Genomic DNA, 42083 nt, shown 5'->3' with positions numbered 1-42083 from the left:
TGATCGAATTCTTAAGTTCGAAACCCGCGATGCCGTGATCGAGCGGATTGTCGCCGACTGGGGACAGGCACGCGAGGAATATCGTGCGCTGGCCGAAAGCAAAAACCGCAAACTCAGCGGCTCCGAACTGCTCGTTCTGGCACAGACCAATGACGACGTCGGGAAGCTCAACCATGCGATCCGCACCGTGATGGCGAGGCAGGGAGCACTTGTCGAGGAACAGGCATTCCAGACCGAACGTGGCGCCCGCCAGTTTGCAATCGGCGACCGCCTGATCTTCCTCGAGAACGCCCGCTTCTTCGAGAAGCGCGCAGAGCATCTCTCCGTCCAGCATGTCAAGAACGGCATGCTGGGCAGCGTCGTCTCCACCACGACCGAACGTGGCGAAACCCTGTTGACTGTCAAGCTGGACGCGGGTCGCGAGGTCACATTCGCGCAGGACACCTATCGCAACATCGACCATGGCTATGCCGCCACGGTGCACAAATCTCAAGGCGCAACGGTCGACCGCACATTCGTTCTCGCCACCGGCATGATGGATCAGCATCTGGCCTATGTGGCGATGTCGCGCCATCGCGATCGGGCCGATCTCTATATGGCGCACGAGGATTTTGCACCCCGCGATAAATGGGGCAGGGCGCTCCGTGTCGATCATGCCGCCGGCGTTACCGGCGAACTGGTCGAGACCGGCGAGGATCATTATCGCGGTAATATGGACGTTGAGAAAAGCCCCTATGCCGAGGTCCGGACAGACGACGGAGCGGTCCATCGTGTCTGGGGCGTCAGCCTGCCGAAGGCGATCGAGAAGGGCGGCGTTGAAATCGGCGATACCGTCACGCTGCGCAAGGACGGGGTGGAGAAGGTCACCGTCAACGTGCCCGTCGTTGATACCGAAACGGGGAAAAGCAATTCGAGAAACGCGAGGTCGAGCGCAATGTCTGGACCGCAGAACAGGTCGAGACCGCCGAAGCCCGCGAGGGGCGCATCGAGCAGGAAAGCCATCGGCCGGAGCTCTTCAAGCAGTTGGTCGAGCGTCTATCCCGCTCCGGCGCCAAAACCACGACGCTCGATTACGAATCCGAAGCGGGCTACCGGGCGCAGGTCATCGACTTCGCCCGCCGCCGCAACATGGATCACGCCATCGAACTTGCTGCCGGGATGGAAGCGGGGGTGGAGCGGCGTCTGTCGTGGATTGGCGCGCAACGCGATCACGTGGCGCGGCTCTGGGAGCGCTCCAGTGTTTCGCTCGGACTTGCGATCGAGAAGGAACGCAGCGTCTCGTACGGCGATCGGAACGTCCGGGTAAACGCGGTCGTTCCTGAGCTGATCCCGGCAAGAGCGACCCAGCCAACGCAGCCTACGCCGGTAGGCGCCGAGGTCCGGTATCTGCTTGCGCCGCAGGTGAGCTTTGCCCGTTCGCTGGAGGAAGATGCGCGGGCCGAGCACCTGGGGTCGGCACGATGGAAAGAGCGGGAGGCAATCCTGCTTCCCGTAATCGAGCGCATCTATCGCGATCCGGCGGTCGCGCTCGACCGGCTGAACCAGCACGCATCCGCCTTCGACATCGAGCCACGCCGGCTCGGCGAAAATCTCGCTCGTACCCCCTCGATGCTTGGCGCGATGCGCGGAAGCGCCAGCCTGATCGACGGACAGGCGGCGCGTAAGGAGCGGGCGGAGGCTATCGCTACCGTGGCAGAGCTTGAACCGCTAGTGCGCAACCATGCCGAGAATTTCACACGCGATCAGAGCCTTTTCGCGAACCGCGAGCATGCGCGCCGGGCCGCCATGTCGCATTCGGTTCCCGCACTCTCTCCGCATGCCATGGAGCGCCTCACGGAGATTGAAGCCGTGCGGGAGAAGGGTGGGGAAGGCACCTACAGGACTGCCTTCGGCCATGCTGCAGAGGAACGATCCCTGGCGAAGGAAGTGAAGGCGGTCGGCGAAGCGTTGACCGCCCGCTTTGGCTGGAGCGCCTTTACCGGCAAGGCCGACCAGTATGCCGAAAAGCAGATGGTCGATCGCATGACCGAAGGATTGTCGGAGGGTAAGCGGACGGAACTGGTAACACTGTTTGCCGCCGCGCGCCGGTTCAATGAACAGCAATATCTGGTCGAGAAGCGCGATCCGTCGCGGATCGTCGCCCCGGCGGCCTACGATCCGGCAGCGACCCCGGAAATGTCGAAGCCACCCGCATTGCCGATGCTCGCCGCCGTCACCGAGTTTAAATCCTCCGCCGAGGACGAAGCCAGAACGCGTGCGCTCGATGTCCCCCGCTACAAACAACTGCGTGCGGTGCTCGCCGAGACCATGCAGCGCGTCTGGCGCGATCCGGCAGCTTCCCTCACGATGATTGAGGAACTTGTCGTCAAGGGTGTCGATCCTGAGCGCATTGCACGCGCCATTGCCAACGAGCCAACCGCCTATGGCCCGATGCGAGGCTCTGACCGGATCGTGGATCGGCTATTGGCCACCGGAAAAGAACGCAAGGCGGCGGTTCTGGCTGTGGCGGCCGTGGCCGGAAAGGTGCTTTCAGTGGGGCAGGCTTGGCAGGGTGCGCTCGACGCCGAGAAGGCGACCGTCATCGCAGATCGGGATCGCATGAGCGTGTCAGTCCCCGGCTTGTCGCGGCGGGCGGAAGCCGAGCTTTCCCGCCTGACCGCTGCCGTCGAGAAATCGCCCAAGGACATCACGCCGCTTGTCCGCTCGCTCGATGCCACTGTCCGGGCTGAATTCGCGGCCGTCACCAAAGCGCTCGACAAGCGGTTCGGCCCGAATGTGATTGGTCGCGAACAGGGTGACGTCGTCAACCGGATTCCGGCGGCGCAGCGCAAGGTCTTCGAGGCATTGCGGCCCCGCCTCAAGGTCCTGCAGAACGCCGTTCGTGCCGATAGGGCTCAAGATATTATCACTGAGCGTCAAATACGGACGCTCAATCAGGCCAAGGGCATCACCAGGTAGCAGGAGGACATTCAAATGGCCGGACAGACAACCTCTCTCGACGCGATCGTGCGGGCCGAAATTGCCATCGAGATCATGAACCAGGCACGCGGCCTGGTGTCAGAACGTGTCGCCGCCATTGAAGCGGACGATTCGGCAGGCGCCGGGGCTCTGCGTGCGAGGCGGCGGGCGCTTCTCGCCGTTCAGAACCGTATTCGGGTCGATGATCCCGACCATGTCGAAGCGGTGATCACGGAATGGGGACCCAGGGTCAAAGACCCGCAGCAATTCTGGCGGGAGCTTTGAGCCATGGCAGACGAAGCTGCAAATGGCCGCTTATCGGAGGCCCAGAACGAACACATCTTCCGTACGGAAATTCTGCCCGACTATCTTCCAGACGATATTCGAGCGGTCGACCATCCGATGCTGATCGTACTTGGCGGCCAGCCGGGTTTCGGCAAGACGGCTCTGCTGACCGCCAGTCAGACCGAGTTGGAGAAGACCGGTAACGCCATCCGGATCGTGGGGGGCGATTTGCGATCCTATCACCCCGGCATGGTCGCCCACCAGTGTGCCGATGCGGCAACGGCGTCGCGCTTCACGCAAGGTGATACCGGCATCTGGAGCGAGAAACTGCTGGCCGCCGCCACCAAGCGCGGCGTCCATGTCGTGTTCGAGACGACGATGCGAGCGCCGGACAATGTTGAGCGGATCATGACGACCGGACGATCCGCCGGCTATCGGATCGAGGCGTGCGTGCTGGCTGTCAGTCCACGTGCCAGCTGGCAGGGCTGCCATTACCGTTTCGAGGAACTGCACCATGCCGGGGCTGCTGCGCGGATTCCGCCGCGGGCTGTGCATGACGCTGCAGTTATTGGCCTGGCCGAAAGCCTCGAACGTATCGAGCGCCGAAAGCTCGCCGATCGCGTCATCATCCAGACGGCCGATGGAGGAGCCGTCTATGACAATGCGCTTGTCCATGGCCGATGGCGGACCGCAACGGTGGCGCCCCAAGTGCTCGATGAGACGCGCAGCCGTCCGCTGTCTCGTGAGGAGATCGACCGGTTCGCGCATGTCTGGACGAGGGTGATTGAACATATGGAAAATCGCGGCGCATCAGTGAGCCTGATCGACGAGGTCAGGGCTCATTCACGCGATGACCTCGCCTGGTATATGTCGGAACGGCGACGGTCGGAAGCCGACGACGCGATGAAAAGCGCCCGCTCGGTGACACGGCGGATCAGCGTGGTGCCCTCCCTGACCATTCCGGACGAAATCGCTGGTTCTCCTGCAAACCGAGGTTTCAAGGCTGAAGCTGACGATAGTCGGCGCCGCGATGTTCGCCCCGGAGAAGTCCTCATTCCCGGGCGGGAATTGCCCGATTTGAGAGAAGCCGAGATCCGCGTGAAGCTGCAGGAATCCTCGCGGCTGGCGGAGAAGCGTGACGAAATCGACCGGCTGTCGCAACTGGTCTATGGCAACGCCGCCTCCGTGTCAGCCTCAGTTGAAGGGATTGGAGATGCAACGGCGGGGTCAGCCGCGGGGGAGGATGCCCGCAGCGGCAAACTCGGGCCGATTGCAGGCGAGGGTAGAGGGCTCCTTCGCGCCGAAAGCCCCGAACAGCAGACCGCGAGAGCGCATCTGCCGCAGCTCGCCGCCGCGCTCGAGGACTATGGCCGCACGGTCGATTTCGAGCGGCATCAGATCGAGACCAAGCATCGTGAGGAACAACATCGCCAACGTCAGGAAATCCGAGCGCCATCTGAGGGTTTGACGGAGATCCTGAAGGCTGCGGCTCACGAGCAGGCCAGCAGGCTGACAGCCGCCCCGCAGTTGCGACGGGAACTGGACGGTATCGCGTCGTCAATCAATCGGCGGTTGACGCCCGCGGATCGAAATGCGTTGAAATCAGGAGATCTCGTTCAACTGTCGCGGAACCTCGCTGTCCCCCATGACCGTGTCGCCACGCTCGCTCGCGTCCAGTCGCAGATGCAGGCGGTGCATGGCCAGACCCAGTTGCATCGACAGCAATTGGAACGCGACCGTAATGCTGCAATCTCGATCAAAAGATAGCCGCAGCTCAATGCCGTCGGCTGGATTGGTCGACTGATCTATATGTACGCAGGCAGCTAACAACGATAGCGCTTGGTTGAATTTTCCTGCTTATCCTCACGTTTCCCTAGCTTTTCTGGAGCTAAGATAGTTGCAAACGGCTCCTCTGATGCATCGATCCACAAGACATTCATAGGCATATTGATGGCATAGGAGCTAATCTGGCTTGCAATCAGCATTTTTGTGCCATGAGAAATGATAGTCTCCTCCGCCTCGACACGGATCAACAAACCTTCCTCATGCGCGCGGATTGCTGCCGTTGCTACCTCAAAGTCGAGTTCATATTGCCCATTATTTTGGGAGATGGACCGACAATGAATCTTCAGGTCTTTTATCGCATGTTCAATTGCGTAGGGGGCGTTTGCAAGCCTTAATTTTGCTTCGCATATGAGCCGCATGCGATAATTTCCTTCAGTTGGTAGCATCAGCATCTGTGTGCCGATTCCGATGCAAGGTCTTGCCCGCGCCATCAAGAAGACCAAGGAACCGGCCGAAGGTGCGGCGGTCCATGATCTGAAACTCGCCCTGCGACCGATCTGGGCGGGTCCGTGTCATGGCCAGCGGTTTGCGAAACATCTCTAACGAAACAGCCGTATTCAGCCTCTCCAGCGGTTCGCCGGCCGCGCTCAGCCGTGCATAGCGTTCACCAACATCCCACGATCCCGCTTGTCCCTTCATTCGATCCTCTCCTGTGCCGGCAAAAATCGAGTCGATACAAACATTGATTAGGAATGGTGGCACGATAGGATACGAAGGCTAGCGAAACGGAACGAAGTCATTGCCGGTAGCCAATTGATAAAGAACGGAAAATTATTCCTCTCCCCGCCGCGAGATAGGGGCGACTTTAAAGAATTATTCAGGCGATTAGCGGCGGCGGGCGCGGGACGGTCATTGGGCGAAGATGGGTTTCCTGCTGGCCCTTGGACGCCCGAGCTTCTCGCAGAGGCGATTTCACAGATTGATTCCAACCGGATTGGGGTCGATCTGCGAACGGTGCAGCTTTGGTTTCAAGAGAACGATAAGGGAATTAGCACAGCCAACATTCGTTGGCTCGCGCGGGTATTTGGGTGCGATGATCCGGTGGCAACCGGCGAATGGCAGGTGGAGCTTAGTGCGGCGCAATCGCGGTTAACGACCAAAAGACGAGAATGGAAAAGAGCGGGAAGCAGTGATGCGCTCGGGGTTTCAAATATGGCGCGGACCGCGACCTTCGATGGCGAGGCAGAGTCCCAGGCAGAACTGGCACGGAATACTGACGCCATGGCACCGAGGCGGCGTTTTAGCCTGGCGAGGAGATCGGAAGCGCTTTTTAGCCACGGGTCACCCTTGAACCTACCGGCTTCGGTGTTCGCCGGCATCTCCGCTCTTGGGTTTCTGTCGTTTATTATCGGCATTCACAATGTGAAATATGGCCGTGCGGATGGCATCATTAAGCAAGTCGGATTTCTTTGGGCCGCGAATTGGACACTCGTGTTCATGGTGTTCCTGCCAGTATTTTTGGCCTTCGTGTCTGAACTGGTAACCTCGTGGAAACATGAAGAACGATCAAAAGTGGTAAGAAGCAGCGGCCTGAATGAAAGCTACCATGCGTGGGAACGCATTATAGAAGCCTCATCCTATTCATTTTGGGCGGTTTTCCTGATCTGTTTGTTGTTCGCCGGCCTTTTCCAGTGGATCGGCGTGTGTTTGATCCCCTTAATCAAAGGCGGCGGCAACTACGCGACGGATTGGGGCTCGATTGCCATTGTGCGGCCTGAGATCGTGTCGGTGCCGGTAGCAATCGTGTTCACAGGGTTCGCTTACCTGTATATGTGCCTGTGCTTTTATCTTTTCTTCGCAGGTCTCATTTTGCTTTATGCGGTCGTCGATGACCTTTGGAAAATTGGCGAGGCATCGAAAAATCGGCCGGAGGTGGATTTCCAACGCAATCTAGACGACGCCAGTTTCATGGTGATGCGGTGGGTTTTCCGGTGTACGGTTTTGGGCGTTCTGATCGCCACGGTCATGAAGCTTCAAAGCTCTTACCTGGCATCCAATGGAACGAATATTGTGACCTGGTTGGTCAAAGATCTGTCTTCTGCCTTGTATGAGCGCGCCGATGTGAGCAACGGTGTCAGCTACAGAATGCCGACGCATTACAGCAGTCTTCTTATCGCTATTTCGACCTGCTTTGTTTTTCTGTATGGTGCCATCCGTTTAGGCATCGGAAGTCAATTCCAGGTCCCCTTGTGGAAGATGTCGGCGGTCGTTGCGCTGCTCCTTGCTAGCTACTTGCTGATCGATGCATTTTCAGGCTTTTCGATCCTCATGTTCACGGGAGTGCTTATCGCTATTTACGGACTAATTGATCCATGGTTTGGCCGAGGGCGAGCGAGTGAGCTAGGAAACAATCATCGTGTGTAGTAGTTGGCTTGATCGTTGGGATGAGCGGCGGGCACAACGCGGTGAGGAAGGGAAGAAAACAACCGATTTCATCCTCGACGCGGAACGCGCGTTTCCAGGCGCGGAGAAGATAAAAACCATCGAGGAGTTTTGTCTCCTAGCGGACCAGGCCGTGGCAAACTCAGCCTTTTTCGATGAGCCGGGCGGCAACGATCAGGGTTTTGAAAGACAAGGCGAATGGCTCAAATTTCCATCGGACATTTCCACTGATGTCGAAGAGAACAATGTTGTCTGGGCAAAAATTACAGACAGAGGGTCCTTCGATCAGGCATTGGTGATTTTTCACCATTGGAATGCAAGCTCCCGGAATCGCCAGATTGCCAGCTTTTTCTCGAAGCGCGGTATCACGGTTGTCGAGATTGCCATGCCCTATCACTTCGAGCGCAGCCGACCCGGATCCATGCACGCCGATTATATGCTTAGCGCCAACCTTGGTCGAACGATCCAATCGGTCAGGCAGGCAGTATTGGACGGTCGAAAACTCATTCGTTGGTTACAGCACGAAGGCTATCGAGACATTTCGGTTCTCGGTATGAGCTTGGGTTCCTGGGTCGCGGGATTGATCGCGGCGCATGACCCAGCGGTGTCGAAAGCCTCGTTTTTTCTGACGGCGGGGAGCCTGGCCGATATGGTTTGGACGGGTCGCGCAACACGCGCGATACGCAATAGCCTTGAACCTGAGATTGATCTGATAGATCTCAGACGGGCCTGGGGTCCGCTTAACTTGGAGAATTACGCTCATGGTCTGGCGCGGCCGGGTCTCTCTCTACACGCCGTGTTGGCTAAGAGAGACAAGGTGGTTTTGCCGGAGCTGTCAGCGAGATTCATGGAAAAGCTGAAGCGCACCGGCGCTCGGCCCAATATGCTTGAATTAAACTGTGGCCACTATTCGCTCGCCATGCCGCCTTACATTTTGTTGGCCGGTTTGAGTTTGAAGCGGTTCCTAAGACGCGGCCGTTGAGCGGTTTCTGTCGTCAGCTGAATCGGCATACTGAACCGCCCCGGCTTTGCCGGAGACCGTTTGGCTTAAGATTCGCAGCCAATGCTGCTGCGTCCAGCATGGCGTAGTATCGTTCTTCAGCCTCGGCTGGTGGAATATTTCCGATGGGTGCCAGGAGGCGGCGGTTGTTGAACCAGTTCCTGAATCTGGAGAATGGGTTTCGTCCGAAGGGAGATGCCACCTGAAAGCGCGGCCGCCCGAGTCCGAGTCAGGCAGCCTGGTTGTCCCGGGCGGATTGCATTGTTGACACGGTGGACGGCTGAAACCTGAACGGGTCAGTGCTGCTTGCCGTCAAAGTTGATCCCGTACCCAGCCTCGATAGCTGTCTCGGCAATCAAGTTCGTCAGCTCGACGTCCGACATCGTGCAGAGCGGAACCGCCTTGTGCACGGTCTTCATGGCAGAGGATATCGACACGGCTTTGGCATCCAACCGTTCGCGAAGATGGCCAAGGATCGCCTGCCGGACTTCCAGTGTAAGACGGTTTTTCGGGATCATCGCCGCTGACCTCTCTCTGGGAAATCATCTTATCGTTCCCGTGCAGAGAGTCCATGACAGCGGATCTCCTGACACCTTCCGTCAGGAGGTAGGTGTCATTGATAACATCGTGGCGATGAAATTCCGGCTTCCAACCCCTATATCAAGGTCAGCGGCATGGTTTTGCCGACGTCGGTGTTTTGTCCGGCGGCCCCATTCATTTTCGAAAGGAACTCTATGACGCCTTACCGCGAGCCCTCCCTCTATGAACTCTTGAACGACCCCGTCATCCATCTTGTAATGCGCGCCGACGGCGTGACAAAATCCGACATCCTCGAACTCTACGCGCGAGCCGACGACATCGATGCCGATACACCGCCTGCCTTCATCTGCAGCAGACTTCTCGATAAACACTCCCAAGCAAACGCATAGGGGCTACCTGACGGGTGGGCACAGCATGCGCATGATCTGCGTAGTAGATTTCCGTAACGCGGAACTGGCCGCCAACCCTTTTACACTGGACGATCACGTCGATTGAAATTTTGAGCAGGTTGCGAATATCGTCGCGGTCGAGGTCCTGTCCGCCCTCGGACTCCTTGACCAGAAGCGTCAACTGCTCGAACGCCAGGTTTGGTGAATCCGCATGCACCGTGGTGATCGAGCCGGGGTGGCCGGAATTGATGTTGCGAATGTAATAGAACGCAGTGCCGTCGCGCAGCTCCTGCAACAGCACACGGTCGGGCCGCATGCGTAGACACGCTTCGAGCAGGTCCTTCGCACCGAGCTTTGCCAGCCCCTGCCCTCCTTTGGAATAAAACAGCCGGACATGGTTCGGCTGCGGAATGGTGAGTTCCGGCGTGTCTTCGATGCTGATGAGCCGTTCGTCGTCCGGAATATGCTGGATTAGCGCCTTCGACAGGGTTGTCTTGCCGGAGCCGGTTGCCCCGGAGATGATGATGTTCTTGCGTGCCAGAACGGCCCCTTCCAGAAAGGCGCGATATTGTCCTGCGCGATAGATTTCGAGCAGAGGATCGGCGCCTGACGGTTTATCCGTGCCAGCAACGACATTGTCGAACAGGCCGCTCGCCACCATGTCGTTCAGCGACAGTGATACCGACGACGGCTTGCGGATAGTGATGGAGACGGTGTTTCGGGTCGTTGCTGGCGGGATCACGATCTGAATGCGTTCGTCATCTGGAAGCGTGGCGGAGAGAAGCGGCCGGGTCTCATCGATGCCCTGATTGGAAAAGCTGGCTACCGCTCGCGCCAGCCGCATCAGTTTGTCGAACGATAAGTCCGGTAATTCATGGTGCTGCCATCCCCCGGTTCCTTCCGTAAGCACTTCGCCGGGGCGATTGATAACGACCTCATAGAGGCTATTGTCCTTGAGGAATGGCTCCAGCGGGGTCAGCAGTTGGCGGACGACGCCGGCGTCGGAGTTTTCCGCCATCCCCTATTTCGTCACCAGGTCGGACTTCGGGTAGAAATCGCCCATCACCGCGCGATCGTAGATCGTGTTGCGCGGTTCAGTTACACGCAGGCCATAGATCGTCGAGAAATCGAGATCGCGCGCCACGAAGATCGAAACCAGCGAACCCTGGTGTTTCATCAGAGTCGGCGGAATGTTGATCGACTGCTCGACGGCGACCGCGGCGGCTTCCTTGCCGGCACTTGTGGTTCCCTGCGCCTGCACATCGCTACGCTGCAATTCCTGGCCGGCCCATGTCGCGACGTCGCCGACCACGGACAAGAGCAGCGCGCTGCCGAAGCGCTCCCACCAGTGGGTATCGACATAGCCATCGAAGCCGGCGCGGCCGATCGCGTCCGTTGCCGGCGACGCCAATGTGATGATCACGCCGGTCGGGGTCTTGGCTCTGTTCCACAAGACGAACAGGCGGTTTTGGCCTCGGCGCAGACCGCCGCGATATTCGCCGACGACCTGGGTCCCCTTTTCCATCATCACCACGCGGCCGTTGTCCGAGAGCACGTCGCGGGTAATTACGCAGCTTGTAAAGCCTGGCTGGTCGGATGACAGTGCCGTCTCGAGCGCACAAGGGATCGAGGTCCCCATAGCAACTATAAAGTTGCGATTGCCGAGATGGCCTGCCTTTGAGCCCTCCAGGACAGTGGCCCTCAGCATGCGATTGAAGTGCTGATCCTCGTTTTCGGCCTGGCCCCCTGCCCCAAGCTGACCGTCGACCGGAAGGAAATTCGGATCGAAGCTCGTTTCAGAAGTGTTCGACGGCCTGGCGTTGTTGCCGGTCTGGCCGCCACCAAACGCCATCACCGGCGCCCGTCTGGCCGCTTCCAATAGTTCATCGACCGCAGGCGCCTCAGCCGTGTCCACGGCCGGCGTAGGCAGCTTGATCTCAGTTGCGGGGAGCACGACCGGTTCCGGCTCCGCCCTCGCCGGTTCGAACTCCGTCGTTTGACGGATCACCCCTGACCCCGGCTGCTCGGCTACCTCCTTGGGGGTTTGCCGCATTGACCATATGGCAAAGCCCATGAAGGCGACGACCGCCAGAACGACCGCCCCGCGCTTGAGCAACGGGTTGTTATCGACCTTGCGGGCTGCTGAAGTCTGGCCGCGCTCTCCGGGGATATTCGTGTCTGTGGTTTCTGCCATAGCGCCCTCCCCTACTGGCCAGCGGCTGGAATCTTCACCACACGCTCGACCGATGGCGAGGTGGTGTTAGTACCTGGATCGACGCCGATCGGCGAATAGGCCTCGTTGAAAATGCACAATGTGTCAGACCCGCGGCGCAGAATGAACTTGCGGCTGATGGCGTGAACGAGAACGAGATCGCCTTGCACCGTCTTTGGTACCAGGCTTTCTGTGCCGTCCGAATTCTCGATATAGATCGCCGGCATTTCCTGATTGCCGCTGAAGGCGAAGGTGGTCACCTTGCCATTGTCGTAGACAGCCTGTGGTTCAATGGCGGCCGAGCCCTGCGCCGAATAGCGCCAGTTGCGTGGCCCGTATTGTTCATGGATATTGAGAACCTGATCGGCGTAGCCGGCCTCAGTAGCGCGTTTGCGTGCCTCCGCCTCCAGCTTCCGTCGAGCGGCCTCATCTGCCGGATAGCGGTACTTGACGTAGAAGTAGGTGTTCTGGCCGGCATCGACGGTTCCATCGCGCACCACCAGTTCCATCTGGTAACTGCGCTTGGAGCCATCCCGCCGGGTGGTCACTACGGAGATATTGGTCACGGGCTGGTCTTCTCGCGGCTTGAGGAACAGGATGTTTCCGGCCGGGGCCACTTCCCAGGCAACGGTGTTGCCGAGCGCAACATGAGCGATTTCTTCGTCGGGTGCGAACTCCACCTGCACCGACGAGCGGATCGTGCCGACAATGCGCGTGATGTTGTAGGGTTGGTAGTTGACGAAACGCACGCGATTATCCTGCTGCGCACTGGTCGGGATTTCCAGCGCGTGCACCGGGATTGGTATCAGAAGGGCGAGGAGCGTTGCTGTGATGATTGGCGGTTTCTTCAATTGAAGGCCTCCGGATCGGCCCGGTACTCGCTCACCACGAACCCAAGCGGGTTCACCAGCCGGTCGTTGGAGGAAATCGGGGCATTGGCATAGGAATAGGTGATTGTTGCCACCCAATGTGTCGTGCGGACATCTTCACCGCGCGTGATCGTCCGCGTGTAGCGAACGGAAACGACATTGCGGTTAATCAGTGAGATCGACTTGATCCCGATACGGGACGTCGCGGATCGGCTATAAATGTTTTGTGGCGATTCCGGATTGCCGCCGCGATACGCAGCAGCAAAGCGCTGCTGCTCTGCCACGTTCGACATCAGTGAGGCGGTCCGGAAATTCTCCTCTGCCTCCGACCAGACATAGCCTTCGCGCGCCCGGACGTAGCGGGCGGCAAAATATTTGGTGACTTCCTCATCATAGCTTCCCGCAGACGACGACATTGCCGACACCACGTCGACGATGCCGGTCGAATTGTCGACGCGAATGACGAAGGGCTCGACGGTCTTGAGCGGCGTCAGCGCGACCACGGCGGCAACTGAGACGCAGGCCAGCGCGCTGGCGACGATGGCGACGAACCAGGCGAGCCGCATTGAGCGCTCGGCCAAGACCATCCGGTCCTGGTCGAAGCGGCGCGCCTTGTCGAAATAATCCTTGAGACTGTCCGTCGTCACCATGTCCCCTACCCTGCCCGGCAGGCGGTATGAGACCCGGCTTCGTCGAACCCGGCGAAAGCTACGGTCTTGGCAGTCGCATCATCCGACTGCTCGGCGAACGCCAATGCGGACGCGTCGCCACCAACGAGCGAGGACTGCTGTTGATCCCCCTGTGTTTTCCCGGCATCCCAATCCCACATCGAACGATTGAGCGGCCGTTTGGCATAACCGTCGCATTTGGGCAGCGGGTAACTTAGCGTCGCGCAGCCGGAGACGGCGAACAGAAGGCCGATCAGTGTAATGGTTCGTACGTTACTCAATCTGGAATTCTCCTTGTGGCCCTGGCGTCAGGCCCCTTTGCCGGTCAACCGGCGCCAACCCCAACCGATCGACCGGGTGATTGTGCTTTGATGGGCGTCCCGACCCGCCGCAAATCCATAGGTCAGCGAAGCACCCCGGACGCCAGCGCCGACGCAATGCCCGGCAACTGATAAAAGACGTAGAGGGAAGCCAGGCCGATGGCGCCGACCGCAATCGGACGCATCAATACGTCGGTGTAAGCCTCTACGATGGTGAACATGGTGGCGAAGCTTGTCACCAGCAGGGAGCCGACGGCGACGACGAGAACCTGAAGTATGACGAAGTTTGCAAGCTGACCGATCCAGGCTTCAGTGAAACGACGTGTTGCCTGGAACATGGCAAGCGCGATGAAGATCGGACCGATCACAAGCACGATCGCCAACGCAACGCGGGCATAGAGCGACACGACATAGCCGATCGAGGCGACAATGAACGTGACGACGATCACTACCAGGCCGGCAAATCCAGTCAGCGGATCAACCGGCCAGGCGGACTGCGCCCAGATGTCGTTCGCCGATTTTTGACCCTTATCGAGCAAACTGTCAAAGGTCGTTGCGCTTGGCGCGCCGCCGGTGTTCAGCGCTGCGGAGACTTCCCTGGGCAGCGTCTCGAAGAAGACGTCAGTCACATAGGTCTGGTACTCGGCGGCATTCCTGACCAGCATCAGGATGATCGCGAGCTTTATCGCCCGGAAAGCGAACTCCATGATCGGTTCCTGGACCGATCCGCGCAGGATCAGAAATCCGTATAGCATCACGTAGAGCGTCAGCGCCGCCGTCAACGGTCCCGTCACCCAAGCGCTGATACCGCTCGTGCCGGAGCTGATGAAGTTTTGCAGCGGCGTCGTGAATTGACGATCCAGGAAGTCGAAGACGGTGTACATGGCGCTATCCCCCAGCGCCCTATTCATGCGTTCGAGCCGGGTCTTGCCTTCGGCCTCTTCAGCGTTGCGGCAATTGGGCGTCTGCCCCAGCTCGCCAGGGTTCTCGCGGCATTTTCCAATATGATCGGCGCGCAGGGAATCGTCGGCGAGAAACTCGCTGACGGTAATGACGGTGACTGGCGCCGGTTCCGAACATGCCGCCAGCAATGCCGTTATAACGAGACCCGCGATGCGTTTCATTGCGACAGCGCCGTGTTCATCGTGTCGATGCGCTTGCGCCAATCTTCGGCCTTGCGCTGATCCTCGACCTGGGCTTGCGCCTGCTGGACCATCTGCAGACCCTGCATGCGCAGGAGGTCGGTCTGGAGAAATGCGCTTTCGGCCTGAATGCGCGCTTGGAGATCGGCGATATCCTTAGCGTCACTGGCAGAGGATATCTGCTGGCGCAACTGATCGATCCCGCCGATGCGCTTGGTAGCCGCATCGTAAATCTGCTGGCCAAGACTCATCTGGCCGGCATTGCGGTTCTGGACGCGCGCCAGCTCCCGGGCGTAAAAGTCGTTCGCCGAGGTCTGATAGGTCGAATTGCCTTCGAGAAATTTCGACGCGGTTTCGCCGAACGCGCCCGAACCCTTGCCGCTGAGCAGGCTTTCTATTGCCGCAAAATCCTGCGGCAGGGCCTTGCGGATTTCCGGCTGGTTCAGGAGCGAGGCGACGTCGGCCATGTTCGTCAGCTTGTTCAGCGATCCGAACAATTGCTCGGCTTGCGTGATTTGCTGATTGAGAGCATCAAGCTGCGACTTGAGCTGGGTGATACTCTCGATCTGCTTGAGGATCGCGGTCTGGTCGATGACCGGAATACCCTGTGCGCTTGCGGCCCCGGCCGACAAGGAGAAAATGGCGACAGCCGCCACCACAGAATTGCGCATACGCATTAGCCGGCATTCCTTTGCTGTTGGAAGAGAGGAAGCCACGCTTCCGGATCGTCGCCGGCCTGGGCTCGTATCGTGTCGGCAAGCTCGACATTGCCGGTGCGGCCGGAAAGAACGGCAAGTTCATCGTCGAATCCGCCGAGATTGAGTTCAGCGACGATGCTGTTATGACCTTGCTTGACGATGAAGCGGCGGCTCTCATTGGACAGTTCGCGCGCGATCAACTCATATTCGCGCTCGGTGAGCTTGAATCCGTCAACATAGTCGGTACGGCTGCCGCGGGAGTTCGGCATGAACACTTGCGTCGGGCACTGTTCGATAATGGTGTGCGCAATCGGCGAATTGATCGCGTCGCGCGGGCTCTGCGTGGCAAACAGCATGAGCCCGTTCTGCTTTCGGATGGTTTTCAGCTTATTCTGGGCCAGATCGCGAAAACCCTCGTCGGCGAGCGCCTTCCAGAACTCGTCGATGACGATGATGATGCGACGACCGTCGATCAGCTGTTCGACCCGATGGAAGAGGTAGGCCATCAGCGGGGTGCGGATTTCCTCATTGTCGAGAAAATCCGTCATGTCGTAGCCAAGGAATTTCGCGCCGATACCGATCTCATCAGTATCGTTGTCGAACACCCAACCGAGCGGCCCTCCCTCTCCCACCGGCGCAGCCGAGCTGCGATGCCCTCGGGGTCGGTATTGTTGAGGAAGGTGCGCAGCGCACCAATCGTGCGTCGCTCCGCGGGTAAATCGGTCAGCCCGTCGATGGCGTTGGCGATGTCGCGGACTTCCGAGACTGAGAGTTCGCGCGTCTTCGAGCCAACCAGTTTGGTCACCCATTGCGCTAGGAAAACCTTGTTCTCCGGCGTCAGTTCCATGCCCTTCAAGGGTGAGCAGCCGGTTGGCCGGCCATTCTTCAGCGGCAGATAGGTTCCGCCGGCCGCGCGCACGAAGAGATCGGCGCCGCGATCCTTGTCGAAGAAGACGATATGGGCCTCGAATTTCTCGCCCTGCGACAGGAGGAAATTGAGCAATACCGTCTTGCCCGAGCCGGATGGCCCGCCGATGAAAGTGTTGCCGAGATCGCCATAGTGCAGATTGAAGTAGAATGGCGAGCCGGATGCAGTCTTCAGCATCGCGACAGCTGGACCCCATTCATTGCCGTTGCGCTGGCCGACCGGATAGGAGTGGAACGGCGAGAACGCCGCAAAATTCTTCGAGGTGATCGCGCCGGAACGCACACGATAGCGGAAATTGCCGGGCAGTTGCGCCCACCACGCAGCCTCCAGCCCGAGATCTTCGCGGGCGACAACTGCACCGCCATTGGTCAGATGCGTTCGGCTCTTCGCCAGATTGTCGGTAAGCTCCTTCACCGATCCGGCGAACACCGTTAGCGTCAGATGATGGTCACCGAGCACGAAGCGGTTCGATTCCAGCTCGTCGAGCGCATCGTCGAGTTCCTCAAGCTGCGAACCGGCCTTGTCGCCGGCGCTGACCATCTGGTTCTGCTTGCGTCCCATCACGGTCTTGGCATCGGACTTCGACAGGAAGGAGAAGCTCTGGGTCAGGATCAGTTCGTATGGGACGGTGAGCACACCATCGAACATGCCGGGCCGCGTGCGGGCCGGATATTCCTTGAAGCCGAACATGCCGGCATATCGGCTTGACCCCTCATGCCGGATTTCGACTGTCTCCCGGCCTACGATCACGCGATCGGAATAGATTGCGGATGAAACCCGTCCGTCGGTCAGCGGCACCGCCTCACGCCGGCCGCCGACCAGCTGGTGCAGGACCTCGCTCGGTTCGGAAAAGATCAGCCCATCACGTTCCTGGAGCGAAAGGACTCTCGGGCCGAAGCGCTTCAAGCCGGCGGTGACATCGATGATCGCGTCATCGAGATGTTTGAGCGCGCCCTCGTCTATCTCGAGACCATGCCGCCGCGCCTTGCGCAGCTTTGACAGGAACGCCACAACGCGCTCGGCGGCGTCTCGGCCCGGATGCCAGACGAGACTGAGATAAAGGTCGTTGCGGAACAGGTCTTCACCGGTCATACGCGCGCGGTATTTGTCGTTCAGAGTGCGCGAAAATGCATTGGCGAACACGCCATCGGGATACTCGTTGTCGCGCCGACGGATGATATGCGTCCAAAGTGCAAGCCGCTCGTCCGCCATGTTGCGGTAGAGCGTATTCAGATCACGGTGCAGTGCATTGAGATCGAGTATGTCCGCAGTCTCGAAGGATACGCCTTCGAGAGCGATCACCACCATCAGTGCACGGGAGTCGAGCGCAATCACCCGTTCATCGACGTGGCGGACATAGGGGATGAAGGTCTCTGGTTCGAGCTCACGGCTCTTGACGACTGCGGTGCTAGGCAAAGCCAAGGTCCCTTTCGTCATAGCGCCGGACAAGCTTCATCGGGGTGAGGCTCGATCCGCCCCAAAAGCCACCGTTGCGAGCTCTGCCCCGTGTTTCGATCCAGCCGAGCAGCACCCGGAACATGTTGTGGTCGTGCTTGACGATGGCCTTGAATATGACGTGAAACACCAGTCCCACGAGCGAATAGGACACTGACCCCGCCACGATGAAGAGGATCGTTGTGAAGATCATGTTGATCCCCATCGCCTCCATCGTAACGCCGCCGATCATCGCCGGCCTCGTGCAGGCGAGGAACAGGGTGTCTTCTTCGAGGGAAATCCTCTCACGCATCGTCAGCCGCCGGAGATCGTGTTGACGATTTCCGTGGCGCCAAAAATGATGCCGATGCCCAGCACGACGAACGCCGCCTTGCGCAGGTCGAGATAGCCGAACATCCATGCGATGCCGACGATGATCACGGCTATAATCGCCAGCAGCCGCGCGACATTGCCGGTCAGCATGTTGACGATGTTTTGCAGCACGCTTTCGATCCCGCCCGACTGGGCGAAACTTGGCTCGATCAGGGCCAGGGAAAACACGGCTGCCATTGTCGCGATGGCCGCTAACGGCCTGATGCGTGTAGATAGGTTCATATGTTCATCACTTCTTTTGTTCGTTGGAAAAGACGAGGACGGAGGATTGCCGCCCCGAATTGAAGACGTCCCATTGCGGCACTGATACCTGGGGCTCCTGCTGGCCCTTCTCTGTCGGGCCGCTATCGATTGTGGCGGCAGACGACTCCCCTGCCCTTTCGCGCGCCGGCAACGCCTGAGCCTGCGCTTCGACAATCTCAATGCTGTCGAGTTCGCTGGACAGTCGCTCGCGCTCGGCCAGCACTTGTCTGTCGTAGCCGACCATTTCGCCGACGGAGGCGTCACCATTGCCGAAGTAGCTCCGCAGCATCACCGTCTCGGCTTGCGCGGCCGTCGCGCCGCCTTGAAGGGCCGCCCGGTAGTAACCATCAAGCAGTGCTGCGCTCGCGTCGAGATTGAGGCAAAAGTCAAATGTGTCGCTGACGGACAAGCCCAGTCGGCCGAGATTGCCGGAATTGATCCCACCAAGTCCCAGGTCGATATCCTGGCCCGCGGAGATCAGGATCGTGGCGGTCTCGATCGCCTCGGCTCTGGTCCTTGGCTGGTCGGCGAGCGGATGATCGGAATTGATGCGGATGGCGAAGGGCTGGAATCCACTTTCGACGCTTACAACTGCGGCGATTGTCTCAATGGCGATTCGTGGCGCACATTGCTGCGCGAGATCGATAAACGCTACCGGCATGGGCTAGAACCACACGCGCTGTTGGCCTGCGCCGTCGACCATGATATCGACATATCTTGGCTGCTTACGCATGTGAGGACGCGCGGTCACAATGGCCTTGCACACCCGCTGTCCGGCTTCGAAATGCCAGCTACCGGATCGCTGCGGGCCGCCGCCGCGGAGATCGTTGCTACATACTTCGTTGCTAGCGACCTTAGGCTCCGTGGACATGCAGCCCACTTCATCTCGTCCGCGAACGCCGTTCCTGGTGACCAGCTGGAAGCCGGCATCGCAGTAGTAGGGCGCATAACGGGGTTTGGACGCAGTGAAGCCGACGCCGCTACAGATTGGAAAGGATCGCCCTTTGGCGAGATGTGACCAAAGCCGTTCTACCGGTGGACGACACTCGGCGTGTTGGGTAGGACCGCCAGGGTTCGAAAGGCACAGAAGTACCTGGCAGCCCCAGTCGTCTCCACGCGCTATGGAAGACGAAAACGTGTATATTGAAACGCACAGTAAACTTTTGGAAAGTGCCCGAGTGACCGAATTTCTCATACAGGCTCCCTTGTCAAAGCTTCTCTTGGCCGTTCGTCGTGGTGGTTTCGACATGTTGTCATACTGTACGATAACGCATAGATAGACTGATGCCAAGCCCGTTAAATCATCGATGGCACAACACAGGTTTCGTGACCCTCGCTACGCACGAAATCATGTCCAAACCCTTGCCCAACGAGACGCCTAATTCGAGGTTGCGACAGCTCGGCATGATCAATTTGCTCTACAGCCTGCAGAAAGCGGACATGGCGTTGACGATCACCAATGTTACTGAAGCGGCTGGAATGACTAGAAAAGCCGCACAAGAAGCGATTGATCCGCTGGTTGTTCGCGGGCTACTGAAGGAGTCCTGGGGGCGCACCTCGATCGGTCGGGGCAAAGCCCGACAATATGAGATCGCTTCGGAGATCTTTGAAAAGCTTCAGGGTGTCTACGGCGCCTGATCCAGCCGGTCTGGTTGGCTTCTCTCGCGATAACCTCCTATCAATACATTGCGAAAACGCATAGCAATTATTGGATTTGAACGCGCAAGCATACTTTACAGATTGGCTCGGCGACCATCACCGGCAGACTGATTCGTTTTGCATAGACAAATTGTGTGATGGGGAGCTATGCGGTAAAAACGGAGCGACCTTGGGAGTCGGCACTTCCCAAGCCAATTCAGTGGAGACTTGGGATCTGACATCGTTGAGAAGAGATCTGAGCTGGTTTAAGTCGTCCACTGCTAATGGCACGGTAAACCCGTCGGCATATCGACCGTCAAGGAAGCGTGACGGCCCGTTCTTACTATGTGGCAAATTTCAGTGCCGGGGTGGCCCACACTAAATACACCGATGCAGTTGTTCAGTTGGCGAGGGCAAGCCAAGTTGTCCTTCTCCGTCCCCGTTCGCTGAAAAACCTGGAATCCATGTTCGATTAGCTAGTCGGGCAGCCCCATGAACGGATTCTGATACCTTACTCCCAATGGCCGAAAGTCCTTTTCATTTTCAGTGAGCACGATCAAATCGTGCTGTTTCCCAGTGGCCGCAATGGCGATATCTTCAAAGCCAGGCGAGATACCAGCGGCGCGCGCGATCGTCATCAATTGTCCGGTCATCGTCGCTGTATCGAGGTCGAGTGGCAGGATCTGGCTTCCATAATAGTGACGGATTTCTCCCCACCACTCTGCGAGAGCGGCCGCCTTCTTGGTGGCCCTGATCCGCTTAGCGTTCGCAATGCCGTCCTCGATCTCGGCCGCAGTTATTACTGAAAGCCATAGATCGGAAGACCGATCGATGATCCAGGCGACCAGCTCCTCATCTGCAGGTGTCCGCTTCTTTGAAGGCGCGAGCAAACTGACGACGTTCGTATCCAGCAGGTACAATTTCAGAACGCCGGATTACGCAGGGTTCGTGCGGGCTTGCGCACGCGAACAGGTAGGTCGCCGTCTTCCAAGGGGAATTCGTCAGCAGCCAGCCGAGCGAGGGCACCCGAGATAGGCGCTCGTAGTCGGCATAGCTGAGGACGACGGCTTCCCGCTTGCCGTGACGGGTAACAACCGTCGGTGCCCCTGCAACGGCCTCATCGACAACATGGGAAAACGTGGCCTTCACGTCTTTCAATTGGGCTTCTTTCATTGTCGGAATCTCCAATGACTAAAGTGGTCATATATAGTACGGCGCCCACGCTGACAAGGATGCAGGAAAAGGAGGGGGCTGGCAGAACGAAGGTAGCAAGGGGTGGATACGAGGTGCCGTATGTTGCTGGCTGTCTGCAGCAACCGGGTAGGTGAACAAGGAAGCCACGATCCGTATCGGGCTCAGCCGACCTGCTGTTCTCTCTTGCCTGAAAGCGAACTGGGACACGTCGAATGGGCCCTCCCCGAGGGTCTTCAACCGTTGGCAGATCTCGTTGGAGTCCATGCTGCCGAAATTCTGCAGATGGTCGCCCTTTGAGAGGCTGCTCATCGATTGTCACAGGGCGAATTCGAGCATGGGTATCGAGATACTCCATGGCGCTATGCCCGGGATAGCCAATGAAATTAATGGAAACAGCGCTTGGATCGACATCATCGGATCTATGGCCGCCTTGGCCATCTAACTGTGGACGACCTGTCGAAGCATGGCGCCCTGGATGCCGTCTGGAAGCGATATCTTTTGTTGTTGAAGTCTAAGGCCGAGAAAAAGATGCGTGCCTTTGTCAAGGAAACGTTGAACCTGGTTGGCCACGAGCAGGCCGCCGTCGGGCATCCATCCGGTTCCTTGCCCAATCGTTGTGCAGGGCTCAGCAATACTGGGTTGCAAATGGGTCTGTCCCTGTGCGTAATTGAGATTGTGGCCGCTCAGAAGTCGGCGACCGAGACTGCCAAGGAGGAAATCCAACGCATCACCGAAGCCTCGTTGGCTAATTACGGCTGCCTAACTGCAGGGGAAGGATGCTCACTTTCTGTCAAATGAGGAACGCCTGTTGCTGAAGACGAGATTTCGCGATCTGAGACCAGTCTTCCAAGAAATGACGTTCGAGAAAATTGTTGTAATTCTGGGGGAGGCACCCAACGACACCAGAAAGACCTCTTCGCATGTAGCGGTCATTGATCTCTCCAGTAGCATCTCCAGGACTGGGTATCGGATGTGATGGTCGCGACCGAGTAGGATCGCGACTTCGATCCCGTATGGATAGAGTCGATACCACCGGGGCTGCCAGTCGGCTATGAATGGGTCATCCGCAGGGCTGGGGCTATCCAAGATGAGACGGCTGCGTGTTGGAAGACCAAGGTAGCGGAAGCGATGGGCGAAGGCTTGGTTCCGAATGGGTTAAGGAATCCCATCTGTCAGTGGCCATGGCCTTCATCTTGACGATCAAGTTGTACATGGGCAACTCATTGGCCCAAGCCATGGAACCGCGAAAACATCGGGCTCGTCAATGAGCGATCCCGATGTCGAGTTGTACGTGTGCAACTCGATTGACGGTTGGCACTTGGGAATGAAGAAAACATCAAGCTCGGTAGTTCGCGGTCAAGATACTCGAATTTGCGCGCAACTCCGTGAGCGGCAGATGCATCGAATTCTCGTTAACTTTCTCTTAACTTTAAAGCATTTGCCATTGCAATCCGAATCTGGCTAATTAGATCAGCGCATTTCTGCATTGTATGCGGAATTAAGCGCGGATTTCAGGAGCGTGGGTCTTGACCACTTCAAATTTGTCAGAAACGATAGACGTCGCTTCGACCCTTCGTAGCCAAATTATGTCCGACGCAAGCGAGTTATCGCGTCAGCTTCAAGCGCACCAGCTTCGCACATTTCCACCGACATCGCAAAAAAACATTCGTTTATTCACGCCCGCCGAGGCGGCGGACTTCATCGGGATCCACGAGGGCTATCTCAGGCAGATAGTAGCCGATGGCCATGGACCAAAACCTTTGCCAAACGGCCGGCGGCTGTATTCGGTAGATGATATCGAGGGACTGCGCCGGGTGCTCGATGAAGGCGGTAAGGGGGCTCCCAAATACGTCCGACATCGTCGTGCCAGCGAGAAGCTCCAGATCGTAAGCGTTATGAATTTTAAGGGCGGCTCGGGAAAAACGACGACTTCCGCCCATCTCGCACAATATCTGGCTTTGCGTGGATATCGTGTACTTGCAATTGACCTCGATCCGCAGGCATCGCTTTCAGCCCTATTCGGGCATCAACCCGAACTGGACGTCGGGGAGGGGAAACCCTCTACGGCGCAATCCGATACGATGACAGCCGACGCCATATCTCGGAGATTGTTCGCGCGACCTATACGCCCGGATTGCATGTGGTGCCCGGTAACCTTGAACTCATGGAATTTGAGCACACCACGCCAAAGGTGCTGGGCGAACGTTCGCAAACCGACTCCATGTTCTTTTCGCGAATCGGTGAAAGCCTTGCCGACATCGAAAGCAACTATGATGTGGTCATCATCGATTGCCCTCCCCAACTCGGATTTCTGACACTCTCGGCACTCTGCGCTGCCACCGCAGTGTTGATTACAGTTCATCCGCAGATGTTGGACGTTATGTCGATGTCCCAGTTTCTGCACATGACGGGCGACCTCCTGTCAGTTGTCGAGAATGCAGGTGGCAGCACCGAATACAACTGGATGCGTTATCTGGTGACGCGTTACGAGCCAAACGATGGTCCACAAAGCCAGATGGCTGGTTTCATGCGCTCGATTTTCGGACAAAGGGTTCTTGAACACTCGATGCTGAAATCAACCGCGGTCTCCGATGCCGGTCTGACGAAGCAGACGCTCTACGAAGTGGATAAGGCGGCCTTCACAAGAGGCACGTACGAACGCGCTCTAGAGTCCCTTACCCTCGTAAACGGCGAGATTGAGGCCCTTATCCGCAGCACGTGGGGAAGGAAGTAATCCATGGCGCGCAAGAACGTTTTCGAAGTCTCCCCAGATGTCACCCAAGCTGAACCTGTCCGCACACAGCCACAGCTTGGGCGCCCATTGTTGGGTCTTGAGAGGACGATCAGGCCTGCGAGTCCTGTCGGTGCGATCTCGCAATCTCTGGAAAACATCAATTCTCGTGCACATCGAGCAGACGAAATCGAGAAACAGCTCGCCCAAGGACAAGTGGTCGTCGAACTCGAGACTGCGCTCATTGACGGCGCTTTTGTCGTCGATCGGCTGGGCGTCGATAGTGATGACGCATCCAGCCTAGTGGCACAAATCCGCGAGCATGGGCAACAGGTGCCGATTTTAGTTCGACCAAATCCTCAAAATGACGGCCGGTATCAGGTTGCCTACGGTCATCGCCGACTAGCCGCAGCCAAGGAGCTCGGGCGGACGGTGAGGGCGGTTGTACGCGATCTCACCGATGAACAGCTGGTCGTCTCGCAGGGGCAAGAAAACAACTCCCGCACAGATCTGTCGTTCATAGAGCGGTCGTTCTTCGCTGCGCGCCTTGAAGATCGTGGGTTTCCCCGTGAGGTCATCATGGCTTCGTTGGGAGTAGACAAGGCCGCGTTGTCTCGGATGATCGCCTTGATCAAGCGGTTGCCACCCGAATTGATCGAAGCTGTCGGCTCATCTCCTGCCTTTGGACGGCTCCGTTGGGCAGATCTGGCTGATTTACTGGAAGAGAAGAGCAAGCGGGCTAAAGCGCTGAAGCTCATTCAGGATCACGAATTCCTTGCCGAGAAAAGCGATGCCAGATTTCAAGCTGTTTATGACGCGCTGAAAGTCACGAGGCCGAAGCCTCTTACAGAAGCCTGGAAGGCGTCAGACGGCGCTCGTCCAGTCAGGATCGTGGAGAGCGCCGCCAAGGTCTCGCTCGTCTTCGACAGGAACGTCGAACCCGAGTTCGGACTCTTCGTGAAGGAACGGCTTCAAGTGCTCTACGACGAGTTCATGACCCGGAACAGGGAATAAAACTAGGAGACTAACCCGCAAAAGAAAAAGGCCCCCGAACGGCGAACCGTGGAAGCCCTTCTCGATCTTTGCAAATTGAGAATCACATTTCCACGAATCAGTGTCAAGCGTTTTGACGCCGAAGTCGGCGAGCAGGATTCTTTTGCCTAACTGAAGGCGAATGAAACATGGAAACGGGTATTGCAACGACTCCCTTTGGGAGCCGAACGATGACGCTTGCCTTGTTGGCGGCGCAAAAGGATTCACAGGAAATCCCGGAAGGGAAGGTCGTCGACAAATGGCAGGTTTATCGCGACCTGTGCGAAGGCAAAAGCCTGGTCGGCATCGGTGATCGGTCGCTGGCCGTCCTGGCGGGCTTGCTGTCCTTCTACCCCGATAACGAGCTATCGGAGGAAAACGGCTTGATCGTGTTTCCCTCGAATAAGCAGTTGTCACTGCGTGCACATGGGATGGCGAATGCCACGTTGCGAAGGCATCTGGCAGCTCTGCTGGATTGTGGCCTCATTACACGGCGGGATAGCCCCAACGGGAAAAGATACGCCCGCAAGGGTAGGGCGGGAGATTTTGAGGATGCCTTTGGCTTCTCTCTCGCACCTCTGCTTGTCCGTTCCGAGGAATTCCAGCAGGCAGCAGAACGGATCCGTGCGGACAACCGTGCCCTCAAGCTGATGCGTGAGCGGATTACCCTGTATCGCCGTGACATCGATAAACTGATCGAGGCCGCTCTCGAAGAAGCCGTTCCTGGCGACTGGGGAGGCATCTGGAAGCGCTTCCGCGAGATTGTGGATGCTATTCCGCGCAAAGCTGTCCTGCACGAGCTGGAGGCCATCGTTGCTGATCTGGCTGCTGTGCGCGAAGACGTGGACATGATCTTGGAAAGCTTCATGAAAACTACGAATCCGAGCGCCAATGAGTCTCAAAATGAACCGCAGCAATCTAATTCAAATACCGATATCCTTTTTGAATTTGAACCTGCTTCAGAAAAAAGCAAGGCAACGACGTTTGAGCCACAACCGCGAACGCAGGAGCTGCCGAAAGGCTATCCGCTAGGGCTTGTGCTGAAAGCCTGCCCTGAAATTAGCGATTACGCCCTGGATGGGATCAGCAACTGGCGCGATCTGATGGCGACGGCCGCCCAAGTGAGGGGATATCTCGGGGTTTCGCCGTCGGCGTACGAGGATGCCTGCCATACGATGGGGCCGGAAACCGCCGCGGTGGTAATCGCCTGCATCCTTCAGCGAGCCCAGCACATCAATTCGGCGGGCGGATATCTGCGAGCACTCACCGAGAAGGCGAGGACAGGAGAATTTTCCGTTGGCCCGATGCTGATGGCGGCGTTGAAGGCGAACGGGGTGACGTCGAGAATGGCGGGATAGCTCGGATATTGAGAGATGATGGGGGTCAATCTGAACGTTGTTCGCATCCGGTCGGCGTCAGGTCACCCGGCATCCATGAATGGATACCAAGACGGATTTCCAATATGAAAGATACGTGGAAATGATCCATTGAAGACGACGCTGCGGGCAAATCGGCATTGACTCCTGCCACCGGTTTCTCATATATACCCCATTGGGTTATAAGAAGCGCATGCAGACCGTCGCCGAGACACCATTGTTCCTCAAGCAGGCGGAGGAGCTGTTCAGCGAAGACGAACGGAAGGAATTGATCGACTTTCTCGCGGCTAATCCGCAAGTGGGCGACGAGATCCCCGGCACGGGTGGTGTCCGCAAGATGCGGTTCGGGGCCAAAGGCAAAGGCAAGCGCGGCGGAGCCAGGGTCATCTACTACTGGTACAGTGATGACGCACCGATCTATGCACTGTTGGCCTATGGTAAGAACGAAAAGACGGATTTGAAGCCGGGAGAGGCTAAGGCGATCAAGGCAGCGAACAGGAGCAGGACATGAGCGAGATGACAAAAATTGGTGCTGATTTGATCCAGTCTATGTCGGAAGCTCTGGCGCACGCGCAGGGCAAGGAAGTTCCGGGCATCAAGCAGCACACCGTCGATGTCGGCGCGGTCGATGCAAAGGCGATCCGCAAGAAGCTTGATTTGACTCAGGATGAGATGGCGACGGTGCTGGGCACCAGTCCGTCTGGCTACAAGAAATGGGAACAGGGCAAGCGACAGCCGAGTGGCGCCGCGCGCACCTTGCTTCGCATCATGGAAAGAGAGCCGGCAGCCGTGTTGCGTGCCTTGTCTACCGAGGAAACGTCCTCCGCCAGCAACGCCGCAGCGAACTGAGGGCAGGGGAGGGGCTTTTTAATCTCTACAGCCCTGAAGCCTTTGTGAGATTGACCCGAAAACGGTCGCGGCGGCGCTGGTATTTGCGGGTCATTTCGGCGGAGGCGTGGCCGAGCTGCTTTTGCACATAGCGCTCGTCGACCTCGGCCGAGGAGGCGAGACCTGCTCTGAGTGAATGGCCGGAGAATTTTTGCCCGCGTTCGTTCTCCGATAGATCGCCGCGTACGCCGGCGGCCAGCGCAGCGCGCTTGACCAGCCGCGCCACCTCTTGGCTGTTCAATCGTTCAGCACCGACTTTTGTGCCGTGCCCCGTCACACGCCGAAACAGCGGACCGTGGGCGATCTTTGCAAATTTCAGCCAGGTTTGCAGCGCAACAACCGGGCAGGTGGCGTCGGCAGAACCGCGCCCGATCTCGACCTCGCGCCAGCCGGTTTTGCCACGCAAGGTGACCAGAATGCCTTTCTCCAAAACTTCAATCCAGCCGGAGCTATCCTCGGTCTGATCGCGAAAAACGTCGAGGCCGACGATTTCGGAGCGGCGCAAGCCACCGGCAAAGCCAATGAGTAAAATGGCGCGGTCGCGCAGACCGCGCAGACCGCGATCAAGTGTCTCCAGCATGGCAATGAGGTCTTCCGGAAGAATGGCCTCCTTCTGCCGGGGAGGGAGGCGTGGCTGTTGCGGATGCCGGCCATGACGGTGGCAATATGGCGGTCCTTTCTGTCCAGTTTTTTGTCGCCGCGCTGGGCAAAATTCCAGGTCAGGGCGGACAGACGGCGCTCGATCGTCGCCACCGTTTTCTTCTCCCCTGTGCCCGCACCTACGGTGTTGCCTACGGTACTGCCTCCGGTGCTGCCGGAGGCGAGCGCGGTGATGTAGAGGCCGACAATTTGCGGATTGGGCGGAAACACCTCGAGATTTTGGCGGCGTGCCCAGGCGCAAAAATGTTTCCAGTCGGCGGTGTAAGCACGGCGTGTATTGGCGGAACTTGCCGCTTCGACGTAATCACGGGCGCGGTCGGCAAGTTTTTCCAGATGCGGCGGAACGCGCGGTTTTGGCGCCACCGCCGGAAGGGCAGGGGGTGAGGAGTGGTCGGCATCGCCGGCGGAAAGCCAACGACTTGGCTTTCCGAACTCCGAACGCCCGGAGCCCTGGCGAAGGGTCTGGCCATTCTCCGGCTCTTGGGGTGCCTGTCCCATGGCCAAGACGACATCGACGATATCGGGCAAGTCGCCGTCCGACGCCATCACGGCGGGATGATCGACGACAGCCTCCGGACTCTGGGACGCTGCGGATGGTCGCCGAGGGTGATTTTTGGGCTTTTGATCGTTGAAAACGGCCATTTTTTCTATCGAGCACAAAACGAACGATAAGGCAACATTATCGTTCGTTTTTTCCGCGCGACAGGTGCGGCGGTTGTTGCCAATTCCAATTGCCAAAAGCGCCGTCGTAAGTCATGCTGTTTCGGATGATTCTGCGTCCCAAACCCTCTTTACGCCACCTTGCCGGTGCCACGGCGGTCGCGCCGATCATGGCGGTGCCGGCCTGGCTGCGCCGGGCCATCCCGGAAGCGCAAACCCTTGCGGGCAAACAGGTTGAGGAGGTCGCGCTCGCCGCCGGCGCCGCCATTGGCGCGCTCGATGCGGTGGTGCGCCGCGAGGAAAAATGGGCCGGCGCCTGGCGGCAGCACCTGGCGCTCGGCGCGGCCGCAGTAACGGCAAAGCAGGCGGGGCGCGTCGAGGATGAAGCAGCTTTGCGCGATACTTTTGTCCTCACCCGCCCGGGCGACGATGTCGGGCCTGGTGGCCGAATGCTGCTGGCATGGCAGCGATTGGCAGCACGGCCCGCCGGGGAACTGCTGTCGGAAAGAAGTCTTGCCGCGGTCTTGGAAGAATTCGGTTTTTTTGTCCGCGACAACGAGGCGGTGAGCGACCTGGCGGACGAGCTTCGCCAACTCGCCGCCAGCCAAGGGACGATCGGGATGCTGAGGGGTGCGTTCATGGCCGCCGAGCGCCATGGGTTCGGCCGTGCCGTTGGAGCCTGGTTTGCCGACGCCCTGTTGGCGCAGCGGCTGGGTTGGACTTTGCGGTGCCGCTGCTCGGCATCGAGGCAGCTTTCGGTTCAAAGCCTGGCCACGCTCGCCGACTGGCATCTGTCTCTCCGGCTGCGGCAACCGAAACGGAAGCCAATCGTGACAAAAATGCTGGCCACGCAGGCGCGCGTCGCGCTGCGTGCCATTGATCTTTTTAGCGACCTTGGGCGCCGGGCGGAAAAACTGCTCACTGTTGCCCCGAAGCTAAGAGCGAAGGGAGCGGATGCGGTCGTTCAAAAGCTTTTGTCCGGCGATGCGATCGTCGCTTCGGAAAAGATCGCCGGCATGAGCGATCGCGGCCTGCGTAGGCTGTTCGACAGGCTGGTCGAGCTTGGCGCCGTGCGCGAATTGTCCGGCCGCCAAACCTTTCGCATCTACGGGCTGTGAAGAAAATGGCCGGGACGGCGAAACAGACGGGACCAAAAGGTAATGTCCAGCGAATGCTGGTTGATCGGGAGCTGGATCATCTGCCGCCGGAACTGCGCTGGCGCGAGTGGATGAACCGCGTTGAGGCTACCATTTTTGCCGCCAGCGAGCCGGTGACACGTAGTGTCCTCGCGCGAGTCGTGGGGAAGGACTGCAATCTCGATCTCCTCATCGACGACATCCGCGAGGAGCTACGCGGCCGGCCCTACGACCTGGTCGCCGTCGCCGGCGGTTTTCGGCACCTGACCCGGCCGGCCTATGCCGACGCCATCCGCTGTGCATTTGGCACGGCCGCCGGCGGCAACGATCGCGCCAGGGACCTCACGCAGTCCGAAGTCCTTGTCTTGATGGGCATCGCCTACTTCCAGCCGATCACGCGCGGAGAGTTGTCGTCGTTTTTTGGCAAGGAAGTTTCGCGCGACCTGATCGGCCATCTGCGCGGTGCAAAAATGATCGCCTCGGGCCCGCGCAGCCCGACGCCGGGCGCGCCCTATACCTATGTCACCACGAAAGAATTCCTGCTGGAGTTCGGGCTTGACACGCTGCGCCACCTTCCGGACTTCGAGGCACTCGAGGACGCCGGGCTACTGTCGAAGGAAAAGCTACTGGCGGGGGACATCATGCCGGACTTTGCGGGCGTCCGAGAGGACATAGAAGTCGAGGCGGAGGAGTAGCTCTGCGTTGACACTAACGGTCCATCTTATGGCGTTGCGGAGATCCCGCGCTATGCCGACTTCGCCGACAGGAGCTTGCGCAAGGATTTCAGCTTCGCTAGCAGCTCATCGAACGTGATGATAGACAGACCGGACAAGCTGTTGCGATACAGTTTGAAGGAACGCTTCCGCTCGGTATCCGGGATTGTACCCGCCAGCACCACGCCCTTGATGCCGTAGGACTCCAGCTTATGCTGGGGATTAAGCGCCTTAATTCGCTAGATATCGCTACGCAGTTTGTCGATCTGGTCGAGGGTCTGCACGACTGCACCGACGAGCTCGGGGAGGGCGCCAAGACTCCGCCCCGGTACTGCTTTTTGCTGACCAGGTCCATGCCGAGCGTTTTGATCTCCAGAATAGCAATACTGTCGGTCAGCTGGTTGGTGAAAAGGAAATCGGCGATCTTCTCGCCTGACCCGTCGAGAATCTTCCCGCCGACATGGGCCTGCCCCTGCAGCAAAAGCACCGGCACGTTGAATGCCATGTCCAGGATAAACGGGTTGGCCTGGAACAGCTGCTGCCATTGCGGCTCGGTAGCCTTCGCGGCGAACTGCGTTTCCATATGGACTATCAGCTCATCGAGGGACGCAAGTTCGATCTCCTCATGAAGTTTTACGAGCCCGGCAAGCTGGGTTTTGATCGATTTGCGAACTGTTGCGCCGGCAAGCCTGACGACCGCTGCACGGTCCTTTTCCGAGAGGCGGGCGTCTACAATGGTCTCGCCAATCACTTCCGCCAGATCATCGGGTGCGCGCTCGAACAGCTTCAGCGGAAACTTTTCCCGGTCAAGCTTGGTGAGCAGGTTGGTGTAGGCGGCTTGGTGCTTCTTCTTCCTGCTCGAGGCGCGCGCCTTACCATCAAAGCGATTGGCCCCGCGGCGCAACTCGTCGAAAAGACGATAGCCCATCTCAAAGGTCTTGCCGTCGGCCGACCGAGAGACCTCGAGGGTCCTCTCGTCGGTCAGGCGCAATTGCTTGATACCATCGATCTGTGACAGCGCCTGGGTTATGAATGAAAGCGTGGGATCAAGCCCAAGCCCGAAATTCGGGTCTTTAGTGAACCCCGAGGGCATGCACTCCTCTAGGTACATCTGAACGTCATCGAGGGTGCTCGGCACGACGAAATGTTCGGCTCCGTCGGAATCATCGACGATGTGGGCGAACCCGTTCTTTAGTACCAGCTCGACCGACAGGATGGGAGCGTGTTTCGGCTCGAGGAAGCGCTCGGATGTTGGCATCGTGTTGATCGGGAAGAGGGTGGTCGTTGTGTTCGGGGCATCGAAGCGCAAAAGCAGAACGCGGGTCGTTGGGTCCCCCTCGCGGTGCGCGATCTTTAATCTTGTCGGTGAAGGTTGGAAAAACACCTCCACGAGTCCAGGTCCTCGTTCCTCGAGGGACAGGGTGCCTAGGTCATCCTCTCCAAATCGTGGGCCGAACGTCGCCATGCTGATCCCTAGGGGTACGCCGAAGCGCCTGCAGCGGTTAGCAGGTCCGGCTGTGGATCCAGCGGCGGCGTGACGAAGGCGTCGCCATCAACGCCATGTTCCTTCAGGAACGGAGCCTCCTTAAGCTTCTCGCGAAGGCCAAGCATTCGCTTTTCCGCTCTGCGGATGAAAGTATTGTAGGTCATCGGAATGATGGTAACGCGCCCATCCCACTCGGTTCGACTCCCACCCTCGGCGGCATCAATCTTCGATCCGAGGATGTAGCAGGTCGTTACGGCCGCTTCGGTTAGAAGACCCTTGTTCCTCAACTCCTTGACATATCGCCACGCTTGATCTTTCTGTTCGGACCCTATGCCCACACCGGGTTTCTTGATCTCGGCAACGACCAAGCGGGACACGCCGTCCACGTCATGTCCGAGATCATGCGCGTCGCGGCTATAAAGCCCGACACTCCCGTCAGGGAGCATCACGAAATCCGGTCGCTGCCTGCTGCCCGTCTCGTTCGATCCAAATATCTTGCGAATGACCTCCGTCATCCCCTTGTTGCTTGTGAACTCAAGGCTTTCGAATTCAGGGCCGAACACCCACAGCGATCGCTCGAACAGCGGCTGCAGATCGCCGACCTCGTCCATGGTCTCGTCGCGAAGCTTCTTATCCAGGTCTTCGATCAGCTTCAGGCGCGTCTGGATCTCATCAAGCGCGTCCTTCGCGAGCCGCAACGTCCAGTCGTCGAGAAGCTCGTACAGCGCTTCAAGATCACCGGGCTGCAGCTCATGTAGCTTCCCGACCAGACTGAATTTCGACGTGCTCAGTTCAAGATTGGCGAGGATGCCCGCGACCTTGCCGACCTCTTCCGTCGAGATCGAGGGGCAATTGTCGATCACCGCATCCACGAACTGATTCCAGCGTTCGCGCCCGACGGGAGGCAGCTGCCGCACCGTCTTGACCAGCTGTTCCTTGACGGAGTGTTTCGCCTCACGGCGGCGATCGGCAGAGAAGGTGGAGAGGTACTGCTTGATCTGCGCATGCACGGCAGGCCGGGTGGCCTGCCATGCCGGGTCATTAAGAAGAAACCCGCTCCAGTCCGGCTGCACCGCATTCTCGAGGATGTCTGCCGAGACGATAAACTGGAAGCGCTTCGCTTCGGTGCTTCGCCCGTCGAGGATACGCTCATGGTCGAACCCGACCCAACCCGGGTTTCCGACCAGCCTCGAATTCACGCGCCATGCGATGCCATGCTGCCTCGTTGTCCGATCGGCTTTCTGGCTATCGATCACAACGATCTGGACCACCCCAAAGCCAGGCACGTCGACATTGGCCTTCTGGATGTTGCGAGTCGGGATATCGTCGAATGTGACCAAAGTCCCGTCGAGCGAGACCACGAAATTCGGGTCCGCGAGAAAGCGCGTGCCGATGATCTCGCGGGCTGTGTCCGCGTCCATGGAAGTGCCATCGGAGGCGGTCGCCGTTATCTCCGTACCATGCCCAATGACCTTGTCGCGGGAGTTGATCACCGTGACGTCGAAGGGTTGGGTGACACCGCGACGAACTTCGTAGACGGTTTCGACGCCATCCCGCCACGTGCGCACCGTGTAAGGGTCGGAGAACTTGAAGGCCGCATGGCGGCCTTTACCGTTACGGCCATACGGGGTTCGGGGAGGGAGTCTGACTGATCCTCCGGCGGCGCCGACTTGGTGCCCTCGTCGGCAAGTCGATTGTAGTCAAGCGTTTTCCAACGCCTCTCGAACTGCGCCGGGGTCATCCCTTTGCCGTTGTCGGTGATGGAAAAGAGGATATCATGGCTGCGCTTAGGCCAGATTATATCCACCTTGGTCGCATAGGCGTCCCAAGCGTTCGCGACAAGTTCAACGATGGCCACTGCAGGATCGGAAATGATCGGCCCTGCATATTTGTCCAGGAAACGGTCATCGAACAGGACGCTCTGGTTTGGTCTTTCGATGTTCATGGTGCTGTCTCCCCCTTCTTTACTACACAAGGATTTTCCGCTCACGTCCACAGCTATACGTCATGGCCCCGGTTAGCTCCGGACCGGGCGCGTCGGGGCGGTCGATTTTCTAAGAATTTGTTCCTACCTTATTACCACGACACACCCTTCCGGCGATAAAAAACATCCCGACGCCGTTGACGGTAGAAGTCTCACCCAAACAGTCGCCTGATCGCCTTCAACGAGGCGGATTTGTTGGCAGCATGCTCTTCGGTTGAGCATCAAAGGACGAGGGATGCGAACGCTGCTTCGTCAATGCCGCGCTCATATTCCTACACGCGGCGGCAAATCGGCGAGCATGCTGACCGGCAATGTCCGTGACTTTGTTTTACGCAGATCCTTCCGATCGGCCGGATCATCGTCTATCGAACGCCACCGGGGCTACGATCACCATGAACGTTGCGGTCGAGGGATTGACCGAGGATGATAGCGTAGGCGGCCAAATTCGGATGTTCCTGACCGGGTGCTATGGACTCCATCTCCGCTATTGCCTTCGATGCCGTCATCCACGGCATAGAAGGGTCACCCGTCCACCGGCTACGAACCGCCACATCGAGCGATGTGCGAATCTCCTCGGAGATCAGATGCGGCATCTCGAAATAGATCACGCGCTGGCCGAGACGCCGCAGCCGGTCGTCGGAAAAACAACGAACGACGCGGAAACGCTGATCCCAAGGGACCGCATGGAACTGCTGCATGAGGGGCTTGTCGTTGTCGGGGATAAAGCGGTCGTAGAGCTGCTGCTCAACATGGCTAGAATCGCCGTACACGCGCTCTGCGGCAAACGCTGCCGCATTCAGCCGCGCGGTTAGTTTCTCGTCCGTCCGGATGCTTCGCGCCAGGCGCACAACGTCGTCCTCGATGATATTGGGAAATGTTGTCTCCAGTGCATCGTAGAGCGGGAAAAGCAGCGGCGACGCGTTAGCCTTGACCTTTCGGAGTGGCCCTTCGCGTTCTTTGAACATTGCCATCAGCTCGTCGTCGGTCGCACTGCGGATCGTGCCCATCGAAACAGTAAGGTCCAAGCAATACCGTCTTGCAGACTGTTCTGGATGTTGACCGAATGCTGTGAGTAGATGAAACCCTCGCCCGGCACGATCGGCTTCGAACGACACGAAGGCATCCTCTTCCCGCAGGAAATCCATAGCGGCCGCCTTGGTGGAGAACTGCATGAACCGGGACCAGATCTCAGGCGCGCCGTCGGCGATCACCTTTACGATCCATAGCATCGCTTCGACGTCAGCCATCGCTTCGTGGGCGCCTGCCGATTTAAAGCCGCAAGCGGCCGCGACGTCGTGCAGCTTCATCGACCTCACGCCATCGTGGCCAAACGCGGCCGGCATTACGTCCGGGCGCAAATGTGAGACCGCGCGGGCCAGTCGCAGCACGTCGCCGCGAGCATTTCCGATGCTGGTGACATAGGGTTCGAGCAAGCACTGATAGAAGGCGTGCCGCAGGAACTCTTCATCGAACCTGATCGAGTTATAGCCCAAGAAGGCAGCTGGACTCCACCTCCTGAACCGTTCGTGGATATCGACGATCATGTCGAAGTGCGAGAGGCGCGACGTCGAGGCCAAATCCTCGTAGGTCGCGCCGGTCACATGAAGGGCGGATGGCGACGGGACGATGTGAGGCTGAAGCCGGCAGCTCGTTTCATAGTGCTCTTCGACGTTGAAAACGTCGTCGATGCGAATGGCACCGAACTCAACGATCTGATCGAAATGGCGACTGAGGCCGGTTGTTTCAAGATCGTAGAGGACCAGGGCCATGGTCGGCTCACTTGAAGAAGCGGAATCGCATTGCGGATTCGCTCACTCGAAACTTCCGAGCGAGCGCTGCGACCTCGTCGTCGTCGTCCAGGATCACCTGGCGTCCGCCCAATACCGTCTCAAGGATTTCCGTGGGCATCAGGAGCTCACTGGCAAAGGCGTTGGCCTCGATCTCCTGTTGGTCCGTGCCGGTGGAGGAATTTCGGTCGCGCAGCAGCACTCGGTCAACATGCACTGCACCTTCCAGTATATGGCGATGCAGGACAACGTGACCTAGTTCGTGAGCCAAGGTGAATCGTTGCCGGTTGGGAGCGTGGAGCGAGTTCACGCCAACCACGACTATGCCATCCCTGATATGGGCCATGCCCGACAGATCGTTGTCGAGCGGCGCGAATTGCACCCGCACGCCGAGCTTGCGGGCGATACGGTCCACAGGGACCGGCGCCGACGTGATGCCGTGCTTCTTTAGAACGGACCTAGCCGTTTCCCGTGCGTTGGCGGCGCTCATTTTGTACGTCGCGGTCGCGAGCCCGCAGTCGCCAACTCTATCATCTGCAGCATGACGCGCTCCTCCTCCTTGCTCGCCCCGTCGCCAGAGAAGACAACATCCTGAACCACCGTTTTTGGAGTCCGCTCCGGCACGAATTCCAAGATAGATTCTCCTTCCAACGCTTCGACCAACGCGAAAACGTCGTGCAACATCACCCGTTGCCGACCCGTTTCGATGTTGGCCACCGAAGCGCGTGTTAGTGAAATACGTGCTGCCAACTCGGCTTGGGTGAGGCCGAGCTTTCTTCGAGCCGTAGCGACTTTACGCCCGAGCTGCCCGTATAGGTCCATCTCGCTCATGCCAACGAAAAGAGCCTTATTCGCGGCCAGTGTCAATCACATACACAAAAATGTGTATGTAGAGCACACTATAGTATAAATTCGTGCTTGTAGTTGACATTAATCGAGTTGAGGAATCTGATGTGCAGCAATCGAACCGATTCCGGAGACCCCACAGTGTTCTTGGAGACAAAAGACGCTCAGCGTCGTACTCAAGTAGTAGGCCTGATCGAGCGGGTCTTCGCTGACCTCGAGATCGGCCCATCTCGAATGGCTTTGGCCCAGAGGCGCTATGAAGCCATAGGCGCGTGGCTCGCAGAGTCGAACGATCCGATGCTTTGCGGTCTGGCGGTCTATCTGCAGGGTTCTACGGCGATCGGCACCACAGTGAGGCCTATCGGCACCGAGGAGCACGATGTAGACCTTGTGTCTCGCCTCGTGATGTCCTCGGCCATGGCACCCTGGCAGGCGAAGAAGGCTGTGGGCGATCGGCTGAAACAGAGCCCGAACTATGCACCACTTTTGGTGGAGATGCAGCGCTGTTGGCGTCTGAATTACGCCAACGAGTTCCACATGGACATCACGCCTTCGATAGCAAACCCGGGTTGCTCGCAGGGCGGTGAGTTTGTGCCTGACAAAGCTCTCCGCGTCTGGAAAACTTCCAATCCGCTGGGTTATCGCAAGCGCTTTCTGCAGCGCGCCGCGCTCAAGCCACGGTTCCGCGAAATCAGGGGGTTCCAGAAGGACGCGATGGCTGGCACGGTGGAAGCCTTTCCGGCCCAGCCTCGGCTGAAGAACATCCTGCAGCGGTCGGTGCAGGTCGCCAAGCGCCATCGCGACGTACATTTCGAGCGGCAGGGCCTCGGTACCTCACTCCGCCCGATCTCAGTCCTCATCACCACCCTCGCCGCTCTGAGCTATGAGTATTGCGTGAGGACCTTCACCTATGATGACGAGTTGCAGTTGCTGTTCGATGTGCTTCGCCATATGCCCGACTTCATCGAGACGCAGCTCGTCGACGGGCGCCCTCAGTGGTTCGTTTGGAACGAGACCACCACTGGCGAGAACTTCGCGGAGAAGTGGAACCAGCATCCCGAGCGCGCCAAGGCCTTTTACTCTTGGCACGCCGCCGCACTCAACGACGTCGAACGGTTGATGCAGTTCGAGGGCATCGACGGCCTGAGCAAACGGTTCGAAGACTCCTTCGGCAAATCACCTACGCAAAAGGCCATCCAGTCCATGACCGACGAGGTGAATGAGCTCCGGAGCCGCGGCAAGCTCTACGTGGCACCCCGTGTGGGCCTCGTTGCGGGCGCTGCTGCTGCGGCCTCAGCGACGCCGGTGGCGGCTAATACTTTCTTCGGGCAGGAGCCATGACATGGAGCCGCCCGAAAGCCGTAGACCGCTTTCCGCTGCTAAGCAGTTGCTGCACCTCCGGAACAATCCGTTCAGTGCCGGCCACGGGGAACTCGGACCCGGTATGTTCGATTGGCGTTTCGATGTAACGCCATCGCCTTTGAGCCGGACCTATAAGGCACGGCTTGTCTACATCGAGGGCCAGCCGCCTTATCTCTTCATCGATGAGCCTGATCTCGCCATACTCGCTGATGGCAAATCGATTCCACATGTCTATTCGCAGAAGCCGGTGCGCCTATGCCTCTACTTGCCGGGCACCGACGAGTTCCTCCCTTGGAAGCGGTTGGACATTACGGTCGTGCCGTGGACCGCGCTTTGGCTCTACTACTTCGAGGACTGGCTGGCCACTGGCGAGTGGCACGGTGAAGGCACTCACCCCTCCGAGCAGCGAAAAACGAGAAATGAGCGACGGATGTTGCGCCATGCCGGCGCCGAGATGCGCGCTTTCGAGATAGCGCGTTCAACCAGACCTACGAGGCAGTACTGATGTCCAAGACCCGGATTCCGGAGAAGATACAGAGAGCACTGTGGGCAAAAGCTGGCGGCCGATGCGAATTCAGGGGCTGCAATCAACATCTGATCGGCGATCTCCTTGCCGGTCGGGAAGATCCCATGTTCGGCTTTCTGGCGCATATCATTGCGGACTCCGAAGATGGTCCACGTGGAGACCAGGTGCTTTCGCCAAAGCTGTCCAAGGACCTCTCCAATCTGATGCTCATATGCGCGCATCATCATCGACTGATCGACGCCGAGGCTGCGGAGCAGTATTCAGTCGAATTGCTTAGGCAGATGAAGGATGAGCATGAACGGCGAGTGGAAGTCACCGGTGGTATCGATGTTGATCGCGCCTCCCATGTAGTCCGCTTCGGCGCCAATATCGGCGCCAACGAGGCGCTGGTTTCGACCCGTGAGCTGTTCGGCGCCATGGTTCCCGAACGCTACCCAGCCAGCCGCGAAACTATCGACCTCGAACTGGTCGGTAGTAGCTTCGCGGACCATGAGCCCGAGTATTGGACACTACAGCAGACCAATCTGCGGCGTCAATTCGGGGCCAAGATCCGGGGACGAGTCGAGAGACAGGACATTCGTCATATCAGCGTGTTCGGCCTCGCGCCCCAGCCTTTACTTATTGAGTTAGGCCGGCTCATTTCCGACATCACGCCGACTGCTGTGTTCCAGCGCCATCGTGAGCCCGCCACCTGGGCATGGCAACAGGACCAGCCATCGATCGAGTTCGAAGTCTGTATTCCTGAGAAAACGATGGGCGCCGAAGTGGTGCTGCTTCTTGCACTGAGTGCAACGGTCGATGTCTCGCGCATCGAAAGCGTTCTTGGCAAGGATTGTGTAGTCTGGTCAATCACGGCGAAGTCTCCTCACAACGACATTATTCGTCGACCCGAGGACCTTTCCCAATTCCGCCGCCTGCTACGTCGGATGTTCGACCGTGTAAAAGCTTCACATGGGTCAATAGAACGTCTGCACCTATTCCCTGTGATGCCGGTTTCAGCGGCGATTGAGGTCGGTCGGGTCTGGATGCCCAAAGCGGATATTCCGCTGCGCATCTACGATCAGAACCGGCTAAGGGGAGGATTCATCCCTACAATCGATATCCATCAGGGTGCAGGCCGGTTAGGTGCCGATCCGCTTATAACAGTGCCGCGTGCTACTGGTTGCGGGGTTTCTTAGGAGAATCATTTGGACTGTTGTTTCTCGCTTGTTGCTCGATAGCGATCGCTCTTACATTTTATATGCTTCAATATAGAACCGTATCTGTTCCTTGAAGGATCAACATTCATGCCTAATCCGAGCCGCATCCAGACCTTGGCTCGCCTCCGCTCCACGGACGGAGACGGCGGTCAGGCGATCGTTGACCTGGGGGGTGACGTCGATCTCGTTGACAAAATCTACAGGCGCAAGCTGAAAACACTGAACGGCACCAGCTTTTGGCTGCAGGGCTCAGACGACTATCGGCCGGCAGTCGGACTACGTCGTCCTCAACGTCGCGCCGTCGCCTTCGCTCAAGCCTATCTCGCTGCGTGCGAAGCGAACGATCCCCATGCGCGTCAGGAAGCGGCATTGATCAAGATGCCGACTGCCACAGGCAAGTCCGGTGTCATCGCAGCTCTGGCATGCGTGGCACCCGACTTGCGCCGCGTGCTGGTGATGACGCCAAGAAAGGCATTGGTGGCGCAGATGGTGGACGACCTCACGACCCGATTCTGGCGCAAGCTGGGCGCGGCCTACACCGGAGACGGACTGCAGGAGGGCCTCACCGGGGAAGCGCTGGAAGACCTCGCCGCGCGTCTGAAAGGCAAGGCCAGACCCGTGCGTACGCTGGCAGCGCATGACTACAAGCAGATCTGGGCTGAACGAGATGCACCCCGCCAAGTTTGGGTCGGCACGTTCAATGCCCTTCATCGTCTGTTGAGAGTGGAGCCACCTGCGCATCGCAACTTCTATGCACGCGAAGCGCAGGAAGCCGCCGCGGCCCTGGACGATCTGGAAGGGGCCGATCCAATGCAATCAATAGAGGCCTTCCAAGATCTCATTCGATCGGTAGATCTCGTCATCGTAGATGAGGGACATCACGAGCCCGCGTTTTCCTGGGCGCAAGCGGTGCGGACGCTGAAGAAGCCCACTGTCGTCTTCTCGGCCACCCCTTACCGCAACGACTACAAATATTTCCAGGTTTCAGGCCATTTCGTCTTCAACCTCTCTTGGGAGGAATCGGTTCGAGAACGGATTGTTCGGGATGTCGTCGTTGCGCCGCCCACAGGTCAGGACCTGACGGCCCGCTCGCCCGATGGCGGCTATTCTCCTGACGCTTTCGTCACGGCATTCGCCACAACCTTGGCCGCGTTGCCGGACGGCAAGAAAGCCATCGTGCACGCAGGCACATTCAACGACCTCACGCGACTCCAGAAGGCGTTCTTTGGAATTGGGGAGCCGGCGGTTCTGATCCACGACCGCGTCCCCAGCGATTCAACGATTGGAATGCGAGACTTGAAGGAGAGCTCGACACTGGTGCGCGAAACACTACGACCGTTGCGCTTCCGAGACGTCAATCTCGCCACATCGGACGCGGCGAAGTCGAGCCGGATCTGGCTTCATCAATACAAGCTACTCGAAGGCATAGACAATCCAGACTTTATCGAGGTCTGGCTTTATGATGGCTTCGGCACGGCGCGACAGCTGGTTCAGCAGATCGGCCGTGCCATTCGTCTTCCTGACCTGAACGATCCCGTCGGTCAGAGGGCGACGATCAGGGGCAGTCTCAAGCCACTCGATCGCTACGAAGGCGCTCCGACCGTGGCGGCGCGCCTCGCGCAGCGATGGGATGCCTACAAGGCCTTTGAGGCCTACGCCGCACTGCATCCGAATCGGGCGTTCAAAGCCGAGACGCAACTTCTGCCGACGCTGAAGCGCATCTCGCCCGACATCCAGTATGTCGCAGGCGAGTTCCGGCGCGGCCACTTTCTGGATGAATCGCCTAGCATTGAGGCCTTCGTCCTCCCACGGCGAGGGACCGTATGTCGCGCCCTCGACTACCCCGACGCCGACACGCCTATTCCGGATGACTACCTCGACATGATCGAGGGGAAGGCGGCCGAAGCGATGGCGCTTGAGGAACGCTTTGATATTGCCGCGATCCCGCAGGCGACAGACGGTTCCTATCGAGACGTGCGGTTGGTGCGTTATCTTCTCTGGCGTAATTCACCGCTGCTGCGTGCTCACCAGATCCCGGAGTGGACGTTGGGCGTGCTCGCGATTGTGCGGGCTGGTCGCTACATCTTCCTTCTAGACACTGAAGGCAACTGTCTCGACTACAGCCGTCTGCGGTTGGCCGCGCCCCAGCCTATCGAGCTGAAACGGCTGTTCGCGGAGGGACAGGGCGACAAGGAGCGGAGGGTCCGCATCGTCGAAACGTCCGCGCGGGGGCTCGACATCAGCGAACTCGGCCTACGTTCGATCAGTGTGCGCCGGCATTCCCTGGACAGCGGCTACTTCGACCTGGCCGAGGCGAGCCAGGTGCCGACATCGATCGAGGGCTACAGCCCCTTGGGCGAGCGTACAGCCCGTCGACGCCTGTCGCTTGCGCGCTCGAGCGTGGCCGACGCCACCAATCAGTTCGTCTCAGTGAAGGATTATGTCGCTTGGGCGCAGACCTTGGCGACGGTAATGGTCGATGACGCGCTACACCCGCACGCATACTTTAATCGTTTTGCCGAAGCCGTGTCGGCTCTCCAGCCGGACGAAGGTGCGCCA

Annotated in this window: 37 protein-coding genes and 7 pseudogenes (1 of these 44 running past the window's edge); 19 read left to right on the top strand and 25 right to left on the bottom strand. The window is 58.6% G+C overall.

Going from position 1 to position 42083, the window contains the following annotated elements:
* The 4 genes and pseudogenes from AC0L7S_RS20905 to AC0L7S_RS20890 form a co-directional block, all read left to right on the top strand.
* Nucleotides 1-1306: pseudogene (locus tag AC0L7S_RS20905) on the top strand (hypothetical protein); the annotation flags it as partial.
* The gene (locus AC0L7S_RS20900; protein WP_473474637.1) at nucleotides 1213-2958 is read left to right on the top strand and encodes a BID domain-containing protein; all 1746 of its coding nucleotides are present in this window, start codon (nucleotides 1213-1215) and stop codon (nucleotides 2956-2958) included. The pseudogene AC0L7S_RS20905 and the gene AC0L7S_RS20900, both read left to right, overlap by 94 nt.
* Before the next feature lie 15 nt (nucleotides 2959-2973).
* Nucleotides 2974-3243, top strand: coding sequence for a hypothetical protein (locus AC0L7S_RS20895; protein WP_473474630.1), 270 nt, complete (start codon nucleotides 2974-2976; stop codon nucleotides 3241-3243).
* Between the two features lie 3 nt (nucleotides 3244-3246).
* The gene (locus tag AC0L7S_RS20890; protein ID WP_473474629.1) at nucleotides 3247-5010 is read left to right on the top strand and encodes a zeta toxin family protein; all 1764 of its coding nucleotides are present in this window, start codon (nucleotides 3247-3249) and stop codon (nucleotides 5008-5010) included.
* A gap of 56 nt (nucleotides 5011-5066) precedes the next feature.
* Here the strand turns inward: AC0L7S_RS20890 and AC0L7S_RS20885 are convergent, their stop codons facing one another.
* Nucleotides 5067-5480, bottom strand: a complete 414-nt coding sequence (locus tag AC0L7S_RS20885) for a hypothetical protein (RefSeq protein WP_473474628.1) — start codon at nucleotides 5478-5480, stop codon at nucleotides 5067-5069.
* Entirely contained in the window at nucleotides 5461-5727 is a 267-nt protein-coding gene (locus AC0L7S_RS20880; protein ID WP_473474627.1) for a hypothetical protein, read from the bottom strand. The genes AC0L7S_RS20885 and AC0L7S_RS20880 overlap by 20 nt, the downstream gene beginning before the upstream one ends.
* Before the next feature lie 114 nt (nucleotides 5728-5841).
* Here AC0L7S_RS20880 and AC0L7S_RS20875 point away from each other — a divergent pair, with 114 nt between their 5' ends.
* Together AC0L7S_RS20875 and AC0L7S_RS20870 are read left to right on the top strand one after the other, a co-directional pair.
* Nucleotides 5842-7452: an RcgA family putative transporter gene (locus tag AC0L7S_RS20875; protein ID WP_473474626.1), complete on the top strand. Its 1611-nt coding sequence runs from the start codon at nucleotides 5842-5844 to the stop codon at nucleotides 7450-7452.
* The gene (locus AC0L7S_RS20870; RefSeq protein ID WP_473474625.1) at nucleotides 7445-8452 is read left to right on the top strand and encodes an alpha/beta fold hydrolase; all 1008 of its coding nucleotides are present in this window, start codon (nucleotides 7445-7447) and stop codon (nucleotides 8450-8452) included. The genes AC0L7S_RS20875 and AC0L7S_RS20870 overlap by 8 nt, the downstream gene beginning before the upstream one ends.
* Nucleotides 8453-8766: 314 nt before the next feature.
* Here AC0L7S_RS20870 and AC0L7S_RS20865 read toward each other — a convergent pair whose 3' ends face one another.
* The 14 genes and pseudogenes from AC0L7S_RS20865 to AC0L7S_RS20800 form a co-directional block, all read right to left on the bottom strand.
* Complete coding sequence (locus AC0L7S_RS20865) at nucleotides 8767-8988, bottom strand: hypothetical protein (RefSeq protein WP_473474624.1); 222 nt, start codon at nucleotides 8986-8988, stop codon at nucleotides 8767-8769.
* 364 nt (nucleotides 8989-9352) lie between these two features.
* On the bottom strand, nucleotides 9353-10417 hold the full coding sequence (gene virB11, locus AC0L7S_RS20860) for a P-type DNA transfer ATPase VirB11 (protein ID WP_473474623.1): 1065 nt from the start codon (nucleotides 10415-10417) through the stop codon (nucleotides 9353-9355).
* Between the two features lie 3 nt (nucleotides 10418-10420).
* Nucleotides 10421-11593, bottom strand: coding sequence for a type IV secretion system protein VirB10 (gene virB10 / locus AC0L7S_RS20855; protein WP_473474622.1), 1173 nt, complete (start codon nucleotides 11591-11593; stop codon nucleotides 10421-10423).
* An 11-nt stretch (nucleotides 11594-11604) separates the two neighbouring features.
* Nucleotides 11605-12447, bottom strand: a complete 843-nt coding sequence (gene virB9 / locus AC0L7S_RS20850) for a P-type conjugative transfer protein VirB9 (protein ID WP_473474636.1) — start codon at nucleotides 12445-12447, stop codon at nucleotides 11605-11607.
* 11 nt (nucleotides 12448-12458) lie between these two features.
* On the bottom strand, nucleotides 12459-13130 hold the full coding sequence (locus AC0L7S_RS20845) for a VirB8 family type IV secretion system protein (RefSeq protein WP_473474621.1): 672 nt from the start codon (nucleotides 13128-13130) through the stop codon (nucleotides 12459-12461).
* A gap of 5 nt (nucleotides 13131-13135) precedes the next feature.
* Nucleotides 13136-13429 (bottom strand): type IV secretion system protein VirB7, encoded by a 294-nt coding sequence (locus tag AC0L7S_RS20840; protein ID WP_473474620.1) that lies wholly within the window; start codon nucleotides 13427-13429, stop codon nucleotides 13136-13138.
* Between the two features lie 27 nt (nucleotides 13430-13456).
* Nucleotides 13457-14352, bottom strand: a pseudogene (locus tag AC0L7S_RS20835) (TrbL/VirB6 family protein).
* 54 nt (nucleotides 14353-14406) lie between these two features.
* Nucleotides 14407-14592: pseudogene (locus AC0L7S_RS20830) on the bottom strand (EexN family lipoprotein); the annotation flags it as partial.
* Nucleotides 14589-15287, bottom strand: a complete 699-nt coding sequence (gene virB5 / locus AC0L7S_RS20825; protein WP_473474619.1) for a P-type DNA transfer protein VirB5 — start codon at nucleotides 15285-15287, stop codon at nucleotides 14589-14591. The gene virB5 and the pseudogene AC0L7S_RS20830, both read right to left, overlap by 4 nt.
* A pseudogene (locus tag AC0L7S_RS20820) lies at nucleotides 15287-17673 on the bottom strand (VirB4 family type IV secretion/conjugal transfer ATPase). The gene virB5 and the pseudogene AC0L7S_RS20820 overlap by 1 nt, the downstream one beginning before the upstream one ends.
* A complete protein-coding gene (locus AC0L7S_RS20815) occupies nucleotides 17645-17983 on the bottom strand; it encodes a VirB3 family type IV secretion system protein (RefSeq protein WP_473474618.1) in 339 nt (112 codons plus the stop codon). The pseudogene AC0L7S_RS20820 and the gene AC0L7S_RS20815 overlap by 29 nt, the downstream one beginning before the upstream one ends.
* 2 nt (nucleotides 17984-17985) lie before the next feature.
* On the bottom strand, nucleotides 17986-18285 hold the full coding sequence (locus AC0L7S_RS20810; protein ID WP_473474617.1) for a TrbC/VirB2 family protein: 300 nt from the start codon (nucleotides 18283-18285) through the stop codon (nucleotides 17986-17988).
* A 7-nt stretch (nucleotides 18286-18292) separates the two neighbouring features.
* Nucleotides 18293-18967 (bottom strand): lytic transglycosylase domain-containing protein, encoded by a 675-nt coding sequence (locus AC0L7S_RS20805; RefSeq protein WP_473474616.1) that lies wholly within the window; start codon nucleotides 18965-18967, stop codon nucleotides 18293-18295.
* Between the two features lie 3 nt (nucleotides 18968-18970).
* Nucleotides 18971-19501 (bottom strand): hypothetical protein, encoded by a 531-nt coding sequence (locus AC0L7S_RS20800; protein ID WP_473474615.1) that lies wholly within the window; start codon nucleotides 19499-19501, stop codon nucleotides 18971-18973.
* Between the two features lie 155 nt (nucleotides 19502-19656).
* Between AC0L7S_RS20800 and AC0L7S_RS20795 the strand changes: the two genes are divergently transcribed.
* A complete protein-coding gene (locus AC0L7S_RS20795; RefSeq protein WP_473474614.1) occupies nucleotides 19657-19944 on the top strand; it encodes a MarR family transcriptional regulator in 288 nt (95 codons plus the stop codon).
* Between the two features lie 476 nt (nucleotides 19945-20420).
* Here AC0L7S_RS20795 and AC0L7S_RS20790 read toward each other — a convergent pair whose 3' ends face one another.
* A complete protein-coding gene (locus AC0L7S_RS20790; protein ID WP_473474613.1) occupies nucleotides 20421-20864 on the bottom strand; it encodes a PIN domain-containing protein in 444 nt (147 codons plus the stop codon).
* A gap of 2 nt (nucleotides 20865-20866) precedes the next feature.
* A pseudogene (locus AC0L7S_RS20785) lies at nucleotides 20867-21117 on the bottom strand (type II toxin-antitoxin system Phd/YefM family antitoxin).
* A 420-nt stretch (nucleotides 21118-21537) separates the two neighbouring features.
* Here AC0L7S_RS20785 and AC0L7S_RS20780 point away from each other — a divergent pair.
* The 6 genes and pseudogenes from AC0L7S_RS20780 to AC0L7S_RS20755 all read left to right on the top strand — a co-directional run bounded on the left by AC0L7S_RS20780 (nucleotide 21538) and on the right by AC0L7S_RS20755 (nucleotide 27126).
* Nucleotides 21538-21936, top strand: a complete 399-nt coding sequence (locus AC0L7S_RS20780) for a hypothetical protein (RefSeq protein WP_473474612.1) — start codon at nucleotides 21538-21540, stop codon at nucleotides 21934-21936.
* A 788-nt stretch (nucleotides 21937-22724) separates the two neighbouring features.
* Nucleotides 22725-23872: pseudogene (gene repA / locus AC0L7S_RS20775) on the top strand (plasmid partitioning protein RepA).
* Between the two features lie 3 nt (nucleotides 23873-23875).
* Entirely contained in the window at nucleotides 23876-24883 is a 1008-nt protein-coding gene (gene repB / locus AC0L7S_RS20770) for a plasmid partitioning protein RepB (RefSeq protein WP_473474611.1), read from the top strand.
* Between the two features lie 167 nt (nucleotides 24884-25050).
* Nucleotides 25051-26259 carry a plasmid replication protein RepC gene (gene repC / locus AC0L7S_RS20765; RefSeq protein WP_473474610.1) on the top strand — a complete coding sequence of 403 codons (1209 nt, stop codon included), beginning with the start codon at nucleotides 25051-25053 and terminating at the stop codon, nucleotides 26257-26259.
* Between the two features lie 211 nt (nucleotides 26260-26470).
* The gene (locus AC0L7S_RS20760; protein ID WP_473474609.1) at nucleotides 26471-26788 is read left to right on the top strand and encodes a type II toxin-antitoxin system RelE/ParE family toxin; all 318 of its coding nucleotides are present in this window, start codon (nucleotides 26471-26473) and stop codon (nucleotides 26786-26788) included.
* Nucleotides 26785-27126, top strand: coding sequence for a helix-turn-helix domain-containing protein (locus AC0L7S_RS20755; protein WP_473474608.1), 342 nt, complete (start codon nucleotides 26785-26787; stop codon nucleotides 27124-27126). The genes AC0L7S_RS20760 and AC0L7S_RS20755 overlap by 4 nt, the downstream gene beginning before the upstream one ends.
* 25 nt (nucleotides 27127-27151) lie before the next feature.
* Here the strand turns inward: AC0L7S_RS20755 and AC0L7S_RS20750 are convergent.
* Nucleotides 27152-28467, bottom strand: a pseudogene (locus AC0L7S_RS20750) (site-specific integrase).
* A gap of 113 nt (nucleotides 28468-28580) precedes the next feature.
* On the opposite strand from AC0L7S_RS20750, the gene AC0L7S_RS20745 reads away from it, so the two are divergent.
* On the top strand, nucleotides 28581-29603 hold the full coding sequence (locus AC0L7S_RS20745; protein ID WP_473474607.1) for a DUF1403 family protein: 1023 nt from the start codon (nucleotides 28581-28583) through the stop codon (nucleotides 29601-29603).
* 53 nt (nucleotides 29604-29656) lie between these two features.
* Nucleotides 29657-30316: an SMC-Scp complex subunit ScpB gene (gene scpB, locus AC0L7S_RS20740; protein ID WP_473474606.1), complete on the top strand. Its 660-nt coding sequence runs from the start codon at nucleotides 29657-29659 to the stop codon at nucleotides 30314-30316.
* A gap of 97 nt (nucleotides 30317-30413) precedes the next feature.
* On the opposite strand, the gene AC0L7S_RS20735 is transcribed toward scpB, so the two are convergent.
* From AC0L7S_RS20735 to AC0L7S_RS20710, 6 genes are all read right to left on the bottom strand, one after another.
* Nucleotides 30414-31724, bottom strand: a complete 1311-nt coding sequence (locus AC0L7S_RS20735) for a Shedu immune nuclease family protein (RefSeq protein ID WP_473474605.1) — start codon at nucleotides 31722-31724, stop codon at nucleotides 30414-30416.
* Between the two features lie 83 nt (nucleotides 31725-31807).
* On the bottom strand, nucleotides 31808-33388 hold the full coding sequence (locus AC0L7S_RS20730) for an ATP-binding protein (protein WP_473474604.1): 1581 nt from the start codon (nucleotides 33386-33388) through the stop codon (nucleotides 31808-31810).
* Complete coding sequence (locus AC0L7S_RS20725) at nucleotides 33310-33765, bottom strand: ATP-binding protein (RefSeq protein WP_473474603.1); 456 nt, start codon at nucleotides 33763-33765, stop codon at nucleotides 33310-33312. Before AC0L7S_RS20725 ends, AC0L7S_RS20730 begins: the two co-directional genes overlap by 79 nt.
* A 401-nt stretch (nucleotides 33766-34166) precedes the next feature.
* A complete protein-coding gene (locus tag AC0L7S_RS20720; RefSeq protein WP_473474602.1) occupies nucleotides 34167-35573 on the bottom strand; it encodes an exonuclease domain-containing protein in 1407 nt (468 codons plus the stop codon).
* Between the two features lie 7 nt (nucleotides 35574-35580).
* Nucleotides 35581-36081 (bottom strand): ImmA/IrrE family metallo-endopeptidase, encoded by a 501-nt coding sequence (locus AC0L7S_RS20715; protein WP_473474601.1) that lies wholly within the window; start codon nucleotides 36079-36081, stop codon nucleotides 35581-35583.
* The gene (locus AC0L7S_RS20710; protein WP_473474600.1) at nucleotides 36078-36422 is read right to left on the bottom strand and encodes a helix-turn-helix domain-containing protein; all 345 of its coding nucleotides are present in this window, start codon (nucleotides 36420-36422) and stop codon (nucleotides 36078-36080) included. The genes AC0L7S_RS20715 and AC0L7S_RS20710 overlap by 4 nt, the downstream gene beginning before the upstream one ends.
* 156 nt (nucleotides 36423-36578) lie before the next feature.
* Between AC0L7S_RS20710 and AC0L7S_RS20705 the strand changes: the two genes are divergently transcribed.
* The 4 genes from AC0L7S_RS20705 to AC0L7S_RS20690 all read left to right on the top strand — a co-directional run.
* Nucleotides 36579-37778, top strand: a complete 1200-nt coding sequence (locus tag AC0L7S_RS20705; RefSeq protein WP_473474599.1) for a nucleotidyltransferase domain-containing protein — start codon at nucleotides 36579-36581, stop codon at nucleotides 37776-37778.
* Nucleotide 37779: 1 nt separating this feature from the next.
* The gene (locus AC0L7S_RS20700; protein WP_473474598.1) at nucleotides 37780-38304 is read left to right on the top strand and encodes a type II CBASS E2 protein; all 525 of its coding nucleotides are present in this window, start codon (nucleotides 37780-37782) and stop codon (nucleotides 38302-38304) included.
* On the top strand, nucleotides 38304-39503 hold the full coding sequence (locus AC0L7S_RS20695; protein WP_473474597.1) for an SAVED domain-containing protein: 1200 nt from the start codon (nucleotides 38304-38306) through the stop codon (nucleotides 39501-39503). The genes AC0L7S_RS20700 and AC0L7S_RS20695 overlap by 1 nt, the downstream gene beginning before the upstream one ends.
* Nucleotides 39504-39611: 108 nt before the next feature.
* Nucleotides 39612-42083: the 5' portion of a DEAD/DEAH box helicase gene (locus tag AC0L7S_RS20690; protein WP_473474596.1), read on the top strand. It continues 348 nt past the right edge of the window; the window shows 2472 of its 2820 coding nt (coding positions 1-2472); it begins with the start codon at nucleotides 39612-39614; its stop codon lies off the right edge, out of view.

Source organism: Mesorhizobium sp. G2-6-1, from assembly GCF_055809095.1.
Note: the sequence above shows the minus strand (reverse complement) of the source record. Positions and strands in the feature narration are given on the sequence as shown.

Coding starts and splice junctions, on each gene's coding strand:
- AC0L7S_RS20895 (WP_473474630.1), top strand. CDS start 2,974: ATGGCCGGACAGACAACCTCTCTCGACGCGATCGTGCGGGCCGAAATT.
- AC0L7S_RS20890 (WP_473474629.1), top strand. CDS start 3,247: ATGGCAGACGAAGCTGCAAATGGCCGCTTATCGGAGGCCCAGAACGAA.
- AC0L7S_RS20885 (WP_473474628.1), bottom strand. CDS start 5,480: ATGCTGATGCTACCAACTGAAGGAAATTATCGCATGCGGCTCATATGC.
- AC0L7S_RS20880 (WP_473474627.1), bottom strand. CDS start 5,727: ATGAAGGGACAAGCGGGATCGTGGGATGTTGGTGAACGCTATGCACGG.
- AC0L7S_RS20865 (WP_473474624.1), bottom strand. CDS start 8,988: ATGATCCCGAAAAACCGTCTTACACTGGAAGTCCGGCAGGCGATCCTT.
- virB11 (WP_473474623.1), bottom strand. CDS start 10,417: ATGGCGGAAAACTCCGACGCCGGCGTCGTCCGCCAACTGCTGACCCCG.
- virB10 (WP_473474622.1), bottom strand. CDS start 11,593: ATGGCAGAAACCACAGACACGAATATCCCCGGAGAGCGCGGCCAGACT.
- AC0L7S_RS20845 (WP_473474621.1), bottom strand. CDS start 13,130: ATGGTGACGACGGACAGTCTCAAGGATTATTTCGACAAGGCGCGCCGC.
- virB5 (WP_473474619.1), bottom strand. CDS start 15,287: ATGCGTATGCGCAATTCTGTGGTGGCGGCTGTCGCCATTTTCTCCTTG.
- AC0L7S_RS20815 (WP_473474618.1), bottom strand. CDS start 17,983: ATGCGTGAGAGGATTTCCCTCGAAGAAGACACCCTGTTCCTCGCCTGC.
- AC0L7S_RS20810 (WP_473474617.1), bottom strand. CDS start 18,285: ATGAACCTATCTACACGCATCAGGCCGTTAGCGGCCATCGCGACAATG.
- AC0L7S_RS20805 (WP_473474616.1), bottom strand. CDS start 18,967: ATGCCGGTAGCGTTTATCGATCTCGCGCAGCAATGTGCGCCACGAATC.
- AC0L7S_RS20800 (WP_473474615.1), bottom strand. CDS start 19,501: ATGAGAAATTCGGTCACTCGGGCACTTTCCAAAAGTTTACTGTGCGTT.
- AC0L7S_RS20795 (WP_473474614.1), top strand. CDS start 19,657: ATGTCCAAACCCTTGCCCAACGAGACGCCTAATTCGAGGTTGCGACAG.
- repB (WP_473474611.1), top strand. CDS start 23,876: ATGGCGCGCAAGAACGTTTTCGAAGTCTCCCCAGATGTCACCCAAGCT.
- repC (WP_473474610.1), top strand. CDS start 25,051: ATGGAAACGGGTATTGCAACGACTCCCTTTGGGAGCCGAACGATGACG.
- AC0L7S_RS20760 (WP_473474609.1), top strand. CDS start 26,471: ATGCAGACCGTCGCCGAGACACCATTGTTCCTCAAGCAGGCGGAGGAG.
- AC0L7S_RS20755 (WP_473474608.1), top strand. CDS start 26,785: ATGAGCGAGATGACAAAAATTGGTGCTGATTTGATCCAGTCTATGTCG.
- AC0L7S_RS20745 (WP_473474607.1), top strand. CDS start 28,581: ATGCTGTTTCGGATGATTCTGCGTCCCAAACCCTCTTTACGCCACCTT.
- scpB (WP_473474606.1), top strand. CDS start 29,657: ATGCTGGTTGATCGGGAGCTGGATCATCTGCCGCCGGAACTGCGCTGG.
- AC0L7S_RS20725 (WP_473474603.1), bottom strand. CDS start 33,765: ATGAACATCGAAAGACCAAACCAGAGCGTCCTGTTCGATGACCGTTTC.
- AC0L7S_RS20720 (WP_473474602.1), bottom strand. CDS start 35,573: ATGGCCCTGGTCCTCTACGATCTTGAAACAACCGGCCTCAGTCGCCAT.
- AC0L7S_RS20715 (WP_473474601.1), bottom strand. CDS start 36,081: ATGAGCGCCGCCAACGCACGGGAAACGGCTAGGTCCGTTCTAAAGAAG.
- AC0L7S_RS20710 (WP_473474600.1), bottom strand. CDS start 36,422: ATGAGCGAGATGGACCTATACGGGCAGCTCGGGCGTAAAGTCGCTACG.
- AC0L7S_RS20700 (WP_473474598.1), top strand. CDS start 37,780: ATGGAGCCGCCCGAAAGCCGTAGACCGCTTTCCGCTGCTAAGCAGTTG.
- AC0L7S_RS20695 (WP_473474597.1), top strand. CDS start 38,304: ATGTCCAAGACCCGGATTCCGGAGAAGATACAGAGAGCACTGTGGGCA.